Raw genomic sequence first — 56,463 nt, forward strand, 5'->3', positions numbered from 1 at the left:
CCACGTTCACGTCAAGGAATCCGTCCGGCAGCTCAACGGCCGCAACGGCCGACTCGGTTCCCACCTTCCGTGGGCCGATCCGCGCCGCGGGTGGGACTTCGTCACGGCCGGTCATGGCGACGTCAACTGGGAACCGATATTCCGGACCCTCAACGCCATCGGCTATCAGGGGCCCACCAGCATCGAGTGGGAGGACGCCGGCATGGACCGCCTGGTCGGCGCACCGCAGGCCCTCGCACTGGTCAAGGACCTCGCCACCATCACGCCGCCCGCGGCCGCGTTCGATGCGGCCTTCGCCGCCCGCTGAGCCGGCCACGACACACCAACAACAGAGGAACCCCATGACAAACGACCACAAAACCGCCCTCGTGGTGCGCGGCGGCTGGGACGGGCACCAGCCCGTAGCCGCGACGGAGGAATTCATCCCGTACCTGAAAGCCAACGGCTACGAGGTMCGGGTGGAGGAATCGCCCAAGATCTATGCCGACGCCGACTACATGGCCGGCGTCGACCTCATCCTGCAGTGCGTGACCATGTCCACCATCGAAAAGGACGAGTTCGAGGGCCTGCGTTCCGCCGTCGAAAACGGCACGGGCCTGGCCGGCTGGCACGGCGGCATCGCGGATTCCTACCGTGACACCTCCGACTACCTGCACCTGATCGGCGGCCAGTTTGCCTGCCACCCGGGCAAGCACCCGGATGAGCGGACCGGCGGGCAGCCCGACAACTACGTCCCGTATACGGTCAACATGCTCCCGGCGGCCGCGGACCATCCGATCACGGCAGGCGTCGGCGACTTCGACCTCGTCACCGAACAGYACTGGGTCCTCGCCGACGACTACATCGACGTCCTGGCCACCACCACCCAAAAAGTCCGGGAATGGGACCCGTGGCACCGGGAGGTCACCTCGCCGGCCATCTGGACCCGGCAATGGGGACAGGGCAGGATCTTCGTCTGCACCCCGGGACACCGCGTCGAAATCCTCCAGGACAGCAACGTCCGCACCATCATCGAAAGGGGCCTGCTGTGGGCAAGCCGTTAGACACAGACCGGACAACAAACGTTGGAATCATCGGCTGCGGAGCCATCATCGCCCAGTATCTGGCGAACTTCCGCCGACTCGGGGACATCAATCTCGTCGCCGTCGCGGACCTGGACCCCGCGCGGGCGCAGGCCGTGGCCGACTCGTACGACGGCGTCCGGGCGCTCACCGTCGAGGCGCTCCTGGCGGACGACGACGTCGACCTCGTCCTGAACCTGACCATCCCCGCCGCCCACGCCGAGGTCGCCCTGCGCGCGATTGCCGCCGGCAAGTCCGTCTACGGTGAGAAGCCGCTCGCGGCAACKACGGCGGAGGCCYGGCARGTGCTGGACGCCGCGCGGACAGCCGGCGTCGTGGTCGGCTGCGCCCCTGACACCGTGCTCGGCACCGGGATCCAGACCGCCCGGAAGGCKATCGACGACGGGCTCATCGGCAAGCCCATCTCCGCGACCGCCACCATGGTCACCCCCGGCCACGAGCGCTGGCACCCGAACCCGGACTTCTACTACCAGCCCGGCGGMGGACCGCTCCTGGACATGGGAMCGTACTACGTCTCAGCCCTCGTGACATTGCTGGGGCCGGTGGTCTCGGTGATCGGCGCAGCCAGCCACACCCGCGACGAGCGGACCATCGGCTCGGGCCCGCGCGAGGGCCAGACGGTGCCGGTGGCGATCGACACCCACGTCACCGGCGTCCTGGTCCACGCCTCGGGGGCCCTATCCACGCTGGTGATGAGCTTCGACGCCGTGAAGACCAAGAGCCCCAACATCGAGGTCCACGGCGAGCGCGGTTCCCTGGTGGTCCCGGATCCCAACCACTTCGACGGCGACGTGCAGCTCTTCGCCCTCGGTGCAGACCACTGGGAGACCCTGCCCGTCTCCGCCGGCTATGCGGACWCGGGGCGGGGCTTCGGCATCGCAGACCTCATCCGCACCMCGGCCGGCCAGGAGCCCCGGGCGGGAGGTGCCCTGGCCTTCCACGCCCTGGAGGTGATGGAGTCCGTCCTGGAATCCGCGCACACGGGCGCACCGGTCCGGATCGGCAGCACGGTCGTGCGCCCCGCACCGGTCGAGCTCGCCACCCTCGCCTCATCCGCCCTGGCGGCTGCCCCGTAGAGCCCGCCCAGCTGCTCTCTCCCAGCCGTGCCCGGCCGAAGTCGCCGGAAAGCTGCCCGTTCGCCGGAAAGTTCCGGCGAACTCGCAGGTTTCCGGCGACTTCGTGCGCCGCGTCGGCGCCGGGGAGGTCAGATGGTGCGCGGCGCCTTGGCCAGGTTCTCGGTGAGCTCGGCCGCGTTCTGCCGGGCCACATAGGCCGGGCGATCCCGTTCCACGCGCCAGCTTTCGGCGAGCGGGCCGATGTTGACGGTGTCGAAGCCGAACTCGTCATAGAGCCTGGCCACGAGTTCGGCAGCGTCCGCGTAGTCGCTCGCCGTGGYCAGAGCCCGGCGGTCGGGCGTGCCGGCCGGGGTGCCGTCCGTGGTGATCTGGGAGAACAGGATGTGGTTGAAGGCCTTAGCGACCTTGGACTGCGGCAGATGCTCCTGCAGCAGGCCGGAGGTGGTGGCCTCGCCGGCATCCAGGGCGGGGAAGTGACCATCGCGTTCCCAGTAGTAGTTATTGGTGTCGAGGACGATCTTGCCCGCCAGCGGTTCCACGGGCACGTCMGGGATCGCCTTTAGCGGCACGGTGACGATCGCGAAGTCGCCGGCCGCCGCCGCCTCGGCCGGGGTTGCGGCCCGGGCTTTCGGTCCCAGTTCCGCCGCAAGGTCCGCGAGGGTTTCCGGCCCGCGCGAGTTGCTGATCACGACGTCGTAGCCGAGCTCAACTGCTTTGCGGGCGAGCTGGCTGCCAATGCGTCCTGCACCGATGATTCCGATAGTTGTMATGTCCGGCCCAACACCAATGCGGGCGAAGATATTTCGCCCGCTACCGGCTATGCGCCCGGTTCCTCGTCGATGTCCTGCCCTTCTGCCGCGTCCTGGGAATGGGCACGGTCGACAAAGGGTGCGGCTGTTGCGTCACCCTCGGCGGGGCTCTCGCTGTGGACGCGCTCCGTCGCTTGTGCATCCTTAGTCATGTCTGCTCCTCTGCTGCGAATCCTGGGGTGAACGGCCCGCTGCCGGCTACTTTTATCTAGCGCCCGGGCTTTCCGGGATGTCAAGATCCATCCCGGCCCGCGCGTTCGGCAGTCGGGTCCGTCCCGCAAGGGGCCGGTTCACCAGGTGTCCGTTCAGGTCGCTGTTCGGCTGCCGGCACGACTGKAATACCGTTTGGGTTCCTTGCGCGGGCGCAGGGCATAGTCCCGGGACCGCCTGCTGGACAGCGCCAGGAGCAGCAGGATATCCAGGGCCAGGCCGGGAAGATTGGACTGCAGGGTGATGTCGGGACCGCCGTGGAAAACGTCGAACGCCTRCAGGCTAATGGCCGCCGTGCTAAGGGCCATGGCCACGGTCCGGGCCCAGTTCCGTCCGAGGAACACGAACCAGGCGAGCAGGACCTCGACCAAGGCAAAGAGCAGGACCATCACCGACGCGATGGTGACGGCCACCTCGGCCTGGGCCTCCGTGACCCCCGGTCCGGCTCCGGGCTCCAGCAGTGAGCTCACGTGCGCATCCCGGAGGAGCACCAGGGAGAGGGCCAGCAGGACGGCTGCGGCTGCGCGTGCCCCGACCAAGACAGCACCGACAATCGTGGGCGCCGGGCGCTTGTTCCGGCTGTCGGTGGCGGATCCGGCGGATTCGGCCGGCGCCCCGGCCGTGTTCCTCAGATCAACGATGGGGAGATCGCCGTCGGTAATGATGGTGTCGCCTCCGCCGTTGCGGGCATGGTAACCGGTCGAAAAGTCACGGATCACGCGGACCTCGGCACCCGGGTCGGCCCCGGTGATGGCTGCGACGACGTGGTCGCGTTCGACGTCGGTGTGCTCGTCGATCTTGTGAGTGATCTGCAGGGTAAACAGGGACAGCCCGACGCTGCGGTCATACGTTCCGGCGGCCAGCCAGTCGACGGCCAGTCCGCCGGGGAGCAGCCAGCCGGGTGGGCACCGCCAGAAGCGGACGTGGTGGCGCTTGCCCGGGGTGCCGTCGACTTCCTGCTGATAGGCAAAATCCTGCTGGCGGCCGAACAGGAACAGGGGACTCACCGGGGCCTCGAGGTAACTGCGGCGCAGGAGCGTGGAGGTGACGATGCGACGGCTGCTGGCCAACGTCACGTCGTCGGCCAGGGTCCAGCCCGCGGACTCCATCACCTGATGCACCTGCGGTTCCGATCCCAGCAAAGCCACATTCACGGGGTCGCCCAGCAGCCCGTCGCTGGTGCGCGCCCGGCCGATGAAGTAATCGGGAACGTACAGGCGGGTCAGGATGCGGTGGAGCCGGGGGAGCACCAGATAGGCGAGCAGGCCCCAGAAGATGAAGAAGAACCAGACCTGCGCCCAGCCCCATTGGAAGCTCAGCTGCACCAGCAGGGAGGTCAGCCAGACGGCCGAGACGCCGCCCACCACGAAGAACAAGGTGTCCAGCCGCGAGTACGGCACCGTGCCCGCGGGGGCTGTGACCTCAACCGCTTCCTTGGTCATGGCCGCCATATTACGCGCACCGGCGTGCAGGCGTCCTCTGCGGGCGCCGGTTTCCGGGCTGAGGCCGGCCGCCCCGCGGCAGCCGGCCTCAGCCCAGTCTCACAGCCGGATTGTCAGAAGCTCACCGTCTCGGTCAGGTAGCCGAAGTACTTCCCGCTGATCGGGTGGACGGGATCGCCGCCGAAGCCGTAGTCGTGGTGGCGCTTCGTGTACGACGCCGTCAGGTGCAGATACTGCTCCATGACGTCCTTGCCTGAGCCGGTGCACTCCTTCTGGCTGATGCACAGGGCCACAGACCCTGCCACAGCCGGGCTCGCGAAGCTGGTGCCATGGTTCACGGCGTAACCCCCCGGCGCAGTGGAGAGAATGCACACTCCGGGGGCGGCGACGGTGTGGGCCTTGTCATCGCTCGCGGTGGCGAAGTTGGAGAAGAACGCCGGCTGGTCATCTTTTTGCCCGTACTTGGCAAAGTCCACTGCGCCGCAGTCAGGGGCGGYCAGGCCGCCGGCCTTTCCATCGAAATCACCCATGGCCGTGGCGGTCAGCACCTGGTCATAGGTGGCCGGCACGGTGTTGGCGAAGTCCTCCCCGGCGTTCCCGGCCGCGACAGCGTAGGTGACGCCGGCCCGGACCGAGCGGCAGATGGCGTAATGCATCGGGTCCGTGCCCTTCCCGCAGTTGGGCGTGTCGGCGCCGCCGCCGGCGATGCTGATGTTGGCCACGGCGATGTCATTGCTCGGGTCGTMGTCCTTGTGCGTCGAGGTCACCCAGTCAATCGCACAAATCAGGCTTTCCTCGGAGATCAGGCCCGCGTCGTCAACCACCCGGACGGACCACAGCGGCGTGCCCGGCGCGGTTCCCACGACGCCGAAGCGGTTGTTCCGGGCGCCGATCACACMTGCGACAAACGTCCCGTGCCCCAAAACGTCAACGGGGGTCACGTCCACGGGCGAGCCGGACTGGCAGTCAACGCCGCCCTTGACGTTCAGGTCCGGGTGGGTGGCATCGATACCGCTGTCGATCACGGCGACGTTGACATTGATCCGGTCCGGCCCTTTGTCGAGGGCCTTCCGGACATCGGAGTCCGTCCCGGCGATCCGCTGCCGCCAAAACGGGGTCTGCTGGGTGCCCGCCGACGCAGGATCGCTCGGCTTGTGGAACGTTCGGCCCATCGTGACGAAGTCGACGCTTGGATCAGCCTGGACCCGTTGCGCCTGGGACGCCGTCATAGTGGCCGAGTAGCCGTTCACGGCGCTGCGGTAGACCTTCGAGGCCGTAAATCCGTAGGCGCTTTGCTGGGCGCTCGCCGCGGCTCCGGCGTCCACGACGCCGTCCTTGAGCACCACAATGTAGTTTTGCCMGGTCTCGGCTGCGGACGAGGGGACCGCCGCCGCCAGGCCGCCGGCGGTGACCAGCGCAAAGGCGGCAATAGCGGCGATGACGCGCCGGAACCTGAGTGTGTCCGGTCTGGGAAGGGGGCCCCGCCGGTGTTTGCGCGGGACACGCGCCACCGATGTTAGCTTCGATTTTGATGCCTTGCGGCCGGCTTGGCTGAACATCGTGGCCTCCCATTAAGCGAGTTCGCTAATTCGAGTGCCCCCCGCCCAACATCTTAGGCCTCAGACCCTGCGAGACACAGGGACCTTTGGAAAAACTTGCGCCGCCGTCCGGCGCACTGGCAGCGGCCGCCTCAGACGAGGCTGTCTTCCTTTACGGGGGCCGGCCGATCTTCCGTCGTGCGGGCGGTGGCGTGGGCGGCTGTCGCGGCGTGCACGGCGTGGGCGGCACGGACATGGTGGCCGAACGGGTTGAACCGGCTGAAACCGAGTTCGGCAAAGGCGTAGGCGGTCTCGGCGTGCTCGGACCGGTCGACTCCGGCGAGTTCGTCCTCGTGGCTGACCCGGAATCCAAGCGTTTTGTGGATGGCGAGGCCGATTACCGCGGTCCCGAGTCCGGACACCGCCACCGTGATGAGGACCGCCACGGTCTGCGCGATCACCTGGTGCAGGCCGCCRCCGTAGAACAGGCCGCCGCCCGCGCCGTTTACCGGGAGGGCGATGAAGCCCAGCGCGAGGGTGCCGATGAGGCCGCCGCCGAGGTGCACGCCGACGACGTCGAGCGAGTCATCGAAGCCGAACTTGACCTTCAGGTCCACGAACACCGCGCAGGCTGCACCGGCGACAAAGCCCAGGCCGAGCGCGGCGAGCGGGCTGATGTTGGCGCACGACGGCGTGATGGCCACCAGGCCGGCGACGGCGCCGGAAGCGGAGCCCAGGGAGGTGGGGTGGCCGTGCCGGAACTTTTCCGTGACCAGCCAGCTGATCATGGCCGCGGCGGGGGCCGCCAGGGTGTTCACCCAGATCAGCCCGGCCTGTTGCACGGTGGTGGCTGCACCGGCGTTGAAGCMGAACCAGCCGAACCAGAGGATGCCAGCKCCCAGCATGATGAAGGGGATGTTGTGGGGGCGGTGGCCGGGGTCCTTGCCGAAGCCGTGCCGGTTGCCCAGGATCAGGACCAGCACCAGTGCCGCGGTTCCGGACGCGATTTCCACCACGGTGCCCCCGGCAAAGTCGATGACCTKGCCGAAGACGGCGCTGACGGCACCGCCGGCACTCATGAGGCCGCCGCCCCAGACCATGAAGGCCAGCGGGCAGTAGACGAGGGTGATCCAGATGGGGACGAAGAGCGCCCAGGAGGTGAACTTGGTGCGGTCCGCGATGGCGCCGCTGATGAGGGCCACGGTGATGATGGCGAAGGTGGCGCTGTATCCGGCCTTGATCAGGTCCAGCGAACCGATGATGTTGCTCAGGCCGAAGTTGGCGAACGGGTTGCCGAACACACCGAGGACGCCCTTGCCGGTACTCATCGAGTAACCCCAGAGGACCCAGACGACGCCGACGATCCCGATGGAGATGAAGCTCATCATCATCATGTTGAGCGAGGCCTTGGCCCGGGTCATGCCGCCGTAGAAGAGGCCCAATGCCGGGGTCATCAGCAGAACGAGCGCTGCCGACACAACCATCCAGACGCTTCCAGCAGTGAGTTCCACCGGCGGGTCCCTCCTCGTAAGTCTGTCGTACCGGGACACGTTGCCGCCGGCCCCCCGATCCGGATTTAATCCTCGCGGAGGCATGTTTCCGGCAATGGGGCGCAAAGTTGCGGGCAGGTTACAGGAATGGCGGTGGCGTGAAGATCGCGTGACCGCCATGTTTCAGGAATGTAAACGCAGCCTCTTGGCCCGGCCGCTGCTGTTTGTTCCGCCGGCGCCGGCGGGGCGGAATGGCGGGACTGTGGGGGACGTCCCGTGGCTAAGGGCCGTGAGATGCCGTCCGCGGCGGATTTTTGGGGGCGCCGGGCCTCAGCGGGAGGGCCTGGGAKAGGGGCTGGGCGGCTTGGCTTTGGAATCAGGCGGGGCGGGGAAAGCGGCAGCCGGGTAGAGTCCGGCCGCCTCCATCATGTAATTCGCCCACTGCGGACCGGCCAGCATGTAGCCGTCGATTGCCTTGTAGAACTTGCCGTTGATCGTGATGTTCCGGCCCGCCCGCTTCTGGCCTTCCAGCGTGTCGCCGAAGTAGGACGCGGTGGCGAGTCCGGTGGTGTAGCCGACAACCCAGGTTGAGCCGTTGGTGTTGGACGTGCCGGTCTTGKCCGCMACGGGGAACCGGCTCTGGACCTTGGGATTGATGTATACGCCGGAGCCGCGTTTCAGCACGTCCTGCAGCACGGCGTTGACACCCCGGGCGACCTCGGGCTTGATGGTGTTCCGGCAGTCGCTGGTCTGGGCCGGAAGCTTCTTTCCGGCGGCATCCCTCACCTCCAGGATGGCGATTGGCGCGCAGTACCTGCCGTCGTTGGCGAACGTGGCGAACCCGTTGACCAGGTTGAKCGGTGACACGCCGATGGCGCCGAGCAGGTTGCCCAGCTGGTGCATGTTGATCGGAGCGTTGTCCAGGCCGCTGTGAAGTCCCGCCGCGTTGACCATCTTCTGGATGCCGCAAAAGTCCAGCTGTGCCGCGGTGGCGAAGGTCGCAGTGTTAATGGAGTTGTACAGCCCGTAGTTGATCGGCATGGGGCGGTAGTAGCCGGGATCGTTATTCTGGAGGTCGTCATCCGCGCCGAGCCCGGCGATCCTCTGCGGCGTGCTGTAGCCGCCGAGAACCCTGCCGCAGCTGTCCCTCCACCGGAATCCCACCGGGTATGACCTCCGGGACGCATCCACGACCGCCGTGGGAGATTTGCCCTCATTKAGCCACTCGGCGAAGGTGAAGGGCTTCATTGTGGACCCCGGCTGGAAACCGCCGGCGCCGTTGAGGTCGTTGCCTTGGGCATCCTTGGAATCGACGTTGAAGTTCAACTGGGTGTCGAACTTCCCGTCCTCGGGAAGGAAGACCGTGTTTTGGGCCATGGCCAGGATCTTGCCGGTGCCGGGTTGGATGGAGACCAGGGAGGCGCCCCATTTGTCCGGATTGGCCCCGGCGGTCGCATTCACTTGCGTCTGCGCGGCCGCCTGCAGCCGGCTGTCCAGCGTGGTGGTGATGGTCAGGCCTCCMCGGTACAGCTTCGCCTGCCGGCTGGCGGCGTCCACACCGTAAGCCGGATTGTTGAGGATCAGATGCGAAATATAGTCGCAGAAGTATGGGGCCATGTCCGCCGCCGCACAGCCCTGCTTCCCGGGGGTGACAGACAGTCCCACGCCGGTGGCGGCGGCGGCGTCGTGCTCCGCGGGGGTGATCTTTCCCAGGCGCAGCATGCTATCGAGCACCTGGTTGCGCCGCCCGAGGGAGGCCTCCGGATGCGCAACGGGATCGTAGTAGCTGGGGCTGTTGACCAGCCCCGCGAGCAGCGCCGCCTGCGGCAGCGTCAGGTCCTTGGCCGAGGTGCTGTAAAAATGCCGCGCCGCCGCTTCAATGCCGTAGGCGTCCCGGTTGAAGAAAACGATGTTGAGATAGCCCTCCAGGATCTGGTCCTTGGTGTACCTCTTCTCCAGCTCCACCGCGAGCTTCATTTCCCGTAGCTTGTCGCCCAGGTCCTTTTGTGCGCTCAGGAACATCACATCGCCGTTGTCCTGGGACAACTTCGCCTCGTTGAGCACGTTGGAGACGTACTGCTGGGTCAGCGTGGACGCACCCTGCCGGCCGTCGTTGCTGGTCAGGTTGTGTGCCAGCGCCCGCATGATCCCGCGGAGGTCCACCCCGGAGTGCTCGTAAAAGCGGTTGTCCTCGATGGAGACGATGGCGTCCCTGACGAACGGGGACATTTGATCGAGTGGGACCTTCACCCGGTTCTCCGTGTAGAACGTGGCGATGGGGCGCCCGTCCGAGGTCAGCACCTTGGTGGAGAGCGACGGCGTTTCAACCGCGAAGTCGGAAGGGAGGCTGTTGAAGAACGAGATCGAGCCGCTGACGGAGGCTCCTGCTGCGGCAACGCCGGGAATCACCAGGCCGGCAGCCAGGACTCCGCAGAGTGCGCTCACCGCCAGGAAGCCGGCAAGCCAGCCCATGGTTGAGGCCAAACGGACGAGTAATCGGTTCTTCTGCGCCATTCTGGTCCAGCTATCAGGCTCAAGATTTTTGCCCAGAATACGCCGGATAAGGACCTTCAGCCAGAGCATAAGGGGRCCTTCCTGAACAGTCCGTCGGCGCCGGCGCCGGCGCGGTTGCCGGGAGGCGCCTGCAGGGCTGCAGGGCAGTCGGGGAGCCGGAATGAAATGAATTCATTGAATGTTCAATCAATATGGACTTTGGTATCTTCACTTTTGGCGAGCTTTCCCGCAACACCAGCACCGGCACAGCGCTGTCCCCGCAACAGCGGCTGAAGGAGATCATCGAGCTCGCCAAGCTGGCCGATCAGGCGGGCCTCGCCTTCCTGGGGCTCGGGGAGCACCACCGGCGCGACTTTGCCCTCTCGGCCCCGGAAATCGTGCTGGCCGCGATTGCCCGGGAAACCTCCAGTCTCCGGCTGGGCACGGCCGTCACCGTGCTCTCCACCCAAGACCCCGTGCGGCTCTTTKAACAGTTCGCCACCCTGGACCTGATCTCGGACGGCCGGGCCGAGATCATTGCAGGCCGCGGCGCGTTCGTGGAGTCCTATCCGCTCTTCGGCCACAAGCTGGAGGACTACGACGCCCTGTTCGACGAGAAGCTGCGCCTGCTGCTGGAACTGCGGGACAACGCCCGGGACAACTCCACAGTGCAGTGGTCCGGAACACTGACGCAGAGCATTCCGGGGATGGACATCGCTCCGCGCCCGGTGCAGCAGAAGCTGCCTGTCTGGGTAGGCGTCGGCGGCACCCCGGCGAGCTTTTCCCGCGCGGGCCGGCTGGGGCTGCCCTTGTTCATYGCCCTCCTGTCCGGGCCCTCCCGCTTCAGACACCTTGTTGAGCTCTATCGCGAGAGTGCCGCCGCGGCGGGGCACGATGCCAGCGCACTGCCGGTGGGGGCCGGCGGCCACTTCTATACGGCACCGACGTCACAGCAGGCGCGCGACACGTTCTACCCCTACTACCGGGCCTACTTCGAACAAAATATGCCACGCCCCGTGGACCACTTCCCCCGCTCCACTTTCGATGCGTGGACCGATCCGGGCGGCGGTCTGCTGGTCGGGAGTCCGCAGCAGGTCACCGAGAAGCTCCTGGAGATCCACCAGACTCTGGGGAACACCCGGTACTTGGCCCAGATCGGGCTGGGCGGCCTGCCGTTTGCCGAGACGGCCCGGTCCATTGAGCTGCTCGCGACGGAGATCATGCCCGCCGTCAACCGGGAGGTCTCCGCCGGCCTGGCGGCCGGCCGACCCGGCGAAACGCTGGCCTGACGGCCGGCAGACGACGGCCGGTCACCGCCGTCGACTGTTGCCGCCGTCGACTGTTGCCGTCGTCCGCCGGCCGGGCAGGCGCTGTGTCAGTCCTGGTCCAGCGGGATTTCAATGCAGCGGGCGGACGCGTTCCAGATGGTTCGAGTGCCCAGATGCAGGCTCAACCGCTGCATCCGGGCGGCAATATCGGCCGCCGACCCCCGGGCCAAACGGGCCTGGAACCCGGCGATGACGGTGGGGTGCAGCCGCAGCGTGCGGGGTTGGTTGTCCCCGTTGCCGAGTACGAAGAGKAACGACTGGTCATTGCGCTCGACGGGGTCCACGGCGTAATCGTCAACGAAATCCCCGGCGCTGTAGATGATCGGACGGTTCCGGTGGATCCCCACGCCCCGGAAGACATGCGGGGAGTGGCCGAACACGACGTCGGCGCCGGCATCTATGAGGCCGCGCGCGAGGTCCTGGTGCCGGGCCGGGGCGTCCKAGCCCCAATTGCCTCCCCAATGGGCCGACACAATGAGGAGCTGGACGCGTGCCTTGGTCCGCCGGACCAGGTCCAGGAGCGCGGCTCCGCGCTCGCCGCCGTCGTCCACGGGAACGTAGTAGATCCCGGGGGCCGCGGCGCCGGCCTCCCAGTCGGGCTGGTTGTCCGTGAAGGCGATGAAGCCGACGGCGGTGCCGCCCACCCGCCGCACGGCCGGGCGCCGGGCCGTGTCCAGGTCCGGGCCAGCCCCGGCGTGCAGGATCCCGGCGCCGTCGAGTGCCGGGAGCATTTCCCGGAACGCGTCCGCGCCGAAATCCAGGACGTGGTTGTTGGCGAGGGAGACGACGTCGATCCCGGCGGCGAGCAGGCTGTCCACGTTTTTCAGGTCCGAGCGGAAGTGGAAGATCTTCCCCGGTTCCGGCTCGCCGCCGGACGCCAGGACACATTCGAGGTTGGCGACGCGGACGTCGGCCTCCCGGAGGAGCTCCAGCGTGTCGCCCCAGGGATAGGCAGGATTGGCCGTGGCCAGGTGGCGGTTCACCAGCCGGCCCAGCATGACGTCTCCCAGCAGCGCGATCTGCATGGCTATCCGGCCCGTCAGCTCATGCCCCGAGGGTTAGCTTTGGTAGCCCTCGACCTCGCTGGCCGGCCGCACCTCCGCCTCGTCCGGGTTCTCGCCGTAGTCCTTTTTTGCCCGCCGCTGGCGCAGCAGGTCCCAGCACTGGTCAAGCTGTTCTTCCAGCTGCTGCAGCCGGAGGACATCCGGAGCCCCGGGCGGGGCTGCGTCTTCGCRGAGGCTGTGCTCTTCCTCCACCAGTGCCTTGATCCGTTCCAGGATGTCTTGGTTGTCCACAGTGTCCTCTTCTCGTCCGACGGCGGCAGGGCCCGGGACCCCGTGGTCCCTGGCCAGATCCCTTTCCAGCCTACGGAGGCGGAGCGGCCGTGAACAGAGGCCCCTCCAGAGCCAGCGCCACGAGGKCACCAGGGCCGGCACCACGCACCTGCGTCGCGCGCCAAGCCGGTGGACTAGCCGAGGAGTTCGTCCGGGTAGCACCAGCGCCAGTCCTCGTCCGGCTCAATGCTGCGCATCACGGGGTGGCCCGTGGCCTGGAAGTGCTTGTACGCATGGGTTCCCGGGSAGGAATCGCAGCAGGCCACGTTGCCGCACTGCACGCACATCCGCAGGTGCACMGGCGTGGTGCCGTCCCGCTCGCACGCGGCGCAGGCGGGATCCGGCGGCACAACCGGGTCCGGGGCGGATTCCAGGTGGGAACAGACCCCGCCGGGCCGGGCAATCCCTTCGCCGCCGCCTCCTCCGGTGCTGTCCGGTTCCTCCAGGGAGGCGTCCAGCATGGACTCCTCGACATCCAGGCGGTCAAGGACGTCGGCCAGGACCTCGTGGGCGTAGGCGCCGCCGCGCCGCAGTTCCAGGACCTTGGCGCGCTCGGCATCCAGCATCGCCAGCCGCAGCTGGGCGTAGCGCTGGCTGGGGGTGGCGGCTTCCGCGGAGGGACGGCCCAGCCGCTCCCACGCGGCCAGCCCGCGCTCCTGCGTGCGCCGTTTCAGCATCGCCACGACTTCCGGGGGATCGGAGTCCGAACGCAGTTCCTGCAGCCGCTGCACGCCCGCCGCCGTGGCCAGCTGCATGAGCGAGGCCTGGTTGAGCGCGTCTTCGCGCGGATCCGGTCCCTTCACGCGCAGGACCCGGACCAGGGCCGGGAGGGTGAAGCCCTGCAGGGTGAGGGTGCCGCCCACCACCACGAGGGCCATCAGGATCAGGACGGAACGGTGCTCCAGTTCTGCCGGCAGAACCAGGACGGCGGCAAGCGTCACCACGCCGCGCATACCGGCCCAGGAGACGATCGCGGCAAATTGCCAGGGCGGCGCGGGATCATTGCGCCGGACGGCAGGAATGAGCCGGGGCAGGTACGTTGCGGGAAAAACCCAGACCGGGCGCAGGCCCAGTACGGCCAACAGCACCACGGCGCAGCCGAGCCAGATCCGGTTCGGCCCCAGCGAGTCGTCCTGGACGCCTTCGATAATGGTCCGGACCTGCAGYCCGATCAGGAGGAAGACGGAATTCTCCAGCAGGAACTGGACCGTGTGCCAGTTGCTGCGCTGGCTCAGMCGGGCCGCCCCGTTCGGCATGGACGGGGCCTTGGTCCCCATGATCAGCCCCGTGACGACGACGGCCAGGACGCCGGAGGCGTGGATCGCTTCGGCCGGAAGATAGGCCACAAGCGGCGCGACCAGGGATGTGGAGGTGTTGATGGCGACGTTGCGGATCCGTTTGCGGAGCGCGGTGAGCACGAAGGCCGCGGCAATCCCCACCGCCAGGCCCCCGCCGGCTGCAAGGAGGAAGCCCCCGGCGATGGCCGCGGCCGAGACCGTTCCGGCGATGGCGGCGATGGCGGCGCGCAGGCAGACCAGCGCCGTGGCGTCGTTAACCAGGGATTCGCCCTCCAGGATGGTCACAATMCTGCGGGGCATGCCCACCTTGCGTGCAATGGCCGTCGCTGCCACGGCGTCCGGCGGTGCGACGACGGCGCCCAGGGCCATCGCCGCCGCCAGCGGGATCTCGGGAAACAGCCAGAAGACCACAAACCCGATGCAGACGGTGCCGAAGATGACGTAGCCCACCGAGAGCAGGCCGATGGCGCGGCGGTTGGACCCGAAATCGAACAGCGATGTCTGCAGGGCCGCCGCATAGAGCAGCGGCGGCAGCAGCCCGACCAGCACGAGCTCCGGATTCAGCTCGATCGTCGGGACGAACGGGAGGAAGGAGCACACGACGCCGGCCAGCACCAGCAGCAGCGGRACGGAGACGTTGATCTTGCGTCCCAGCGCGCTGCCGGCGCAGACAATGGCGACCAGGGCCAGCAGCCCGTAAGCGACTTCCATTGGCCCATTCTGTCAGCTTGCCGCCGCCCGCCGGAGGGTTCGCCMGCATCGCATGATCAGCTTGCTTATTACTTTGCCGGTTCCTAGAGTTGAAACCGCAAGCCCAATGATTCCTGCGCGGGCGCCGGTCGCGGCCCAAGGCCGCCCGGATCCGCGCCCCGGTATKAGGAGGACACATGTCAGAGCACAACATTGCGGGCAAGAAGGTCGCGTTCCTGCTGACGGACGGGGTGGAGCAGGTGGAGCTGACCAGCCCGTGGAATGCCGTGAAGGAAGCCGGCGGAGTGCCCACCCTGGTCTCGCCCAAGACCGGAAAGCTGCAGGGCTATGACGGCACCGAGAAAGGCCAGACGTTTGCCGTGGACCTCGCCGTCGGCCAGGCCGATGCCGCCGACTTCCACGCCCTCGTGATCCCCGGCGGCGTGGTCAACGCGGATCACCTCCGCGTCGACAAGGACGCCCAGGCGTTCACCCGKGCGTTCTTCGAACAGCACAAGCCGGTGGCCTCCATCTGCCACGGACCGTGGCTGCTGATCGATGCCGGTGTGGTCAGCGGCAGGAACGTGACCTCGTACCACACGCTCCAGACGGACCTGAAGAACGCCGGCGCGAACTGGAGCGACCAGGAAGTCGTGGTGGACCAGGGCCTCGTGACGAGCCGCAACCCGCACGACCTCCCGGCCTTCAACGCCAAACTCCTGGAAGAAATCGCCGAGGGCGAGCACGCCGGCCAGACGGCCTAGTGGACAACGGCTAGAACTGGGCGATATTCCGGCCCGCCACAGCGGCCGACGGCGGTGAGCACCGCCGTCGGCCGCTGTTCTTTTGTTGTCTGCCGGGAGCCTACCCGCCCCGCCGGTTTTGGGGCAGGATATGCCGTGTAATGTGCACCGCCGCTTCGGCCGCCCCGGCCTGCGCCCCAGCAGCAAGGAGTCCCGCATKACCACGCTCAATCCCTACCTCGGCTTCCGCGACAACGCCAAGGACGCTATGACGTTCTACCAGTCGGTGTTCGGCGGTGAGCTGACCATGAGTACCTTCGCCGAGTACCACGCCAGCGAGGACCCGGCGGAGCAGGACAAAATCATGCACGGCCAGCTCCGGACTGACGGCGGCCTGGTGCTCATGGGGGCAGACACCCCCAACAGCATGGACTACACCCCGGGCAACAACTTCTCCGTGTCGCTGAGCGGATCCGACGAAGCCGAACTCCGCGGCTACTTCGAGAAGCTGGCCGACGGCGGCACCATCGCCATGCCGCTGGAGAGGGCGCCCTGGGGCGATATCTTCGGCATGTGCAAGGACAAATTCGGGGTGGACTGGCTGGTGAACGTCGGTCCCGAGGTCGCCTGAGCCGGACCGGCGCCCCGCGCTGGGGCTCAGGGAACGCGCAGCCCCAAGGCGGCGCCGGTTCACGGCGCAAGGCCCCTCGGCCCGGCCGTCAGTTAGAGCTATCCTGAAGTCGGCCAGGACAGTGCAGATTCGAGTCCATCCTCCTGGCCGAGAGAGGCACGCCATGACCGAGAAGCTGCACCTCAGCCCGGACGATGAATTCCCCGAGGACCTMAGCAAAGTCGCGGACAAGGATCTCCAGGTCCTCGACAGCCAGGTCCAGCGCCAGCTCGACTACGAGTACGTGGCGGAGGGAGAGCCGAACCCGGAGACGGAATTCCGGCATTATGACCTTGATGAGGAGTTCGAAGAGCGGGATAAGCGGGAGACCTGAACAGCCGGAACCGGCCGCGGCGGGTCCGGCATTTGGCATGGCGTCCGAATTGTAGTCAGCATGCTTACTACAATGGGGTGACCATTCTGCAKAGAAACGAGCACCCATGACCCCGGCAGCCGCCCCGCGTTCCCTCCCGTACCCCCTTGGGGTCACCCTGCGCCACGACGGCGCCAACGTCGCCATCCATTCCCGGACTGCGGACTCCGTGGAATTCTGTACCTTCGACGCCGACGGCCAGGAGGCCCGGACAACTCTTCCGGAGCGGACGGGGCACGTCTTCCACGGCGTCGTCCCMGGCGTCACCGTGGGCACCCGCTACGGCCTGCGGGTCGACGGCGCGTGGAACCCCGACGCCGGACTGCGCCACAACGCCAACAAACTGCTGCTGGATCCGCACGCCACCGCAATCGAAGGCGGCTATKACTGGGGCCAGGCGGTTTTCGCCCATGATCTGGACAATCCGGCCGAGTTCGACTCCACCGACTCCGCCCCGGCTGTTCCGCGCTGCGTGGTGACAGACCCGTCCTTCGACTGGGACGAGGGAACCCCCGATGTCGCCCCGCGGGTTCCGCTGGCCGACACCGTGGTCTATGAAGTCCATGTCAAGGGCTTCACCCGGCAGCACCCCGAGGTCCCGGAAGAGATMCGMGGCACTTATGCCGGCCTGGCGCACCCGGCCGCCATCAAGCACCTCACCGATCTCGGCATCACCGCCGTCGAACTGCTGCCGGTGCACCAATTTGTCCAGGACAGCCATCTGGAAGAAAAGGGCCTGCGGAACTACTGGGGCTACAACAGCATCGGCTTCTTCGCCCCGCACGGGGACTACAGCGCCGCGGGCGACGGCGGAGGGCAGGTCGCCGAGTTCAAGGCGATGGTCAAGGCCCTCCACGCGGCCGGCCTCGAGGTGATTCTGGACGTGGTCTACAACCACACCGCCGAGGGCAACCACATGGGCCCGATGCTGTCCTTCAAGGGCATCGATAACGAGGCCTACTACCGGCTGGTGGAGGGCGAGGAATCCGCCTACTTCGACACGACGGGCACCGGCAACAGCCTCAACGTGGGGCACCCGGCGGCGCTGGGCCTCATCATGGATTCGCTGCGCTATTGGGTGACGGAGATGCACGTGGACGGGTTCCGCTTCGACCTCGCCACCACACTGACCCGCCAGGACGGCAGTGCCGAACTCCACAGCGCCTTCCTCACCCTGATCCAGCAGGATCCGGTGCTCGCCCCGGTGAAAATGATCGCCGAACCGTGGGACACCGCCGGCTACCAGGTGGGCGGGTTCCCTGCCGACTGGTCTGAATGGAACGGCAAGTTCCGCGATGACGCCCGTGAATTCTGGCACGGCGGCGACAACGTCCTGGGCGACTTCGCCCAGCGCTTCCTCGGGAGCCCCGACGTCTACGAGGGCAGCCGCCGGGCCCCGGTGTCCAGCGTCAACTTCATCACCGCCCACGACGGATTCACCCTGGCGGACCTGACGGCCTACGACGAGAAACACAACGAAGCCAACGGAGAAGACAACAACGACGGCGAGAGCGATAACCGTTCGGCCAACCACGGCGTCGAAGGACCCACCGACGACGCCGGGGTCAACGAACTGCGTGACCGGCAACGCCGGAACTTCCTCGCGACGCTGCTCCTGTCCACCGGCGTGCCCATGATTCTCGGCGGCGACGAGATGGGCCGGAGCCAAGGCGGCAACAACAACGCCTACTGCCAGGACGACGAGATCTCCTGGTTCGACTGGAACAAGGTCGACGACGGGCTGCTGCGGTTCACCACGGAGCTCATTGCCCTCCGCCGCGAGAACCCGGCGCTCCGTCCGGCCTGGTTCCGGCACGCACCGGAGGCAGGCAGCGCCGACACCGTCCGGGTCCTCCGCKCCGACGCCGAGGGATTCACTGCTGAGGATTGGACAGCGGATCACCGCGCCATCGCCTTTGTGCTCGAGCACGATGGCGCCGATTCCTTCGCCGTGCTGCTCAACGCTGCCGAAAACGGCGTCGAATTCACCGTCCCGGCCGCTCCCGCACAGGAATGGGAACTCGTGCTGTCCACCGATCCGGAGCAGCAGGTCGAATCGCCCGTGAGCACGCTGATCGTCCGCGACCGGTCCGTCACCGTCCTGCGGTCACGCACGGCATGACCGACCCGGTCCGCGTGGAAGTCCACGCGGCGGGCCATACCGGCCACGTTTTCGCGACGCGGGAAGCCGCGTCGCGGAGACGGGGCGGCGCGGACGCGCCCGCCGTCGTGCTCCTCCACGGGATCGGCGCCTCACACCGCTACCTGCGCCGCCTGCATCGGCTTCTTGCCGGCTCTACKGACACCTATTCCATTKACCTGCCGGGGTTCGGCGCCACGCCCAGACCGGAACATACGCTCTCCATCGCCGAGCACGCCCGCTACGTCCTGGACGCCATGGAACAGCTGGGCGTGACCGGGTTTGTGCTGGTTGGGCACTCGATGGGAACACAGTTCGCCACCGAAGCAGCGCTCCAGGAGCCCGGGCGGGTCTCGCACCTGGTGCTGATGGGGCCGGTCGTGGACCCCGAGCGCCGCACCGTAGCGCAGCAGGCCCTGGCGCTGGGCCGGGACTGCCTGTTCTACGAAAGCCCCTCCTCCAACGCCCTCGTCTTCACCGACTACCTGCGGTGCGGGCCCTCCTGGTACGTCAAAACACTGCGGGTCATGATGGAGTACCCCATGGCTCAGAAAATCACCGGCATCACCGCGCCGGTCCTCGTGGTGCGCGGAGCCAACGACCCCGTGGCGGACGCGGACTGGAGCCGCCGGCTGGCCRGAGTTGCACGCTTCGGGCAACTGCTGGAAGTCCAGGGAACGGGGCACGTGGTGCAGCACAACCGGGCCGTCGAGGTGCGCGACGCGATTCTGGCTTTCACGGGCATGCGCGCGCCKGCAGGTGAAACACTGCCGGGTCCGGCGTGAACGGCCCGGGAAATCCGCGCCGGCGGTKAGGCCTCGAAGCCGGGGTTAGACCTCGAAGTGCGTCCGGGTGGGTCCCTGGCCCAGTGACTCGACGACGCCGGCCGCGAGGGCGTGAAGCTTGATGTTCCGGGCGCTGGATGCCGACTTCAGGAGCTCGAACGCTTCGTCCTGGCTACAGCGGTTCTGCGCCATGATGATGCCGACCGCGACGTCGATCCCGGTCCGMGTCTCCAGGGTGGCCTTGAGGTTGGCCGCGGTATCGCTGCTGTGAGCGAACCGCACCGCGAGACGCAGGGCCATGGACGTCTGGTGGACGAAGTCGCGGGCCAGTTCCGTGGCGCGGTGATCGAACCGGCCCGGCCGGTGCGAATACAKATTCAAAGCGGCGCGGGTCTCGCCTTCCAGCAGGAACGGCAGCGCCAGGATGGACCGGAAGCCGTGCCCGCGGACCGTCGCGGCGTAATGGGGCCAGCGGTCGTCCCGTTCAAGGTCGGCAATGTGAACGGTTGCCTGCTCCCGGGACGCCGTCATGCAGGGGCCGTCGCCGTAGGCGTACTGGATTTCGTCCATGGCCTGTGCGGCGGGGCTGCTGCTGGCGACGGTTGCCGCCTTCTTGTGCCGCAGGAGCGTGATGCCGCACAGGATCTCGTCCCCGGCCTCTGAGAGGCTGCGCGCCGACACACGGGCGAGCTCGCTGAGGAACTCCTCCACGTCCGAACTGCTGAGCACCAGTTCATGCAGGTGCTGGTTTATTGAATTTGCGGTTGACTCGCTGACCACTTCTCTGTTGTGCCGTTTCCCTCAGGTCAAGACGACCCGGCGGTGCTTCCCACCGTGGCAAGTGGCGGATACGGCAKCGGCCGGCCGGATCGAAGAACAATCCAACGGCTTGCTGCAAAACCGTACCGGGAGATTATATACATCCGGATACGCGGGGCTCCAGACGGCGCCGGCGGGGCCACAGACTGCTGAACCGTTTCGCTTGGGCACGTAGGCTTTGCCTTAAGTGAATTGTCGTGAACGGATGCCGCATGCCAGAGCTCGACGTCAAGGAGTCGCACTCCMTTCCGCTGGCGATTTCCCGTGCCGCGGGCCAGCCCGTGGCTGCGGTGCTGGGAGAGCTGGGCTCGGGTGCGACCGGACTGACCGGCGCGGAGGCGGACAGGCGCCTCGCGGAGCTGGGGCCCAACGCGGTGCGGACCCACATGGCCAGCGGGTGGTCGGTGCTGGGTCGGCAGCTGGCCAGCCCTATCCTGATCCTGCTGCTCATCACCGCGGGGCTTTCGCTGTTCCTCGGGGACGCCACGAACGCGATCGTGATCGGCGTGATCCTGCTGGTCAGCGTCGGGCTCGGATTTAGTAACGAATTCCGGGMCGAACGCGCTGCGGAGGCCTTGCATTCGCGCGTCACGCACCGCGCCGTCGTCGTCCGCGACGGGACCGCCCGCGAGGTCGAGGTCACTGCCCTGGTGCCCGGCGACGTCGTCCATCTGGGGATCGGCGCGATCATTCCGGCTGACATGCGGGTGCTGACCGCGAAAGACCTGCTGTGCGATGAAAGCATCCTGACCGGCGAATCGCTGCCGGTCGGCAAGGACCCCGCCCCCGTTGCCGGCGCAGTGGCGCTGGGTGACCTGACGTCGTGCCTGTTCATGGGGACCGTGATCCAGTCMGGCTCCTGCACCGGGGTGGTGGTCGCCACCGGCGGGCGGGCAGAGTTCGGCCGGATCGCACTGGGACTGGGCGAACGGCAGCMCSAGACGGAGTTCCAGCTGGGCCTCAAACGCTTCTCCTTCCTGCTGCTGCAGGTGGCCATCGGGCTGACCTCGCTGATCTTTGTCGCGAACCTGCTCCTGCACCGCCCGGTGATCGAATCGCTGCTGTTCTCGCTGGCGATCGCGGTCGGCATTACCCCGCAGCTGCTGCCGGCCGTGGTCAGCACCAGCTTGGCCACAGGTACCCGGCAACTGGCCCGGCGGAAGGTGCTGGTGAAGCGGCTGGTCTGCATCGAGGACCTCGGCGACATGGACATCCTGGTTACGGATAAGACCGGGACCCTGACAGAGGGCCGGATCAGCTTCACGGCCGCGCTGCCCGCCCGCCCGGGCATCGCCTCCGCTGACCTGCTGACGCTGGGGCTGCTGGCGACCGAGGCAGACTACGCAGAATCCCAGGCCTCCCCGGTGGGCCTGAACTCGCTGGACGCCGCCCTCTGGGCATCACCGGAGGCAGCGGCGTTCCAGGCCGCCCGCTACAAACGCCTGGACGTGATTGACTTCGACCACCTGAGGCGCCGGACCAGCGTGCTGGTCAGCGACGACGGCGGCCCCGCCCGCCTCATCACGAAGGGCTCGCCGGAGGATGTCCTCGCGTTGTGCGTGGACACCCCGGCGGACGTTCAGGCGTTGCTGAACGAGCAGTTCGACGCCGGATCCCGGGTGGTGGCCGTCGCGAGCCGCCCCGCGGACGGGCTGGAGGACCTGACCCCGGCCGACGAGAAGGACCTTGTCCTGGCCGGGTTCCTCATCTTCCTGGACCGGCCCAAAGCCAACGCCCGGGCTTCCCTCGACCAGCTCGAGGCGCTGGGMATCTCCGTCAAGATCGCCACCGGTGACAACGCCAGGGTCGCCGAAAAGGTCTGCGATGAACTCGGCGTCCTCTCGGGCGGAACGCTCAGCGGCGCCGCGGTGGAGGCCATGACCGACGACGAGCTGGCCGCCGCCGCGCGCGAGGCGAGTATCTTCGCCCGCGTTTCGCCCGAGCAGAAGGCCCGGATCATCCGGCTGCTGCGCAAGAGCGGCGGCGCCGTGGGGTTCATGGGCGACGGCGTCAACGACGCCCTGGCGCTGCACGCCGCGGACATCGGCATTTCCGTCGACAGCGCCACCGACGTGGCCAAGGACGCCGCCGACGTCGTGCTGCTCGACAAAGACTTGGGGGTCCTGGCCGAAGGCGTCATGGAAGGCCGGCKGATCTTCGCCAACACCATCAAGTACGTCCTGATGGGCACCTCCAGCAACTTCGGCAACATGTTCAGCGCGGCCACGGCCTCGGTGCTTCTGAGCTTCCTGCCCATGCTGCCGGGCCAGATCCTGCTGAACAACCTGCTCTACGACGCCGGCCAGCTGGCCATCCCGGGCGACCGGGTGGACAAGGAACAGCTGCTGGCCCCGTCGCACTGGGACATCGGCTTCATCCGGCGCTTCATGTTCTTGTTCGGCCCCATCAGTTCCATCTTCGACTTCGCGACGTTCGCGCTGATGCTCTTCGTMTTCGACGCRGTTCCCGGCGAATTCCGCGCCGGATGGTTCATCGAATCCATCGTCACGCAGACGCTGATMATCTTCGTCATCCGGACMCGGCGCGTGCCTTTCTTCCGGAGCCGGCCGTCGGTGGGCCTGGTGAGCGCGTCCCTGGGCGTGGTGGCCGTCGGGGTGTACCTGCCGTTCTCGCCGTTGGCCGGGGTGCTGGGCTTCGATCCGCTGCCGACGCCGTTCTTCATCGCGTTGCTCGGGATGGGCGCGGTGTACCTGGTGCTGGTTGAACTGGCCAAAGTCTGGTTCTACGCCCGGGCCGCGCAGCAGCCTCTCCCGCCCCGGCCGGTCCGGCTTCGCGGCCGGACCCACCGCATCGCCCGCCGGGCCGCACGCTTCAGCATCCCGGAGGCCAGGCCGCTKCTCGTCAACCGTGGCCCGGGCTGGCGCCGCCGGCGCAAAATCGGGCACAAAGGCCCTCACCGGGTGACAGCGTCGGGCGGATAGTTGGAGGGAGCGGCCACCTGGCCCATTTCCGGCTCGCCGGGCCCGCAGGGACACCAGTTTCAGCGGTCCAGGACTGATGGGGCCGATGGCCGACATATCGACTGGAAAGCCATAACCCATGAGCATTTTTCAAGACAGGGTCGACGCCGGGAGGCAGCTCGGCCGGCGTCTGGCGGAACTGCGTGGCCAGGACATTGTGGTCCTGGGACTACCGCGCGGCGGCGTCCCCGTCGCCTTCGAGGTTGCCGCCGCACTGGACGCCCCCCTGGACGTGATCGTGGTGCGAAAGCTCGGACTGCCGTACCAGYCGGAGCTCGCCATGGGCGCGATCGGTGAAGGCGGAGCCAAGGTCCTGGACGAGCAGGTCCTGGCCCATGCGCKGGTCAGCGCCCACGAACTCCAGGCAGTTGAAGACCGCGAGCGCGCCGTGCTGGAAAACCGGGTGGTCCTGTTCCGGAAGGGCCGGACCCGGCAGGACCTGACCGGACGCATCGCGGTGATCGTCGACKACGGGATCGCCACCGGCTCCACGGCCCGTGTGGCCTGCCGGATCGCCCGCAAACAGGGGGCGGCACGGGTGATCCTTGCCGTTCCGGTTGCCCCGGCGGATACCCTCGCCAGCCTCACCGAGCCGGATGAAGTGGTCTGCCTGGCAACGCCGCGCCAGTTCACGGCGGTCGGCTACCACTACCGGGACTTCTCTCCCACCGACGACGACGAGGTGGTGCGCCTGCTCGATCTTGCGGCTAAGCGCCAGGAATCCGCGCCGCCGCCGTCCCGTGCGCCGTACTTCACCCACGCGGACGGCACCGCCGACGTCGAAGAGGAAGTGGAGATCCCGTCCCGCGGGGTGCGGCTTCAGGCCCAGCTCCACCTTCCGGTGCCGGCCCGGGCCGTSGTGCTGTTCGCCCATGGCAGCGGCAGCAGCCGCCACAGCCCCCGGAACCRTTACGTGGCCGGGGTCCTGCAGCAGGCCGGGCTCGGCACACTGCTGCTGGACCTGCTGACGCCTGCGGAAGAGCGCAACCGCGCCAACGTCTTTGACATCGAACTCCTGGCCCGCAGGCTCTCCTCGGCAACCGACTGGCTTGCCACCCGGGCGGATACGGCGTCCTGCGCCGTGGGTTACTTCGGTGCCAGCACGGGCGCCGGGGCCGCCCTGTGGGCGGCGTCGGAGCCCTCGGCACGGATCGCGGCTGTTGTGTCGCGCGGCGGCCGGCCCGACCTCGCCGGCCCGCGGCTCTCCGCCGTGACCGCGCCGACGCTCCTGATCGTGGGGAGCCTGGACCATGAGGTCCTGGAGCTCAACCGCAAGGCCAAGGCCATGATGCGGTGCCCCAACCAGCTCGCCGTCGTGCAGGGGGCGACGCACTTGTTTGAAGAACCGGGCACGCTGGCCGCGGCGGCCATCCTGGCCCGGGACTGGTTTGTCGACTACCTGCTGCCCCCGGACGGTACCGGACCGCGTGCCGGCGCCGCGGGCGTTTGATGAACACGGGCGCTGGAAATCGCAGCCGCTTGAGGAATCAGGCGCCGCGCGTCTTGCCGTGACCCCGGCCGCGGGCCTTGCCGTAACGCCCGCCGCGCGCGTTGGCCCGGCTTTCGGCCCTGGCGCGGATGCCGAGGAGCATCCGCCGCTCCATGACGAACTGCACGGGCTCCAGCAACGGGCGGAGCACCAGGCCCGCGGCCAGGGGTGAGTAGTCGTACCGGGTGCGGGACACGAGCCGGCTGGCATGGGGGCCCGCAGGCCGCAGCACGAACGTCCACCCCGCCTCCAGCCAGGGCCCGGCGGGAGGCGCACCGGCCGGTGACACCCGCCCGGTCCGCAGATCGATGGTTCCGCCAAGGCCCAGCACTGCCCGGGACTGGAGAAGCCTGACCGGCAGGCCGCCGTCGCGGGAAAGTGGAATGATGTCACCGACCTCCAGATGCTGCAGGTCCGGCAGAATCCTGTCCGCGCTGTGGATGCCAAGGCCCGCGKCGTTCTCGAGCCAGTCGTAGGAGTACATGCCGCCGCGGCCGGCGCCCAACTGGACAAGCCACGGCCAGACGTCTGATACCGGGGCCGCGATGGTGACGGCCCGGGTACTTTGCATGCGCGGCGCGGGCACGATCTCGTCCCCGGGCAGCGGCCCGGCGGCTTCCTGGGTGGTGGCTCCCCAGCGCAGGAGCCTAGGCCGGACGGCCAGGACGTATGCGGCACCCGCCGCCGCAGCAGCAAGCGMCGCGAGCGGTCCGCGGATCCGGGGCGGAATGTGCGGGCCGCTCAGGCGAGGGACCCCAGCCGGCGCTGTGCCAGCACGGGCGGTCCTGCGGGGTGCCGGTGCGGGGCCGGCGCGGTTCATCCCGTGGTCCGGTCCCTCAGGTCGTCCGCGCTCTGGCCGACCACCAGCACCGGGCAGTGGGCATGGGCCACGCAGGCCCCGCTCACCGAGCCCATGACCTGATGGAGGAAACCGCCCTTCCCGCGCCTGCCCACCACGAGCAGCTGGGCGTTCTTGCTTTCGTCGATGAGGGCCTTGGCCGGCGCCCCGAACTTGACCGAGCGCGTAAGTCCTTCCGGACGGGAGTCCCCGAAGGCACGTTCCAGCGCCTGGTCCACGAGGCGTTTGGCGGTCTCTTCCAGCTGCGCGGTGGTGGGCGTGCTCTCCTCCGGCAGGTGGGACGCCAGGAAGAAGTCAGAGGTGCCCAGGCACGTGATGACCTCCAACGGGACGTTCAGACTCGTCGACATGCGCCCGGCGAGGCGGAGCGCCGTCGTCGAAAACTCGGATCCGTCCACGCCCACGACAATGCGCTGATCACCGTTMATGGCCCCCAGCCTGCCCCCTGCTTCCGGGACTGCCTAGGGCCGAAAGTCACGCGGGGCTGGGCAGAGCACCCGGCTCCCCTTAGGGTGGAACGGTGACTGCCGGCGCCGGACCTGGGGCCGGAGCCCGTGCCGGACCATGACGGTCTGCAGATCCTGCCACCCGAGGAGTTCCTGATGAGAGTTGCTGTTACCGGAGGAAGCGGAAAGCTGGGACGGAGCGTCGTCCGACGGCTGAGCGAGGACGGCCACGATGTGACCAACCTGGACCGGACGGGCGCGCGCAGCCCCGGGTTCACGGAGGTGGACCTGCGCAACTACGGCCAGGTGGTGGACGTGTTCCTGGGCCTGGAGGACCGCCACACCGGCTTTGACGCCGTGGTGCACCTGGCCGCGATTCCCGCCCCGGGGCATGCCCCCGATGCCGCCACGTTCGAGAACAACATGCAGTCCACCTACAACGTGTTCCAGGCCGCCCGCCGTGCCGGGATCAAGAAAATTGTCTACGCCTCCAGCGAGACGGTACTGGGGCTGCCCTTCGACGTCGACCCTCCCTACATTCCGGTGGACGAGGAATACCCGGCCCGGCCGGAAAGCACCTACTCCCTGGTCAAACACCTCGAGGAGCAGATGGCCATCCAGCTGACCCGCTGGGACCCGGAACTGAGCATCACGGGCCTGCGGTTCTCCAATGTGATGGACCCGGAGGACTACGAGGAGTTCCCCTCCTTTGACCACGACGCGACCCTGCGCAAATGGAACCTCTGGGGCTACATCGACGGCCGCGACGGCGCCCAGGCCGTGGCCCGCGCCCTGGCGCACGGCAAGCCCGGCTTCGAGGCCTTCATCATCGCCAACGCCGACACCGTGATGAGCCGTTCCAGCGCCAGCCTGGCCGCCGAGGTCTTCCCCGACGTCAAAGTGGTCAAGGAGCTTGGCGAGCACGAAACCATGCTCTCGATCGACAAAGCCAAACGCCTCCTCGGCTACGCGCCCGAGCACACGTGGCGGACCTACCACTCGAACCGGACCACCCCGACCGAAGACTGAAGCACCCGCGACTGACGAAGCCGGGACCAATCCACCGACCACTGAGGAGTTCCATGCACTACCGCACCCTGGGCAACAGCGGCGCCGTCGTCTCGACCTATGCGCTGGGCACCATGACCTTTGGCGCCGAAGCCACCGAGGAGCAGTCCCGCGCCATCCTGGATGACTACTTCGCGGCCGGCGGMAATTTCATCGATACCGCGGACGTTTATAGCTCGGGGGTGTCGGAGGAAATCATCGGCCGCTGGCTGGCCGACCGGGCAGACGTCCGGGACAGGGCCGTCGTGGCCACGAAAGGCCGCTTCCCGATGGGCCAGGCCCCCAACGACGTCGGGACCTCCCGCCGCCACCTGGTCCGGGCGCTGGATGACTCGCTGCGTCGGCTCGGCGTGGAGCAGATCGACCTCTATCAGCTGCATGCGTGGGACCCGATCACTCCGCTGGAGGAGACCCTCCGGTTCCTGCACGACGCCGTCACCAGCGGCAAGATCGCGTACTACGGCTTCTCCAACTTCCTGGGCTGGCAGCTGACCAAGGCCGTCCACGTAGCGAAGGCCCAGGGCTGGAGTGCCCCCGTGACGCTGCAGCCGCAGTACAGCCTGCTGGTCCGCGAGATCGAATCGGAGATCGTTCCGGCCTCGCTCGACGCCGGGATCGGGCTGCTGCCGTGGTCGCCTTTGGGCGGCGGCTGGCTGTCCGGCAAATACAAGCGCGACCAGCCGCCCGCCGGGGCCACCCGCCTCGGCGAAAATCCGAATCGGGGGATGGAGGCGTGGGAGGCCCGCAACGCCGACCCGCGCACCTGGGACGTGATTGCAGAAGTCGAGGAAACCGCCGGCCGGCACGGCGTGAGCCCGTCCCAGGTGGCCCTGGCCTGGCTGGCGGACCGGCCGGCTGTCACCTCGGTGATCCTGGGCGCCCGGACCGTCGAGCAGCTCGCGGACAACCTGGCAGCGGCGGACCTCCGGCTCACCGCGGCGGAAACAGAGCGGCTGACCGAGGTCAGCGGGCCGCGCGTCGGCGTCTATCCGTACGGGCCGATGGCCCAGGAGCAGCGCAGCCGGAAGCTCGAGGGCGGCCGCTAAAGAACAAACGCGGGGTCATTTCCCGCCCGCCAGCAGTGGACGGGCGGGAAATGACCCCGCGTTGTGGTGTTCCGGTGAAATCCGGCTCAGTGAACGAGCTCGCGGGTCATGCCGAAGGGCACCTGGTCGGACAGGGCCGCCGTGTAGTGGCCCGGCCTGTGCCGCGTCAGCAGGATGCCGTGGGTTCCGGCGGTCATCGCGAGCCGCTGAAGGCCGAGGACGGCGTCGTTGAGTCGGTCGTCGAGGACTTTGCGGCTGTCGACCTGGATCTCAATGGTCGGGGTAACTTGGGTCATAGCACAGTCTTTCTTGGAGTTCTTTTCTTGGCCCCAATAGTTGAATGGACAATAACGTCATATTTATCCGGGCGTCAAGTCGCCGGACGGCGACTTCCGGTCCTTAAAATGGGGTCCGGGGGAGCGCCGCGGCCTGGACCTGCGGATCCTTTTCCACCCGGGACCTTCGGCACTGGACAGATTCCGCGCGAGGCGAACGGGCTAAATGGCTGCCGGAGCGCCTGCCCGGACCCCCGAAGAGACGGCCGTTAAGAGCCCCGCCCGGATATTCTGCGTATCGAATGCCGGACAACGGGGATAATCTTCTGCAGAGAATGTCCACAAACGGCGCAAAGGCGGCACGGCACCATGGCAGAAGCACAATCGGATAAGTCGCAGGGCCGGTGGCGGACCTTCMACGAGAAGTTCGTCGTCGAGGAACGGTTCATGAGCGTGTCGGCGCGCCGGAATCTCTACCGCACCGCCGTCGGGCTCATGATCGTCGGCGTCGTCCTGTTCGTCGTGATCCTGACAGGTGTCCTGCAGCATGGCGGCATCTCGGCGGCCGACGAGCCCGTGCGGTCCTGGCTCGTGACCCTGCGCGGCGAACCCGCAACCACCATCATGATCATCCTGGCGATCGTGTTCGGCCCCATCGGCCTGCCGATCATCGTCCTGATCGTCACCGTGGCCTGGGGATTGGCCGCCAAGCATGCATGGCGGCCCATGCTCCTGGCCGGCGCCATGCTGACCGGCGTGATCCTGGCGCAGGTCATTGGCCGKATCGTGGAGCGCCACCGCCCTCCGGTGGACCTGATGCTCTTCGGCGCCGACACCACCTTTTCCTTTCCGTCCGGCCATGTCCTGGGCGCGTGCGATTTTCTGCTGGTGACCACGTACCTGGTCTTTTCGCGCCGGAAGAACCCGCGGTCGGCCATCATCGCCTTCATCGTGGCGGGGATCGGGATCTTCTTCGCGGCAGTCAGCCGCCTCTACCTCGGCTACCACTGGATGACCGATGCCCTGGGCGCCTTCTCGATCTCGCTCGTGGTGCTGGGCGGGGTCATTGCGCTGGATACCTGGCGGACGGCCCGGATTCCGGGGGAGCGGATCACCGGAACGCTGTCCACCGCCKACGCCGGCACCGACTAAGCCCGGGCACGGACTAAGCCCCGTTAGCGGCTGCGCGCCCGTTTGAGTTCGGCGCGCAGCCGCGCATTGGCGGCCTCGAGTTCCATCACCTTGGCCACCCCGGCCAGGTTCAGGCCCTCTTCCAGGAGTTCGCCGATCCGCCGCAGCACCGCGAGATCAGCATCGCTGTACTGCCGTGTGCCGCCCGCGGTGCGGTCCGGGGTGAGCAGTCCCCGCCGCTCGTAGAGCCGGATGTTCTGCTGTCCCGTGCCCACCAGATGTGCCACCACGGAGATGGCGTAAAGACCTGCCTCCGACCCGCTCTCCGCCATGGTCTTCCTCCCGTTCCTGCGATTCCCCCCTTGCAGCAGTGTGTCACCGGTGCTATAAAAAATCTATATCCGTCACTACAGAAAAACAGTGACGKGTGATGGAGAAAATGGAGCCAACTCGCGCTGAAGGAGTGGGAAATGATGTTAATTCGGACGGACCCGTTCCGTGACTTTGACCGGTTCGCCCAGCAGGTCTTCGGAACGACGGCGCGCCCCGCCGCCATGCCCATGGACGCGTGGCAGGAGGACGGCGAATTCGTCGTCGCCTTTGACCTCCCGGGCGTCAACGTCGACTCGATCGGGCTCGATATTGAACGCAACGTCCTGACGGTCCGGGCGGAACGGCGGGACCCCGTGCAGCCCAATGTGGAACTGACGGTCTCCGAACGCCCCCGCGGTGTTTTCAGCCGCCAACTGATCCTGGGCGAGACCCTGGACACCGAGAACGTCAAGGCCCATTACGCCGACGGTGTCCTGACCCTCCGCGTTCCCGTGAAGGAACAAGCCAAGCCGCGGAAGATTGAAATTACCCATTCGCAGGACAACCTGCAGGAGATCGGCAAATAGTCCCGGGAGCCTGCGCCGAGCCTCAGGCCCGGCGCAGGCTCCGGCTTCACACGGCGGAGCCCAAGAATGCCCTCGAACAACCCCGACCACCGCGGCTACTATGCACTCCTGCACGTGTCTCCGGACGCGAGCCGGCAGGAGATCGGCCGCGCCTTTCGGGCGCTGATGCGCCGGCACCATCCCGACGCCGGAAGCTCCGGGGCCGGTCGCGGTACCGGCGATTCCGGCGCCGGCGAGGTGAGCGCGATCCTGGACGCCTTCGCCGTGCTGCGGGACCCGAGGACCCGGGCGGACTACGACGCCGGCGGCCGCCGGGCGGCCGGCACGGCCGGCACGGCCGGCACGTCGACGAGCGGGGCCGGACACGGCGGCCGTGACATCCCGGTGCGCATTATCCGGCGCCGGGAACCGCTTCTGCGGGTGTTCCCCGTCCGCTGGGAACCAGAGCACCGCCGGGAGCAGCCCCCATACAGAGGTCACTGACCAGGGGTTACTGGCCTGGCCGCCGACCCCAATCATCAGCCACTCCCACGTAGGAGGAGAACGTCCATGAGCGCATGGCGCCGTTACGATTCACACCTGATGCCGGTGTTCCACKAACGCTTCGAGAAGCGCTGGGGCCAAGGCACGGCACCGTTMCTGGATCCGGAGGCGCACGAGGCCCCGCTGCCCCGGGCCCAATGGATCAACGTCGATACCGGCRCGGCGCTGGCGGTGGTTCCGGTCTGGACCGCCGAGGACAACCAGCACCGTTCCTTTGGCGTGTTCTACCTGCCGCCCGCGGGTGATATCTGGGTGCTGCGGCCCGGCTYCACCGAGTACCTGGAGCCTTCGGCGGACGAGGCTGAGCAGCTTGTCGGCCTGCGGAACGACGCTTTCCGTAAGGCGGTGGCTCACGCCAAGGACTTCCTCTTCGGGCCGGAGACGTCGGTTTTCTGAGCCGCCGGGGGGCCGGGCTCAGTTGTTGGCGGCCGCATAGACGTTGAGGCTGCAGGAGAACACGATCCACGAGACGTAGGGCAGCATGAGCAGGCCTGCCGCCCGGCTGGCGAGGCCGAACAGGACAGTGGTTGCCGAAGCGGCCACGGCGTGCGCCACGATGACCAGGAGGGCAAGCCAGAGGGCTGCCGTGCCGATCATCGGATACATGCCGAAGAACAGCGGCGCCCAGGCCAGGTTCAGGAGCAGGAGGATGCCGTAGACCGTCATGGCGCCGTTGTGCTGCCCGGCGTCCGGCGCGGATTTCACCCCGGCGCCCGGCCCGGAGCGCTGCCGCCATACCAGCCATGCAGCCACGGGCATAGCCGTGTAAAGCATCATCCAGACCGATCCGAAGGCCCAGCCCGGCGGAGTCCACGGAGCCTTGTCCGCCGCCGCGTACCAGCCACCGGCGTTGCTGATGATGACCCGCGAGGCCAGGTAGGCCACCGCGTGKGAAACCGCGAGGAAACCGACGAGGACCGCACCCTGCCGGCGCGGCCCGGGCCGTGCCGGCGGCCGGCGGTCGGCGGCGTGTTCAATTTTCACGTGCACGGATCAACACTGGCCAATGCCCCGGCGTCCGTCAAACCGGCGAGGTCGTGGCGCCCGCTMCTGGGGGAGGCCTAAGATCAGTCAACCACCACAGAAACTACACAGGGGTACTGTCGATGAACGCTTCCGCCAAGGAGTTGGCCGCCCTTCTTCCGCCCGGCTTTACCTTGGGCGTGGCGACGTCCGCCTTCCAGATCGAGGGCGCGCTCGATGAGGACGGCCGCGGCCCCTCCGGGTGGGACGTCTTCGCCGCGAAGCCCGGAGCGATCGTGGAGGACCAGAGCCCCGCGGTCTCCTGCGACCACTACCACCGGATGCCCGAGGACGTGGCCCTCATGAGAGACCTCGGGATCGATTCCTACCGGTTCTCGCTGTCCTGGCCCCGGATCCAGCCCGGCGGCAGCGGACCCGTGAACCCCGCCGGGCTGGGCTTCTATGACCGGCTGATCGACCTGTTGCTTGAAAACGGTATTTCCCCCATGGCCACTGTCTACCATTGGGACACCCCGTTGCCGCTGGAGGAGGCCGGCGGCTGGATGAACCGGGACACGGCGTACCGGCTGGGCGAGTTCGCCGCMATCGCCGCGGCCGCCTTCGGGGACCGCGTAGACCGCTGGGTGACGGTCAACGAGCCTGCCACCGTCACCACAAACGGCTACGCCCTGGGCATGCACGCGCCCGGCGAAGAGCTCATGCTCAAGGCACTGCCCAGCGTGCACCACCAGCTGCTGGGCCACGGCCTGGCGCTCCAGGCGCTGCGTGCGGCCAAGGTGCGCGGTGAAATCGGCGTGACCAACGTCTACTCGCCGATGGTCCCCGCCACCGCCAACCCGCTGGACAAGCTCAGCGCCGGACTCATGGACGTGGCACAGAACCGGCTCTACGCGGATCCCGTGCTGCTCGGCAAGTACCCCGACGTCATCAGGGCAGCCACGTTCTTCTCCTCCTCGTTCAGCCCCTCCAGCGAGGACATGGACCTGATCTCCCAGCCTTTGGATTTCTACGGCCTGAACTACTACATGCCCACCCGTGTCGGCTCGGGCCCGGGCGAGGGGGCCGTGCCGCCGGGCATGGCGGAGGCCATGGGGGATGACCTCAGCGGGACGCCCGGGGCGCCCTTCCACATTGCGTCGTTCCCGGACACGGAGCACACGGCCTACGGCTGGCCGGTCAAGCCTGAATACATGGCCGTCGCACTGGCCGAGATGGCCGAGCGCTACCCGGACCTTCCGCCGGTCTACATCACCGAGGGCGGGGCGAGCTTCGAGGACGTCGTGGTCCGGGACACCGCGGCGGACCGGCGGATCATTCCGGATGAGCGCCGCTTACGGTACCTGGCGGACCACCTCGGTACGGCTCTGGAAGCCACACGTCCCGGTGGCGCCGCAGAGTCCGTGGACCTTCGCGGCTATTACGTGTGGTCCCTCATGGACAACTTCGAGTGGTCCGCCGGGTACAAGCAGCCATTCGGCCTGGTCCACGTCGATTTCGACACCCAGGTCCGCACGCCGAAGGCCTCGTACTACTGGCTGCAGGAGGTGATCGCGGCCCGGAACGCGGCGTCCGCCGCGCACGGGCCCGGGGCCGCCGCCGCCGTCGGACAGCAGGAGCCAGCCGCCGACGTCGAACCGCCCCGCCCGGCKGGCTGAGGCCCTTACCCGGATCAACGTCAGCGCAGACCTACCTCAGAGCAGGTCCAGGTCCTGCAGGCCTTTGGCGAGTCCGGCGCCATCGGGAGAGTAGATCCAGGGAACGGAGGATCCCGAGTGGTCACCGGAATCGGAGTGGCCGCCGGCAAAGACGGCCTCGCTGGCCGAAAGCTGCCGGATCCCGATCGCGGCCACCCGGTCCGGGTGCTCCTGGGCGAAGCCGGAGTAGATTTCTTCATCGTGCTGGCCGTTGTCGCCGAACAGCAGCCAGCGCATGTTCGGAAACTCCTGGGCCAGGAGTTCAAGGTTCCGCCGCTTGTGTTCCTGGCCGCTGCGGAACCAGCGGTCGTGGGTCAGGCCCCAGTCCGTGAGCAGCAGGGCGCCCGAGGGATAGAGGTTCCGGGCGATGAAGCGGGCCAGGGTGGGCGCCGCGTTCCACGGCCCGGTGGACAGGTACAGCACCGGGGCCTCGGGGTGCTCAACCTTGAGCCGGTCCATCAGAACAGCCATGCCGGGCGTCGCCATCCGGGCACGCTCGTTCAGGACGAAGGTATTCCACAGGGCCAGGAAAGGCCGCGGGAGCGCCGTGACCATGATCGTGTCGTCAATGTCCGAGACAATGCCCAGCCTGGTGTCCGCTGAGATCACGAAAATCCTGGCCTCGACCGGTTCCGTTCCCTCGGCCCGCAGAGTGGCCGTATGCCAGCCCGGGGTCAACGCCACGGGAACCACGGTGTCGACCAGGCCGCCGCGGTCCGCATGGACGCGGGTGGTGACGCCGCCGAGCCGGATCTCCACCTCGGTGAACTGGACGGGGACGCTTGTGAAGGCGCGCCAGCCGCGGAAGTTCTGGTTGCCGTTCTGGACAAGTCGTTCTGCCTTGCTGCCGGGCACGGGCTTGCTGGTTAGGACCACCCGGCCAAGGACCCGGACCCACTCGGTGGAGCCGTAGCCCTGATAGGCGACGGTCTGCGGGATGAACTTCCAGCGTCGGGCCGTCTTGAGGCGCAGCCCATTGACGGTGTCCGACACCCAGTGGGCGAGCCGAAAGGCCCTGGTGCCGGACACGGGCCGCTGATGCGCTGGTTGTGACGCCAATTCCATGCCCCCACTCTCCCACAGCGCCGGACTCCCGCCGTGCGTGTGACTAGCCCGAGGCGGTAGTACCGCGACGGCGGTCCCGGAGCCGGACGCGCCGCGACGCACGGCCTACCAGGGAAGCGACTGGCCCAACAGCCGGCGCAGCGCGGCGGCGTTGCGCACGGCGTTGCCGCCGCCGTCGTTGTTGAAATAGGCGAAGACGTCCTTGCCGTCCGCCCGCCATTCGCCAATTCGCGCAGCCCACCACTGCAGGTCCTCGTCCGGGTATGAACCGGCGTAGAGGGCGTCGCGGTCCGGGCCGTGCAGCCGGATGTAGACGAACGGGGCCGTCGCGCGCAGGACGCACGGCAGCCCGGCACCGCTCATGATGCAGTACGCCGCGCCGTGCCGCTCCAGCAGGGCGTACACGCCGGCGTCGTCCCAGCTCGGGTGGCGGAACTCCACACTGACGCGGATCCACTCGGGCAGCGCAGCGAGAAAATAGTCCAGCCGGGCGTCATCCCGCCCGAAGCCCGGCGGCAGCTGGACGAGCAGGACGGCCCGCTTGTCGCCGAGTTCGTGCCAGCACCGGGTGATGCGCTCCACCCACGCCTCCGGGGCGTAGAGCTTCTTGCCGTGGGTCAGGCCGCGCGGGGCTTTGACGGACATGGCAAAGCCATCGGGCAGGCGGCGCCGCCAGCCGGCGAACGCGTCCTCCCTGGGCCAGCGGTAGAAGCTGGCGTTCAGTTMCACGGTGTCGAAGCGGGCCGCGTAGTGCGCCAGCCTGTCCCGGGCCGGCAGTCCCGGCGGGTAAAGGACCCCCTCCCAATGGTCATAGCTCCAGCCTGACGTCCCGATCCGCACAGTGCCCGTGCGGTCAGTATTCATGTGCTCTGCCATGCCGGTCCGTGCCCCTCCGCTTCCGTGCCCCGGCCCGCCTAGACCTCGCCGGCCCAGTCGCCGGCATGCGCGGCGAACGCCGCCTCCCAGCGTTGCCGCTCGGCGTCGGGCAGCGGCCCGCGCACGACGGYGGCTGCMGCCGCGTCCAGATTGGCCGGCTGCGAGGTTCCGACGATCGCCGTGGAGACGGCGGGGCTGAACGCCGAGAACCGCAGTGCCGTGCCCTGCCAGTCATCGGCCTCCGGCTCCAGGCCCATCTCACGAAGCCGGTCCCAGTACGTCTCGCCGTACACCCCGGTGGGGCGGTCCGCGTGCCGCCACGGCGCGTTGGCCAGGGGGCGCTTGGCAACCACGCCCAGTCCGCTCCGCGCCCCACCGGGCAGCACCTCCCGGAGGGAACGCTGGTCTGCCAGGTTCACGGACGACTGCACGGCGCCGAAGACGTCGGCCGAGGCGGCCCAGGCGAGGGCCTCATTCTCGCCGCTGTACCCCGGCACCCGGACCTTGCCCGCGTCCACGCAGGCAAGCAGCGCCTGCACGGCATCGCCCCGCTCCAGCGCCCCGAGCGGGCAGGAATGCAGGAAGACGACGTCGATCGTGTCAGTGCCGAGCGTGGCCAGCGCCTCGTCGACGCCGCGGGTCACCGCGGTGGCGCTCCAATCCGTGACGCCCTCGACGCCGTAGCCCACCTTTGTGGACAGGACGACGTCGTTGCGGTGCGCCGGGAGCCAGGAGCCGATGCGTTCCTCGGACAACCCGTAGCCCCGGGCTGTGTCGATGAAGTTGATGCCCAGCTCCAGTGCCCGGTCCAGGAGCGCATGGGCCTGGTGTTCTGTCACGTCCTCGTGGCCGATGTGGCCGGCGCCGAAGCCCAGGGCGGAGACCTGCAGTGGCGATGATCCGAAGTTCCGTTTCAGCATGGATGGATCCTAGTCCCGCAGTCCCGGCCTTCGGCAAACCGGGGAGGCCCTGCGCCGCGCCCGCGCAGCACCGGTGAGCACCGGCGTCGTGCGCCGTCAGCAGCGCACGCAGCGCCGCCGTCGTGAGCCGCCGTCGTGCGCTGCCAGCGGACGCCGTCGTCGGGCTCCCTCGTCGCGCCGCCTCCTCGAACCCGGAGAGCCGGTGTGGCACCCTAAGTGTCATGGCACGCATCGAGGATTACGCAATGGTCGRCGATCTGCACACCGCCGCCCTGATCAGTACAGAAGGTTCCATCGACTGGCTCTGCCTGCCGCGTTTCGACTCGCCCGCCTGTTTCAACGCGCTGCTCGACTCGCCCGCGGCCGGACGGTGGCTGTTGGCGCCGGCAGGCGGTGGCGAATGCACCCGGCGCCGCTACCGCGAAGACACCCTGATCCTGGAGACCGAATGGGAGACGCCTGAGGGTGCGGTMAGGATCATTGACTTCATGCCGCCACGTGACGAAGTGGCGGACATCGTGCGGATCGTGGTGGGCGTCCGCGGCACCGTGCGGATGCGGGGCGAGCTGGCGCTGAGGTTTGACTACGGCCACATTGTGCCGTGGGTCCGCCACGACGAGCACGGCATCCACGCCGTTGCCGGGCCTGACGCCGTCTACCTCGTGACCGAGGCGCCTCTGCGCGGCGAGCGGATGCACACGGTCAGCGACTTCACCGTCACGGCCGGGGAGCGCGTTCCCTTCGTGCTGACCTGGAGCCCCAGCCACCTCGCCCGGCCGCGCACCGTGGACCCGGAAGCGGTCCTGGTGTCCACGGAGGAGTTCTGGCACAGCTGGTCTGCCAAGTGCACGATCACCGGGCCGTACCGCGACGCGGTCCAGCGCTCGCTGATCACGCTCAAGGCCTTGACCTTTGCCCCCACCGGCGGCATTGTCGCCKCCGTCACGACGTCCCTGCCGGAGGAGATCGGCGGCACCCGGAACTGGGATTACCGCTTCTGCTGGCTCCGCGACGCCACCCTGACGCTGCAGGCGCTGCTGGCCGCAGGCTACACGCAGGAGGCCGGTGMATGGCGTGACTGGCTGCTCCGCGCCGTCGCCGGGGATCCCGCCGATCTGCAGATCATGTACGGACTCCACGGGGAGCGCCGCTTGCCGGAGACCGAACTTCCCTGGCTGAAGGGGTACGAAAATTCCGCTCCCGTGCGCACCGGGAACGGCGCGGYAGGGCAGCTGCAGCTGGACGTTTGGGGCGAGGTGCTCGATTGCCTGTCCCTGACACGGAACTCCCTGCTGAAGCACACGGACGACGCCTGGGACGTCCAGGTGGCCCTCATGGAACACCTCGAGACGGCATGGCGCCAACCGGACAACGGGTTGTGGGAAATGCGTGGTCCGCAGCGCCACTTCACGCACTCCAAGGTCATGGCATGGGTGGCGGCGGACCGCATGGTCAAGGGTGTCCGGGACTTCGGCCTGACCGGCCCGGCGGACCGCTGGGAGGAGCTGCGTGACACCATCCATGCCGAGGTCATGGCCAACGGGTTCGACGCCGAACGCAACACGTTCGTGCAGTCCTACGGGCGGCCGGAACTGGACGCGAGCCTGCTGCTGCTGCCTCGGGTCGGCTTCCTTCCGCCGGATGATCCGCGCATCATCGGAACCATCGACGCCGTCCAGCGCGAGCTGACGCACGACGGCTTCCTGCGCCGCTACCTGCCAACGGAGAGCGACGACGGGCTTCCCGGCGAGGAAGGGGTGTTCCTGGCGTGCTCCTTCTGGCTGGTGGAGGCCCTGATCGGGGCGGGCCGGCGCCATGAGGCCCGGGAACTGTTCGAACGCCTGCTGGCGCTGCGCAACGACGTCGGACTCCTCAGCGAGGAATGGGGCGTCGAGGCCGGCCGGCAGCTGGGGAACACGCCGCAGGCGTTCAGCCACTTCGCCCTCATCATGAGTGCACTGGAGCTCCATGATGACGGTGTCCGCCGCAGCGACACCCCGCTGGACGCGGGCGGCGCCGCGCGCCACCCCGGACCAGCCGAACACCGCGGGCTGGCGGGACACCCGGCTCACGGCGGGACCCCGCGCCCTTGATCCGCCGCTGAGACGCGCTTAATCCACGTCCGTCAACCGCGCCCCTGAACTGTGCCCGACGTGAATTGTGCCCGACGGCGGGCGCCTGAGCTGCCCGACGGCGGGCGCGTGAGCCGTGCGCCATGGCGTCCCGGCGGCGTTCCGGCGCCCGTCCGGGCGTGCAGCCGGCGGAGCCTTCGGGGCTTTCGCCCGGCCGTCAAGTAAGTATACTTACTAATATCCCGGCACGGGATATGGCGGGGGATACATGGAACGAGGAGTGTGCAATGGCGGGATATTTCGAGCTCGTGGACGCGCCCGAGGGCGGCTACCGCATTCGGATGTTGGACGGTGCGGGMGACCTGATGGCGGTCTCGATCACCTTTCCCAGCAAGAGGGCGGCGGTGGCCGGCGTCGCCCAGGCGCGGGAGATCGCCGGAACCGGCCTGATCAGGGACCGCAGTTCCGATGCCCCGGCCGCCCGGCACGGCTCGACGCCGCGGGTGATACGGCGGGCCCTCGGCACCGCGGGGCGCTCAGCGCCCGCGACCGGCGGATCGCTGGMGGCCGGGAAGAGGGCGCGTGCCCGCCACTGATCGGCGCTGAACGGATGGGGCGCTGAACGGATGGGGCGATGAACCCATTGCCGCGTAGTCCGGCTACCCGTCCCGTGGCCCGGGGAACTTCTTCCAGGCCTTAGCGAAGTCMGCCTCGGCTTGGGCGGCCAACTGGCCCTCGCGGGCGTGCAGCCGCCCGAAGGTGAACCCGGGTTCGCCGCTGCCCGCTGCACGCCGTCCGAGTTCACTCAGCAGGGTCTGTGCCACCACGCTGTCCTGGTGCAGGCCCAGCGCGGTTTGAATGTGCCGCGCCGCCAGGGCCGTCCGGGAAAGCCTTTTCGCGTCCCCTTTCCCGGCCACGGTAGCGGCGAACTCGGCGGCATAGCGCAGACGTTTGGCCGATTTGCGGACCTCGTGCAGACCTTCATCCCGGGACTCGGCTTCAGCGTCGGAAGGGGTACCCGGTCCGCCGGCACGCGGAGCCAGCCCGTCCACCGAGCGCCTGAGCCGTGCCTCATCCTTGGCCACGAGCTTCCGCACAATCTTATGCGGAGGCCGGGAGGCCTTGGCGGTCAGCGGGGCGGCGGTGACAAACTCCGCCAGCCGGCGGAGCAGGAGGGCGTAGCGTTCGCCGTCGAGGGCMACAATCACATTCTTCATGCCCGCGGCGGCGGAGGCATCCAAGGTTTCGTCGATCCGTTCGGCCGCCGGACCGATAACCAGCCCCGGGGGCTCTTCGGCGAGCAGTTCCCTGAGCCGGTCCTGGACCACCGTCGGGTCCCGGGCGGCGCCGAGCACCCCGGAGATCCACTKGAGCTCGGTGCGGACGTCATCAGCGGCGCCGGCGGCAAAGAGGGTTCGTCCCGTGGCCAGCAGCGAACGGAGCCGCCGGGCCGCGACGCGCATCTGGTGGATGGCTTCCGCCTGCCCGGACCTGGCGCCGGGGCCGTGTCGGCGCAACTCGCCCAGTTGTTGTCCCAGATAGGCCTGCAGAACATCCCCCGTGGTGGTCGCCATGCTTTACTGTACTGACTTCCCCGGTGCCCGGACAGAGCCCTTCGTACCGGTTACAGTAGGGCCATGGATCCGCGGGGGAATCGGGACGCCGGCCCTGCCGGAACGCGTCTGCTGGGCCGGCTGGCGGTGCCGCTCGTTGCCCTGGCGATGCTGCTCGCAGGTCTGGTCCTGCTTGCCCAGCCGGTGCCGCAGGAAGACTTTGGCTGGTTCGCCTACGCTCCGCTGGCCGCCCGGCCCGTCGTGCCGCAGGGGCTGGTCTTCATGGGCGCCGAGACCTGGACCGGCGTTGCCCTGATCGGCGCYGGCCTGCTGGTCCTGGCGTTCTGGTCCGGCTACCGCGCTGGCCGGCAGATCCGGGACGGGCGGATCGGGGACGGGCAGATCCGGGACCGCGACGACGACTCCCGCTAGGGCCGCGTCCGCCCGACCTCAGGAGTGGGCCGTTCGCGGCAGTCCGGGCACGCAACACTGCCGTGACCGGCCCACTCGGCGGTAGGCTGGCCGGGCAACGGCGCACGCGCGCACCAGTCGAGGAGGACCCCCATGAGCCAGCACCACAMCCCCGGACGGGTTGCCGTCGTCACCGGAGCCGGATCCGGCATCGGCCGGGCGGTGGCCCGGCTCATGCTGGCCGAGGGCTACCGGGTGGTMCTGGCGGCCCGGCGGGAAGAGCCGCTGCTGGAGACCGCGGCCGGCCACCGCCAGGCGCTCGCGGTACCGTGCGATGTCACCGTCCCCGCCGACGTCGAACGGCTCTTCGCCGCGGCACTGGAGCAGTGGGAGCGGGTGGACGTGCTGTTCAACAACGCCGGCGTGTTCGGCCCCGCCGCCTCGGTGGACGAGATCACGGTGGCGGACTGGAACGCGACCGTAGCGGTAAACCTCACGGGATCCCTCCTCTGCGCCGCCGCCGCCGTCCGTGCCATGAAGGCCCAGTCGCCCCAGGGCGGCCGGATCATCAATAACGGCTCCATCGCGGCCCATTCGCCCCGGCCCAAGACCGTGGCCTACACGGTGACCAAGCACGCGATTACCGGGCTCACCAAGAGCATTGAGCTCGACGGGCGCGGGTTCGGCATCACCTGCGGACAAATCGATATCGGCAATGCGGCCACGGATCTCATGGACGAGATCGGCGTGGGCTCCGGGGCCGTGCAAGCCGACGGCAGCCGCAGGGCCGAGCCGACATTTCCGGTGCAGGACGCCGCCCGGKCCGTGCTGCTCATGGCCGGGATGCCGGCGTCGGCCAATGTGGGATCCCTCGTGGTCACAGCCGCAGGCATGCCGTTCATCGGCCGGGGCTGAGGGGCCGGACGCGCAGCGGGCTCGTGTCGAGCCGCCGATTCCTGTTGCTTCGCAGGGGGATCCTGTGACAGCCTCGAAATGATCCCGTCCCCGGGGCGACGACGGGCGACAGAGAAGGAGCCCGGCATGGGACTCATMCATATCGACCTTTTCACCACACTCGACGGCGTCGCGCAGGCGCCCGGCGGCCCGGACGAGGACGCCGGCGGCGGTTTCGCGTTTGGCGGCTGGCAGGCGCCTCTCTTGGACGAGGTCGTCGGCGAGCAGGTCGAATCCGGGATGGCGGGGATGGACGCGCTGCTGCTGGGGCGCAGGACCTACGACATTTTCGCCGCGTACTGGCCGCACGCGGACGGGAGCATCGCGCGGCTGTTCAACCGTCTCCCGAAGTACGTGGCCTCGCGCCAGACGCCGACCCTCGAGTGGCCCGACTCCGCCCTGCTCGGTCCTGATGTCGTCGCCGCCGTGTGMGAACTTCGCGACCGGCACGCCAACATCCACGTMATCGGCAGTCTTGACTTCGTGCAGACCCTGTTCGCCGAGCGGCTCTTCGATCGGCTCACGCTCTGGGTGTATCCGATCCTCCTCGGCGCTGGAAAGAAGGTCTTCGCCGACGGGGTCGTTCCGACGAACCTCACACTCATCGAGCCGGTCGTCGCCTCACCGAAGGGTGCGGTGCTGCAGCGCTACGCGCTCGCCGATGGCACGCCTGGCGTCGGCGATATGGCGGCACGCAACCAGCACGGCTAGGGAGTGTTTTCCACGCCCTAGAGGGGCAGGAGTGCGGAGAGGTCCGCGCGGAGTCCCGAGGCGGCAACCTTGCCGGCCGCGACGGCATCCGCCCAGCTCAGCTGCCCGCTGACCATCGCCAGCCAGGTGGCGGCGTCGCACTCGATGACGTTCGGGGGAGTGCCGCGCGTGTGCCGCGGCCCCTCGACGCATTGCGTGACGCCGAACGGCGGGACGCGCACTTCCACGGAGTTGCCAGGGGCCCGGGCGGTGACCTCCTCCAGTGAGTAGCGCACCGCCGTCGCGATCGTGCTGCGCGGGACGCTGCCGGCGGCCCCGCTTCCMGGCGCTGTGGCTCCCGGCACTGTTGCTCCCGGCACGGCCGGGGTGGCGTCCTGCCATGCGGCGAGCGCCGCGCGGCCCTCGTCCACGGCGATGCGTCGGCGCGATACGGCCACGTTCCTGCCTCCAGCCTGGCGATGTCACGGCCGCCGCTCGGCGGCCTCCCACCAGCCTATGCCACCGACAGGGACGGCCCGGAAGGGTCCGTGACCGGCCGTGACCGGCCGTCGGGCAGCGTCAGACGGAGCGGACGTCCCAGTCCAGCAGTGTCAGTCCAGCAGTGCCGCGACGGCCCGGCCGAGCCGGATCTTGCCGACGGGGCGTCCGCCGCCCAGGACGGGGTCCACCACTTTGTCCAGAACGCTGGACACTTCGGGGATTTCGACGGCGCCCGAGGCGGCCAGCAGGGTCAGCCCGACGAGGGTCGTGGCCCGGATGTTGCCGTCGAGCATCTTGATGGCGACGGAGACGCCCTGCCGGGTGGCCATGACCAGCACCCCTTCGGCACCGATCTTGGCCAGGATGCCGAGTTCGTCCATGACGATCGTGTTGGTCTGTCCACGGCCCTGGACGGCCCAGGGGTAGTCCAGCATGGAGGTGGCGATCGTGGCGGCGCGCGCGTTGGAGTTCTTGTCGCCCGGAGCCTTGGCCAGCTTCGAGTAGGCCCGGGCCAGACCGGTCAGGGAGACGGCGGCAACCGGTGCGCCGCAGCCGTCGATCCCGAGATGCGCAATGCGTTCGCCGCAGTACTCCTCGATCACGGAGCGGATGCGCTGCTGCAGCGGGTGGTTGGGTTCGAGGTAGCTGTTCTTGTCCCACCCGTTCTCCGTGCACGCCCACAGGAACGCCGCGTGCTTGCCCGAGCAGTTGAAGGCAAGCCTGGACTTGCCGCGCTCGGTCTGGACGAGCCAGTTCCGGGCCGTCTCGTCCTGCGGCCAGTCGGCCGGGCACTGCAGCTGGTCTTCCTTGGCTCCGGCCGCCTTGAGCATGCCTTCCACCACATCCATGTGGTCAAGGGACCCGATGTGGCTGCCGCACGCAATGGCCACCTGGGCACCCCGCAGAGGCACGCCGGACTGCATCGAGGCCAGGGCCTGCAGCGGCTTGAGCGTGGACCGGGCAAAGATGGGGGCGGTGACATCGCCGAGCTCGATCACCACGGTTCCGTCCGCGGCCATCACCACAGCCGAACCGATGTGGCGGGACTCCACGAAGCCGCTGCGTTCGATGACTGCCAGTTCGACGGCGGAGTCGACTGTGAAAGTTGCATGCGGGTTCAAAGCCATGCAGCAAGTGTATGGTGCCGGGTGCGGATACCCCGGTTATTCCACGGTCACCATGACCGACTGCCAGCCGGAGGCKCCGTCCGGCACCGGATCCGCCCGCTTGTCCGTTTGCACCTGGCCGGTGCCGTCCGTGGCGCGGACCTTGATGTAGTGCGGGCCGGGCGTGGCATCCCAGTCCAGGGACCACTGCCGCCACGTGATGAGCGAGGCCTCATCGGAGAGCACAGCCTCGGTCCACGGACCGTTGTCGATCTGCACCTCGACCTTGGTGATGCCGCGGGTCTGGGCCCACGCGGTGCCCCCGAGCGCGACTTTCCCGGCCGGGACCTGGGCGAAGGACTTGGGCACTTCCACCCGGGCCATGGTTTTGATCGGGCCCCGTTCGGACCAGCCCCGCTGGGTCCAGTACGCCTTGTTGTCGGCGAACCGGGTCACTTCCAGGTCGACCACCCACTTGGTGGCCGAGACGAAGCCGTAGAGCCCGGGGACCACCATCCGGACCGGGTAGCCGTGTTCGAGCGGGAGGGGTTCGCCGTTCATGCCGATCGCCAGCATCGCGTCGCGGTCGTCCTGGAGGACCTCCAAAGGGGTGGAGGCGCTGAAGCCGTCAACCGACGTGGACAGCACCATGTCCGCGCCCTGCGTGGGCCGGGCCATCTTCAGGACGTCGCGGATGGGCATGCCCAGCCATTTGGCGTTGCCGGCGAGGTTGCCGCCGACCGGGTTGGACACGCAGGTCAAGGAGACATGGGATTCGATGAGCCGGGCGTCGAGGAGGTCCTGGAAAGTGAGCCGGACCTCCTGTTCCACAAGGCCGTGGATGCGCAGCTCCCAGTCCTGGGCGTTGATCTCCGGCACACTGAGGGCCGTGTCGATCCGATAGAAATCCTTGTTCGGGGTCAGCCACGGAGTGACGCCGGGGGCTTTGGACTGCACACCGGCCGGGACCGCGGCGGCGGCCTTGGCGGGTGCGGGCAGTTGCAGCGACTCACGCGCCGCCGCCACGTTGCTGCGCGCGGCGCTGAGCATCCGGCCGCCGGTGGCGGCAATGGCCGAGGCGGCCGCGGTGGTGCCGGCGGCGGCGAAGAATCCGCGCCGGGTGGTCGCCGGGCGCTCGGGTTCCTTCGCTGCGAGGCCGGCCGCCTCGTCCGGCCATTCCTGCATCCGCCACAGCCGCGAGGTCAGGAGCCGGAGCACCACGAGCCCGGCCGCGGTACCGATCAGGGACGGGATGGCGTCGACCGGCTTGACACTGGCCCGCGTCACMACGCTCCCGACGATCACGGCGCCCATCAGCAGCACCCCGGCCACGCCCAAGGCCCACTTCCGGTAGGCCACGATGCCGAGCACGCACGCCAGGAGCAGGATCGTCGCACCCATGCCGACAAACAGCGCCGCCTTGTCGTTGGTGCCGAACGTTTCAACGGCAAAGTTCTTCATCCATAGCGGCGTGAAGTCGATGAACGTCGAGCCCAGGGCAATCAGGGGCGTTGCCCGCGTGGTGAAGAAGGCACCAATCAGTTCCGCGACGGACAGGACGACGGCGGCGGCGGCCACTCCGGCCACCGCGGCCAGGGCTGTGGCGCGGCGGGACCGCTTGCTGGGCTTCATGCTGGGCTTTGTCATACAGGCCATTCGTAGCTGCAGGGCCGCCGGATTTGTCTAGCGAGTGGACATGCTCTCCGGCGACCCGTCGAAAAGGACATGCTCATTGGCCACGTGCCAGGGAATGGACAGGCTCCTTGGCCGCTTCCCTGGGAATGGACATGCTCCTTGGCCCGGGGGACATGTCCAGCCCTGGTACCCGGGAGAGGACATGGTGGCATTATGTCCAGTGGCTGCGGCCGGKACCGGGCATGTCCGGGGGAGTTTCTGGGCAAGGGCGTGGGCCGAGGAGTGATGTCATGCMTGACGGAAGGGCATGCTCCGCGGCCACTCAGCAGCGAATGGACATGCTCCTTGGCCGCGTCCCTGGGAATGGACATGCTCCTTGGCCCGGGGGACATGTCCAGCCCTGGTATCCAGGAGCGGACATGGTGGCATTATGTCCAGTGGCTGCGGCCGGGACTGGGCATGTTCGGGGGAGTTTCTGGGCAAGGGCGTGGGCCGAGGAGTGATGTCAGGCTTGGCGGAAGGGGCACGTTCCGCGGCCACTCGGCAGCGAATGGACATGCTCATTGGCCGCGTCCCTGGGAATGGACATGCTCCTTGGCCCGGGGGACATGTCCAGCCCTGGTATCCGGGAGCGGACATGGTGGCATTATATCCAGTGGCCGCGGCCGGGACTGGGCGTGTCCCACGGATTACGCGGTGCCGGGGCATCTCCGGGCATGTCCCAGACGGACGATTGAGCATGTCCAGCGGCCGACACAGCTTAGGAGCCTGCGGGGTGCACCACGTACCCTTGGAGACTGTGAAGGTACTTGTCATCGGCCCCGGCGGCCGCGAACACGCCATTGTCCGATCCTTGCTTGCAGACCCCAACGTGTCCGAGGTCCACGCGGCCCCGGGCAACGCCGGCATCAGCGCGCTGGTCCCCACATATGCGATCGACGCGAACGATCCCGACGCCGTCGCCGCGCTCGCKGTCAAGCTCACCGTGGACCTGGTGGTGGTCGGTCCGGAGGCGCCGCTCGCCGCCGGAGTGTCCGACGCCGTCCGAGCCGCCGGCATCCCGGTCTTCGGGCCCAGCAAGGCCGCTGCCCAGCTGGAAGCGTCAAAGGCCTTCGCCAAGGAGGTCATGGCCGAGGCCGGCGTCCCCACGGCGATGGCCCGTGTGGCCTCCAACGCCGAGGAAGCCGCCGACGCCCTCGACACCTTCGGCGCCCCCTACGTCGTCAAGGATGACGGGCTCGCCGCAGGCAAGGGCGTTGTGGTCACCTCCAACCGCGACGAGGCCCTGGCGCACGCCCAGAGCTGCTTCGACGCCGGCGGCACCGTGGTCATCGAGGAGTTCCTGGACGGCCCCGAGGTCTCCGTGTTCGTCCTCTGCGACGGCCGGAACACCGTCGCCCTGTCCCCGGCACAGGATTTCRAGCGCATCTTCGACAACGACGAAGGCCCCAACACCGGCGGCATGGGAGCGTACACCCCTCTGGAATGGGCCCCCGACGGCCTGGTCCAGGAAGTGATCGACCGCGTCGCCCAGCCCACGGTCAACCAGATGGCCCACCGCGGCACGCCGTTCGTCGGCGTCCTGTTCGTCGGCCTGGCACTGACCTCGCGCGGCACGCGGGTCATCGAATTCAACGTCCGGTTCGGTGATCCCGAAACCCAGGCCGTCCTCGCCCGGCTCAAGACGCCCCTCGGCGGGCTGCTCATGGCCGCCGCGAAGGGCGAACTGGACAAGGTGCAGCCCCTGCGCTGGTCCAAGGACACCGCCGTCGCCGTCGTCGTGGCCGCCGAGAACTACCCCGGCACCCCGCGGACGGGCGACCGCATCCGGGGCCTGAAGAAGGTTGACGCGCTGGACGGCGTCCACGTCATCCACGCCGGCACGAAGCTGGACGAGGAAGGCCGCGTGGTCTCCGCCGGCGGCCGCGTCCTGGCCGTTGTGGCGCTGGGCACCGACCTCGTGGAGGCCCGCGAGCGGGCGTACGACGGCGTCGAACTCGTCCAGCTKGACGGCAGCCAGTTCCGCACCGACATTGGCCGCAAGGCTGCCCGCGGTCAAATMCAGGTGACGACGCCGGGTGCCCCGGCCGCGTCGAAAGCGAAGGCATKACCGTGACGGATCCCGCAGCCTCGACCCCCGGTCCCGCACAGTCCGGTCCCGCACAGTCCGGCCCCGCACCGTCCGGCACCCCGCCCAAGGGCGGTCTGGACACCGCCGCGCAGGACCTGCCGGGCTGGCAGCACGTCTACTCCGGCAAGGTCCGTGACCTCTACGTCCCCGCGGACGCGGCCATCACGGAGCGCTTCGGCCAGGACTGCGTCCTGGTGGTGGCCAGCGACCGCATCAGCGCCTACGACCACGTGCTGGCCAGCGAGATCCCGGACAAGGGACGCATCCTGACCCAGCTGAGCCTGTGGTGGTTCGAACAGCTCGGCGTCGCGCACCACGTCCTCGCCTCCACGGTCGACGGCGGTGTTCCCGCCGMCGTCGAGGGCCGGGCGATGATCTGCAAAAAACTGGACATGTTCCCGGTCGAGTGCATCGCCCGCGGCTACCTCACCGGCTCCGGGCTCCTGGAGTACCGCGAGTCCGGCACCGTGTGCAGCATCCCGCTGCCCGCCGGCCTCGTGGACGGATCGCGGCTGGATGAAGCCCTCTTCACGCCGTCGGCGAAGGCCGAGGTGGGCGAGCACGACGAGAACATCACCTACGACGCCGTCGTTGGCCTCGTCGGTGAGGAGGTCGCGGCCAAGCTCCGCGAGCTCACCCTGGAGATCTACACCAAGGCCGAGGACATCGCGCGCGGCCGCGGCATCATCCTGGCCGACACCAAAGTGGAGTTCGGCGTCGACGCGGCCACCGGCGTGATCACCCTGGGCGACGAGGTGCTGACCCCGGATTCCTCACGCTTCTGGGATGCGGCCACGTACCGGCCCGGGCAGGCCCAGCCGTCCTATGACAAGCAGTACGTGCGCGACTGGCTGACCTCGCCGGACTCCGGCTGGGACAAGGCCTCCGACACGCCACCGCCGGCTCTCCCGGCCGACGTCGTGGCCCGCACGCGCAGCCGCTACGTGGAGGCTTTCGAGTTGCTCACCGGCCGGACGTTCGCCTAATCCGGCAGGGCGCAGGCCGACGCCGTTTGCCGGGCCCCTCACGGGGCCCGGCGGCAGAGCCTCTGCGGCGGCTAGGCTTCGGCGGACGCTGCCTCGGCGCGCCGCTGGGCGAGCCGGATCTCGAGCACGGCATCCAGTGCCTGCTGGACCCGGTCCGAAGCTCCCGCCGCACTGAACTCCTTCTGGGCTTCCTCGAGATAGACCAGCGCCTCGGCGGATTCCCCGGCAGCCTTGAGGGCCTTGCCCAGCAGCAGAGACACCTCGCCGGCCGTGTGCCGGGCCAGTGAMTGGCGCTCCGCGTGGATTTCGCGCAGCTTCTGGACGGCCGCCACGATGTCCCCGGTGAGGTAGAGCCAGCGGGCCCGGATAAAGGCGACTTCCAGCTGGTCGGTCTTGTTGCCGCCCACAATCGAGAGGGCCAGCTCGGCGCGTTCGATCGAGGACAGGGTTTCGGGTTCGACGATTCCCGAGGAGAGCCGGACCGCCGCCGAGGCCTTGTTGAACCGGGCCCACAGGTCGATGTCGTTCGCCGGGGAGAGCAGCCGGCCGGCACGCTCGTGGTACTTGATGCCCTCGGCGTAGTCATGGCGCATGAACGCCACGTTGCCGATCACCCAGGCCACCTCGCCGGCGAGCTGGGACATGGAGTGGTCGTCCATCTGGTCGTTCATGGCCTGGCAGTACTCCCAGGCCTCATCCAGCCGGCCGCTCTCGGCCAGGGCGCCGATGAGCGCCCGCAGGGCGCCGATGATCATCGTGGAGCCCTTGGGCAGCTGGGCGCAGAGCCGCACCGCTTCCTGCGCATGTTCGACGGCGGCGGTCAGTTGGCCCTGCCCCTGCGAGGCGGCGGCGAGCATCTGTTGGGCGCGGACGCCCAGCCCGGCCGATTCCGCGGCCATCGGGTGCTCCAGGAGATTCCGGACGACGTCCTTGCACTCCTGCCAGAGGCCCTGCTTGATCAGGCACTCGGCCTGCATGTAGGTCATGTTCCACCAGGCACTGGTGTTCTTGGCCTCCAGGGCGATCTTGGCGGCGGCGGCGGCGTGGGTGGCGGCCACGGGATAGTCACGGAGGTCCCAGGCCTGCCGGGCGTACAGTCCCGCGAGCACATATTCGGCGTCGCTGACGGACACCGGCTGGCTCCAGGCTTCGAGCGCTTTGGGGGCAAGTTCGAGCCGGCGCGCGAGCTCTTCGATGACATCGGCCGTGGGCTCGCGGCGTCCGGTTTCCAGTAGCGAGATATAGCTGGGGGAGTACAGGTCACGGCCCAGTTCCGCTTGCGTCAGGCCCCGTTCGAGCCGTTCCGCGCGGAGCTTCTCCCCAAATCCGTTCCCCACGGACACCTCCTAATTCCGGACATTCTTTGTACTAAATGCTTGACAGTCTCTGTGGAAACCATTTTACAATGTGTGTCAACAAGGGTAGTGCTGACTTGGTTAAGGACCCCGACTCTTATTGAGGAACTCTATGTTGAAGAAGATTGCAGCCGGCGCCGTTCTGGCGGGCGCACTGGCATTCTCCGCCGCGGCTCCGGCCGTGCTGTCCGCTGCTTCACTTACCGATGTCTCACACGTTGCCGCGGTCGGCAACTGGCCGGATCCCATGCGCACCGCGCAGGCGGTCGGCAACTGGCCCGATCCCATGACCGCCTCGCTCAACGTCGGCAACTGGCCCGACCCCATGTAACAGATCCGCTGTGACGGATCCGGCGCAGCATCTGCCGGCCTCCTCCTCACACAAATCCAGCACAGCCCCGGGAGCTATCTCCCGGGGCTGTGCTGCGTCCGGCGCAAGAATCCCCGGCCAGGAGGGCGGTCCCGGGAGGATCAAAAGCGTGGGAAACAAAAAGCCGGAAACAAAAAGAGGACCCTCCACGCGGAGGGCCCTCTTTTATCTGTGGTCGGGATGACAGGATTTGAACCTGCGACCTCGTCGTCCCGAACGACGCGCGCTACCAAGCTGCGCCACATCCCGATCCGTTGCTTCAAAAGCAACTTCACAAGAGTATCCGATCATGGCCCCGGATGTGAAATCGGGGGTGACGCCCTTGGGTGAGGGCGGTGTTTGAGCGCCGGGTTTGGGGACGCGGTTAGGGCGGCACGACGCCGGGCGCCGGCGCCCGATGCCAGGTGCCGTCATGCGAACCCCGCCGGAGCGGATCAGACGAGCGAGTCCTTCCAGGCGCCGTGGAGGCGGGCAAAAGCTCCGCCGTCGCCGATCAGCTGCTCGGGTGTGCCGTCCTCGACGACGCGACCGTCGTGCACCACCAGGACCCGGTCCGCGGTCTCCACGGTGGAGAGCCGGTGGGCGATGATGAGCGCGGTCCGTCCGGCGCCCTGCGCCGCGTCCGGGCCGGCTTCCCGCGTGCCGGCCTCCCGCGTGCCGCGCAGTAGCCCGGCGAGGCCCTGCTGGACCATCCGTTCCGAGGGGATGTCCAGCGAGGACGTTGCCTCGTCCAGGATCAGGACCGCCGGGCGGGCCAGGAAGGCCCGGGCGAAGCTGATCAGCTGGCGCTGGCCGGCGGAGACGCGGCCGCCGCGCTTGTTGACGTCGGTGTCGTAACCGTCCGGGAGGTCCGTGATGAACGCGTGCGCCCCCACGGCCCGGGCCGCGTCCTCGATCTCCCCGCGGGAGGCCCCGGGCCGGCCCAGGGCGATGTTGTCCGCGACGGAGCTGCTGAACAGGAACGCCTCCTGGGTGACCATGACGACGTTGCGGCGCAGGTCTTCGGTGCTCAGCTGGCGCAGGTCCACGCCGTCGAGCGTGACGGATCCGGCGGAGACGTCGTAGAAGCGGGCGATCAGCTTCGCCAGGGTGGACTTGCCGGCGCCGGTTTGCCCGACGAGAGCGACCGTCTGTCCGGCGGGGATGTGCAGGTCCAGCCGCGGGATGATGACGGGGCCGTCGCCGTAGCGGAATTCGACGCCGGTGAAGTCGATGCTGCCCAGCGCGTCGGGCAGGGCCACGGGGGTCTGCGGCGGCCGGACCGTGGGGACTTCCTCGAGCAGGCCCGAGACCTTTTCCAGGGCCGCCTGGGCGCTTTGGAAGGAGTTGTAGAACATGGCCATCTGGTCCACCGGCTGGAAGAAGCGCTTGGTGGACAGGATCAGGGCCAGGAGCACACCCACCGCCAGCTCGCCGCTGAGGACCCGGAACCCGCCCGTGAGCAGTACGACGGCGACGCAGACGTTTCCGATCAGCACCAGTCCCGGTTGGAAGATGCCGTTGAGGTTGATGGAACGGACGGTTGCGCGCCGGTAGTCCTCGGAGAGTTCGGCGTAGCGCGCGGCATTCTCGCGTTCCTTGCGGAATGCCTTCACCGCGCGGATGCCGGTCATGGTCTCCACGAAGTGCACGATCAGCCGGGCCGAGACCACCCGGGATTCGCGGAACGCGATCTGGGAATGCTTCTGGTACCAGCGGGCCAGGAAGTACATGGGTACGCCCGCGGCCAGCACCAGCACACCGCTGCGCCAGTCCAGGGCGAACACCGTGATGGCCGTGAACGCCATGAACAGCACCCCCGAGGCCAGCGAGCTCACGCCGGAATCCAGCAGCTCGCGCAGGGCCTCCAGATCCGAGGTCTGCCGGGCGATGATCCGGCCGGAGGTGTACTTCTCGTGGAATTCCAGGCTCAGCCGCTGCGTGTGGCGGAAGACCCGGACGCGAAGATCCAGCAGCATCGCCTGGCTGAGCCTGGCCGTCGACGTCACGTAGAGCGCGGTCAGGCCCGCCGTAGCGGCGGCCGCTGCCAGGTACGCGACGCCGGCGAACGCGAGGGGCAGGCCGTTGCCGGCCCGCAGGGCCGGGAGCGCGTGGTCGATTCCGAAGGCTATCAGCGCCGGCCCGGCCACGCGGGCCGCCTGGGACAGGACGACGGCGCCGATCGTCAGCCAGAAACGCGCCCGGACCGGGCGGATCAGGGAGCCCAGCAGGGCCAGGGAACGCCGTCGGACGGCCTTGCTCTCGTTCCGGGTGAGGTGCGCGTTGTCCTCATTGGCGGTGCCGAACGTTGCGCTGCTCATCGGGAAATCTCCTCGGACTGGTCCTCGAAGGCGGACAATTCTGAATCCAGGTCCCGCGGTTCATGGTCCAGGCTGGCGATCACGTAGCGGTAGTGGCTGTTGTTGGCGAGCAGCTCCGCGTGGGTTCCGACGGCGGTGATCCGGCCGTCTTCGAGCAGCRCCACGCGGTCGGCGAGTGCCACGGTCGAGGGCMGGTGGGCCACGATCAGCGTGGTGGTGTCCGCGAGGACCTCGCGCAGCCTGGCCTCGACGAGGACCTCGGTGTTTACGTCCAGGGCCKAAAGGGGGTCGTCCAGGACCAACACGGCCGGTTTCGCGGCGATGGCGCGGGCCAKGGCGATGCGCTGGCGCTGGCCGCCGGAGAGGCTCAGGCCCTCCTCGCCGATCAAGGTGTCCACCCCRTCCGGCAGCGAATAGGCGAAGTGGGCCTGGGCGACGTCGAGGGCTTCCTCCAGCGCCGCGTCGCGGCCTTCCGCCGAGCCGGCGTCGGGCGCGCCGAGCAGGACGTTGCCGCGGACGGAACTGGAGAACAGGGTGGTGTCCTCGAACGCCACGGCAACCACGGTGCGCAGATCCTCCACGCTGAACTCGCGCAGGTCCACGCCGTCGATCGTAATGGCACCGGCGGTGACCTCGTAGAGGCGGGGGACCAGCTGGAGCAGGGCGCTCTTGCCGCTGCCCGTGATGCCCACCAGGGCCATGGTCTCCCCGGGMCGGATGTCCAGGCTGATGTTCTTGAGGATCGGCTTGTCCGGGGCATCCTCGAACGCGAACGAGGCGTCGCGGAAGCTCAGGGCACCTTTGAGCTCAGCGGGCCGGCGGGGCTGGTCCGGGCTGGTGATGGTGTTCTGCGCGTCCATGACCTCGAAGTGCCGGTCGACAGCGGACTTCGCGGTGAGGGCCATCGCCAGCAGCATGCCGCAGAACTCGACCGGCGCGGCCACGACGGCGGCGGTGGCGAAGAAGGCCACGAGGGATCCGATGGAGAGCTGGTCCGTGGAGGCAAGGAGGATCCCGACGACCAGCCCGGCGCCGAGGGCGAGTTCGGGCAGCAGCGTCACGACCAGGCTGAAGGTCGCCAGGTGTTTGGCTTTGGCAATCTCGGTCTCCCGGAGCTCCTGGGCCTGTTCGTTGAAGTTCTCGAGCGCCTCGCGGCTCCGGCCGAAGGCCTTCAGGACGCGGATGCCGTGCACGGATTCCTCGACCGTCGTGGCGAGGTCCCCGGTCTGGTCCTGGCTGCGGCGGGCCACCTTGCTGAACCGGGTGCGGAAGCGGAATCCGTAGATCATGATCGGCACCGCGGCGGCKAGGAAGATCAGGGCCAGCTGCCAGCTCATCGAGAACATCACCGCGACGCCGATCACCACGGTGAGCGTGGTGACCACCAGCATGATGGCGCCGAAGGCCATCCAGCGGCGCAGGAAATTCAGGTCTGTCATGGCGCGGGAGAGCAGCTGCCCGGAGCCCCAGCGGTCATGGAAGGCCACGGTGAGGTCCTGCAGATGCCCGTACAAGGAGATCCGCATCCGGGTCTMCACGGTGGTGGCAGGATTAATGACGAACTGGCGGCGTAAGGCCACGAGAACGGCCTCGGCGATGCCCAGGACCAGGATCACGAGCGAGGCGGTCCACACAGCATCCGCGCTGCCTCCTGGCTTGAGGGATTCATTGACCAGCACGCGCAGCACCTGGGGGATGGCCAGTGCCATCACGCTCGCCAGCAGCGCGGAGAGCAGGCCCATGACCAGCCGGGGCAGGATCGGTCTGACGTGCGGATAGAGACGGCTGATGGAGGTAAAGAATGAAGTCTGCTTGGCCATGCCTGCTTCTTAAAACGCCCGTGCCTACAGAGCACCGTTGAATGTAGTTTCCTATAGCAACTACCCTAGGCCATCATGTGACCGCATTCACCCGGCATGGGACGGTCCTGTGATCTCGGACAGTCATTACGATCCGCAATGAAGTCAGGGTACCGCGCCCCGGGCCCCACAGGACATGTCCAGTCCTGGCTCGGACCCCACGGGACATGTCCAGTCCTGGCTCGGACCCCACGGGACATGTCCAGTCCTGGCTCGGACCCCACGGGACATGTCCAGTCCTGGCTCCGACCCCACGGGACATGTCCAGTCCTGGCTCCGCGGAGTGGACATGATGTCACGATGCTCATTGCTCGCGATCACCGGAGGGCATGTCCCACGCGCAGGAGAGCCGCCGGAGGGCATGTCCCACGCGCGGGAGAGCCACCGGAGGGCATGTCCCACGCGCAGGAGAGCCGCCGGAGGGCATGTCCCACGCGCGGGAGAGCGACCGGAGGGCATGTCCCTCCGTCGGGCCGCCGGGAGGTCAGGTTCAGGAGCGGGAGGTCAGCGTGAGCAGGATGGCTTCGGGGCGGCAGGCGATGCGGACCGGTGCGAACCGGGAGGTGCCGATGCCGCCGGAGACGTTGACCGGCGTCGCCCTGCCGTTGCTTTCCCACGTGTGCAGGCCGCGGGCCCGCCAGGTGGGAAGGTCGCAGTTGGTGACCAGCGCCCCGTAGCCCGGGATGCAGATCTGCCCGCCGTGGGTGTGGCCGGCCAGGATGAGGTCGGCGCCGTCGTCGGTGAAGTGGTCGAGGACGCGCTGGTAGGGCGCGTGGGCCACGGCGACGCGCAGGTGCGGATCGGCGTCCCGGCCCTTGGTGCCGCGGGGCCAGCCGGCGTACCGTTCGAGGCGCAGGTGGGGATCGTCGACGCCGGAGAAGTCGAAGCGCATGCCCTTGAGCACCAGGGACTGGCAGCGGTTGGTCAGGTCCACCCAGCCGGACATGCCGAACTCGGACCGCAGCAGCGGCCAGTCGAGCTTCAGCGGGTCTTTGCGCTGGCCGGAGGGCCCGAACAGATACGAGGCGGGGTTCTTCAAGCGCGGCCCGAAGTAGTCGTTCGAGCCGGGAACGAACACGCCGGGGAATTCCAGGAGGGGACGCAGGGCCTCCACGAGGGGGGCCACGCCCTTGGGATGGCTGAGGTTGTCGCCGGTGTTCACCACGAGGTCCGGCCTCAGCCCGGCCAGGGAGGAAAGCCACTCGGCCTTCCGGTGCTGGCCCGGCACGAAGTGGATGTCGGAGAGGTGCAGCACCCGGAACGGGCCGAAGCCGGCCGGCAGGATGGGGAGAGTTTCCTCCCGGAGCACGAACTGGTTCTTCTCCCAGATTCCGTAACCGGTGGCGGCCGCCCCTGCTGCGGTGCCGACGGCGGCCGTCACGGCAAAGCCGCGTCCGATGCTTCGAACGCGGCTTGCCAGATCATTCCCCCGGATCATCGGCTACTTCTTACTGGACTTCGTGGGGGCGGGAGCCGGCGACGGGGCCGTTGTCGGGTCGGCCGAGGGGGCCGTGGCCGGATCGGTGCTCTGGGTTGTCGGGATGGTCGCCCGCGGCGGCGCGACCGGGGCCGGCGCGTTCAGCAGGTTCGACGGCGGTGCCGGGAACGGATTGGTGCCGTAGGCCGGCGCCACCTGGGCCATGTAGTTCGAGAACTGCGGCCCGGCGATCATGTAGCCGTCGATGCCCCTGTAGAACTTGCCGTTGATGGTGACGTTCTGGCCGGCCCGCTGCTGGTTGCCCAGGGGATCGCCAAACCACGTCGCCGTCGCTAGGCCGCTGGTATAACCGGCCACCCACGTGGAGCTGTTGGAGTCGTTGGTTCCGGTCTTGGCCGCGATCGGGAAGGTGGTCTTGGTMGAAATCCGGGGCACAATCAGCGCGCCCGAACCGCGGTTGAGCACTTCCTGCATGGCATACGCGACGCCGTGGGCCACATCCGGAT

52 protein-coding genes, 1 tRNA gene and 1 pseudogene are annotated in these 56,463 nt (G+C 68.3%); 26 read left to right on the top strand and 28 right to left on the bottom strand.

Annotated features, from left to right (window positions below; translation table 11 throughout):
- From AC1DBQ_RS03485 to AC1DBQ_RS03495, 3 genes are all read left to right on the top strand, one after another.
- On the top strand, positions 1–307 hold a 307-nt coding region (locus AC1DBQ_RS03485), incomplete at its 5' end, for a sugar phosphate isomerase/epimerase family protein (RefSeq protein ID WP_476927181.1).
- 34 nt (positions 308–341) lie between these two features.
- Positions 342–1,043, top strand: a complete 702-nt coding sequence (locus AC1DBQ_RS03490) for a ThuA domain-containing protein (protein WP_476927182.1) — start codon at positions 342–344, stop codon at positions 1,041–1,043.
- Entirely contained in the window at positions 1,028–2,158 is a 1,131-nt protein-coding gene (locus AC1DBQ_RS03495) for a Gfo/Idh/MocA family protein (RefSeq protein ID WP_476927183.1), read from the top strand. The genes AC1DBQ_RS03490 and AC1DBQ_RS03495 overlap by 16 nt, the downstream gene beginning before the upstream one ends.
- Before the next feature lie 128 nt (positions 2,159–2,286).
- Here the strand turns inward: AC1DBQ_RS03495 and AC1DBQ_RS03500 are convergent, their stop codons facing one another.
- From AC1DBQ_RS03500 to AC1DBQ_RS03525, 6 genes are all read right to left on the bottom strand, one after another.
- Positions 2,287–2,928, bottom strand: a complete 642-nt coding sequence (locus tag AC1DBQ_RS03500; protein WP_476927225.1) for an NADPH-dependent F420 reductase — start codon at positions 2,926–2,928, stop codon at positions 2,287–2,289.
- Positions 2,929–2,975: 47 nt separating this feature from the next.
- Complete coding sequence (locus AC1DBQ_RS03505) at positions 2,976–3,119, bottom strand: hypothetical protein (protein WP_476927184.1); 144 nt, start codon at positions 3,117–3,119, stop codon at positions 2,976–2,978.
- Between the two features lie 153 nt (positions 3,120–3,272).
- Positions 3,273–4,628, bottom strand: coding sequence for an LssY C-terminal domain-containing protein (locus tag AC1DBQ_RS03510; RefSeq protein ID WP_476927185.1), 1,356 nt, complete (start codon positions 4,626–4,628; stop codon positions 3,273–3,275).
- A 104-nt stretch (positions 4,629–4,732) separates the two neighbouring features.
- Positions 4,733–6,178 (bottom strand): S8 family serine peptidase, encoded by a 1,446-nt coding sequence (locus AC1DBQ_RS03515; protein WP_476927186.1) that lies wholly within the window; start codon positions 6,176–6,178, stop codon positions 4,733–4,735.
- A gap of 131 nt (positions 6,179–6,309) precedes the next feature.
- Positions 6,310–7,641 (bottom strand): ammonium transporter, encoded by a 1,332-nt coding sequence (locus AC1DBQ_RS03520; RefSeq protein WP_476927226.1) that lies wholly within the window; start codon positions 7,639–7,641, stop codon positions 6,310–6,312.
- Positions 7,642–7,977: 336 nt separating this feature from the next.
- On the bottom strand, positions 7,978–10,161 hold the full coding sequence (locus AC1DBQ_RS03525; protein WP_476927187.1) for a transglycosylase domain-containing protein: 2,184 nt from the start codon (positions 10,159–10,161) through the stop codon (positions 7,978–7,980).
- Between the two features lie 191 nt (positions 10,162–10,352).
- Between AC1DBQ_RS03525 and AC1DBQ_RS03530 the strand changes: the two genes are divergently transcribed.
- Positions 10,353–11,429 carry an LLM class flavin-dependent oxidoreductase gene (locus AC1DBQ_RS03530; RefSeq protein ID WP_476927188.1) on the top strand — a complete coding sequence of 359 codons (1,077 nt, stop codon included), beginning with the start codon at positions 10,353–10,355 and terminating at the stop codon, positions 11,427–11,429.
- Positions 11,430–11,515: 86 nt separating this feature from the next.
- Here the strand turns inward: AC1DBQ_RS03530 and AC1DBQ_RS03535 are convergent, their stop codons facing one another.
- From AC1DBQ_RS03535 to AC1DBQ_RS03545, 3 genes are all read right to left on the bottom strand, one after another.
- Complete coding sequence (locus tag AC1DBQ_RS03535) at positions 11,516–12,493, bottom strand: CapA family protein (RefSeq protein ID WP_476927189.1); 978 nt, start codon at positions 12,491–12,493, stop codon at positions 11,516–11,518.
- Positions 12,494–12,526: 33 nt separating this feature from the next.
- Complete coding sequence (locus AC1DBQ_RS03540) at positions 12,527–12,763, bottom strand: DUF2630 family protein (protein ID WP_476927190.1); 237 nt, start codon at positions 12,761–12,763, stop codon at positions 12,527–12,529.
- Positions 12,764–12,936: 173 nt separating this feature from the next.
- On the bottom strand, positions 12,937–14,811 hold the full coding sequence (locus tag AC1DBQ_RS03545; protein WP_476927191.1) for a Na+/H+ antiporter: 1,875 nt from the start codon (positions 14,809–14,811) through the stop codon (positions 12,937–12,939).
- 176 nt (positions 14,812–14,987) lie between these two features.
- Here AC1DBQ_RS03545 and AC1DBQ_RS03550 point away from each other — a divergent pair, with 176 nt between their 5' ends.
- The 5 genes from AC1DBQ_RS03550 to AC1DBQ_RS03570 all read left to right on the top strand — a co-directional run bounded on the left by AC1DBQ_RS03550 (position 14,988) and on the right by AC1DBQ_RS03570 (position 19,501).
- Positions 14,988–15,554, top strand: coding sequence for a type 1 glutamine amidotransferase domain-containing protein (locus AC1DBQ_RS03550; RefSeq protein WP_476927192.1), 567 nt, complete (start codon positions 14,988–14,990; stop codon positions 15,552–15,554).
- Positions 15,555–15,696: 142 nt separating this feature from the next.
- A complete protein-coding gene (locus tag AC1DBQ_RS03555) occupies positions 15,697–16,164 on the top strand; it encodes a VOC family protein (RefSeq protein WP_476927193.1) in 468 nt (155 codons plus the stop codon).
- 163 nt (positions 16,165–16,327) lie between these two features.
- Positions 16,328–16,537 (top strand): hypothetical protein, encoded by a 210-nt coding sequence (locus AC1DBQ_RS03560; protein WP_476927194.1) that lies wholly within the window; start codon positions 16,328–16,330, stop codon positions 16,535–16,537.
- Positions 16,538–16,643: 106 nt separating this feature from the next.
- Entirely contained in the window at positions 16,644–18,698 is a 2,055-nt protein-coding gene (gene glgX, locus AC1DBQ_RS03565; protein WP_476927195.1) for a glycogen debranching protein GlgX, read from the top strand.
- Entirely contained in the window at positions 18,695–19,501 is an 807-nt protein-coding gene (locus AC1DBQ_RS03570; RefSeq protein WP_476927196.1) for an alpha/beta fold hydrolase, read from the top strand. Before glgX ends, AC1DBQ_RS03570 begins: the two co-directional genes overlap by 4 nt.
- 45 nt (positions 19,502–19,546) lie before the next feature.
- Here AC1DBQ_RS03570 and AC1DBQ_RS03575 read toward each other — a convergent pair whose 3' ends face one another.
- Positions 19,547–20,281, bottom strand: a complete 735-nt coding sequence (locus tag AC1DBQ_RS03575) for a GAF and ANTAR domain-containing protein (protein ID WP_476927197.1) — start codon at positions 20,279–20,281, stop codon at positions 19,547–19,549.
- A 251-nt stretch (positions 20,282–20,532) separates the two neighbouring features.
- Here AC1DBQ_RS03575 and mgtA point away from each other — a divergent pair, with 251 nt between their 5' ends.
- Together mgtA and AC1DBQ_RS03585 are read left to right on the top strand one after the other, a co-directional pair.
- Positions 20,533–23,262 carry a magnesium-translocating P-type ATPase gene (gene mgtA, locus AC1DBQ_RS03580; RefSeq protein WP_476927198.1) on the top strand — a complete coding sequence of 910 codons (2,730 nt, stop codon included), beginning with the start codon at positions 20,533–20,535 and terminating at the stop codon, positions 23,260–23,262.
- Between the two features lie 118 nt (positions 23,263–23,380).
- Positions 23,381–24,751, top strand: a complete 1,371-nt coding sequence (locus AC1DBQ_RS03585) for a phosphoribosyltransferase family protein (RefSeq protein WP_476927199.1) — start codon at positions 23,381–23,383, stop codon at positions 24,749–24,751.
- 37 nt (positions 24,752–24,788) lie between these two features.
- Here AC1DBQ_RS03585 and AC1DBQ_RS03590 read toward each other — a convergent pair whose 3' ends face one another.
- On the bottom strand, positions 24,789–25,610 hold the full coding sequence (locus AC1DBQ_RS03590) for an SRPBCC family protein (protein WP_476927200.1): 822 nt from the start codon (positions 25,608–25,610) through the stop codon (positions 24,789–24,791).
- Positions 25,607–26,053, bottom strand: a complete 447-nt coding sequence (locus tag AC1DBQ_RS03595; protein WP_476927201.1) for a universal stress protein — start codon at positions 26,051–26,053, stop codon at positions 25,607–25,609. The genes AC1DBQ_RS03590 and AC1DBQ_RS03595 overlap by 4 nt, the downstream gene beginning before the upstream one ends.
- A 198-nt stretch (positions 26,054–26,251) precedes the next feature.
- Here AC1DBQ_RS03595 and AC1DBQ_RS03600 point away from each other — a divergent pair, with 198 nt between their 5' ends.
- Positions 26,252–27,124 (top strand): NAD-dependent epimerase/dehydratase family protein, encoded by an 873-nt coding sequence (locus AC1DBQ_RS03600; RefSeq protein ID WP_476927202.1) that lies wholly within the window; start codon positions 26,252–26,254, stop codon positions 27,122–27,124.
- 53 nt (positions 27,125–27,177) lie between these two features.
- Positions 27,178–28,209: an aldo/keto reductase gene (locus AC1DBQ_RS03605; protein WP_476927203.1), complete on the top strand. Its 1,032-nt coding sequence runs from the start codon at positions 27,178–27,180 to the stop codon at positions 28,207–28,209.
- An 86-nt stretch (positions 28,210–28,295) separates the two neighbouring features.
- Here the strand turns inward: AC1DBQ_RS03605 and AC1DBQ_RS03610 are convergent, their stop codons facing one another.
- Positions 28,296–28,505: a hypothetical protein gene (locus tag AC1DBQ_RS03610; RefSeq protein WP_091256002.1), complete on the bottom strand. Its 210-nt coding sequence runs from the start codon at positions 28,503–28,505 to the stop codon at positions 28,296–28,298.
- Positions 28,506–28,853: 348 nt separating this feature from the next.
- Here AC1DBQ_RS03610 and AC1DBQ_RS03615 point away from each other — a divergent pair, with 348 nt between their 5' ends.
- The gene (locus tag AC1DBQ_RS03615) at positions 28,854–29,636 is read left to right on the top strand and encodes a phosphatase PAP2 family protein (RefSeq protein ID WP_476927204.1); all 783 of its coding nucleotides are present in this window, start codon (positions 28,854–28,856) and stop codon (positions 29,634–29,636) included.
- A 23-nt stretch (positions 29,637–29,659) separates the two neighbouring features.
- On the opposite strand, the gene AC1DBQ_RS03620 is transcribed toward AC1DBQ_RS03615, so the two are convergent.
- On the bottom strand, positions 29,660–29,947 hold the full coding sequence (locus tag AC1DBQ_RS03620) for a MerR family transcriptional regulator (RefSeq protein WP_091256005.1): 288 nt from the start codon (positions 29,945–29,947) through the stop codon (positions 29,660–29,662).
- Between the two features lie 138 nt (positions 29,948–30,085).
- On the opposite strand from AC1DBQ_RS03620, the gene AC1DBQ_RS03625 reads away from it, so the two are divergent.
- From AC1DBQ_RS03625 to AC1DBQ_RS03635, 3 genes are all read left to right on the top strand, one after another.
- Positions 30,086–30,514 (top strand): Hsp20/alpha crystallin family protein, encoded by a 429-nt coding sequence (locus AC1DBQ_RS03625; RefSeq protein ID WP_272914140.1) that lies wholly within the window; start codon positions 30,086–30,088, stop codon positions 30,512–30,514.
- 66 nt (positions 30,515–30,580) lie between these two features.
- Positions 30,581–30,997 carry a J domain-containing protein gene (locus tag AC1DBQ_RS03630; RefSeq protein WP_476927205.1) on the top strand — a complete coding sequence of 139 codons (417 nt, stop codon included), beginning with the start codon at positions 30,581–30,583 and terminating at the stop codon, positions 30,995–30,997.
- 66 nt (positions 30,998–31,063) lie between these two features.
- Complete coding sequence (locus AC1DBQ_RS03635; RefSeq protein ID WP_476927206.1) at positions 31,064–31,453, top strand: hypothetical protein; 390 nt, start codon at positions 31,064–31,066, stop codon at positions 31,451–31,453.
- Positions 31,454–31,471: 18 nt separating this feature from the next.
- Here the strand turns inward: AC1DBQ_RS03635 and AC1DBQ_RS03640 are convergent, their stop codons facing one another.
- On the bottom strand, positions 31,472–32,041 hold the full coding sequence (locus tag AC1DBQ_RS03640; RefSeq protein WP_476927207.1) for a TspO/MBR family protein: 570 nt from the start codon (positions 32,039–32,041) through the stop codon (positions 31,472–31,474).
- 122 nt (positions 32,042–32,163) lie between these two features.
- Here AC1DBQ_RS03640 and AC1DBQ_RS03645 point away from each other — a divergent pair, with 122 nt between their 5' ends.
- A complete protein-coding gene (locus AC1DBQ_RS03645; protein WP_476927208.1) occupies positions 32,164–33,696 on the top strand; it encodes a GH1 family beta-glucosidase in 1,533 nt (510 codons plus the stop codon).
- A gap of 36 nt (positions 33,697–33,732) precedes the next feature.
- Here the strand turns inward: AC1DBQ_RS03645 and AC1DBQ_RS03650 are convergent, their stop codons facing one another.
- From AC1DBQ_RS03650 to AC1DBQ_RS03660, 3 genes are all read right to left on the bottom strand, one after another.
- Entirely contained in the window at positions 33,733–34,800 is a 1,068-nt protein-coding gene (locus tag AC1DBQ_RS03650; RefSeq protein WP_476927209.1) for an App1 family protein, read from the bottom strand.
- A gap of 105 nt (positions 34,801–34,905) precedes the next feature.
- Positions 34,906–35,664: a DUF72 domain-containing protein gene (locus AC1DBQ_RS03655; RefSeq protein WP_476927210.1), complete on the bottom strand. Its 759-nt coding sequence runs from the start codon at positions 35,662–35,664 to the stop codon at positions 34,906–34,908.
- A 50-nt stretch (positions 35,665–35,714) separates the two neighbouring features.
- Positions 35,715–36,596: an aldo/keto reductase gene (locus tag AC1DBQ_RS03660; RefSeq protein WP_476927211.1), complete on the bottom strand. Its 882-nt coding sequence runs from the start codon at positions 36,594–36,596 to the stop codon at positions 35,715–35,717.
- 221 nt (positions 36,597–36,817) lie between these two features.
- On the opposite strand from AC1DBQ_RS03660, the gene AC1DBQ_RS03665 reads away from it, so the two are divergent.
- The gene (locus AC1DBQ_RS03665; protein ID WP_476927212.1) at positions 36,818–38,689 is read left to right on the top strand and encodes a glycoside hydrolase family 15 protein; all 1,872 of its coding nucleotides are present in this window, start codon (positions 36,818–36,820) and stop codon (positions 38,687–38,689) included.
- 266 nt (positions 38,690–38,955) lie between these two features.
- The gene (locus AC1DBQ_RS03670; protein ID WP_476927213.1) at positions 38,956–39,264 is read left to right on the top strand and encodes a hypothetical protein; all 309 of its coding nucleotides are present in this window, start codon (positions 38,956–38,958) and stop codon (positions 39,262–39,264) included.
- A 63-nt stretch (positions 39,265–39,327) separates the two neighbouring features.
- Here AC1DBQ_RS03670 and AC1DBQ_RS03675 read toward each other — a convergent pair whose 3' ends face one another.
- The gene (locus tag AC1DBQ_RS03675) at positions 39,328–40,242 is read right to left on the bottom strand and encodes a CHAD domain-containing protein (protein WP_476927214.1); all 915 of its coding nucleotides are present in this window, start codon (positions 40,240–40,242) and stop codon (positions 39,328–39,330) included.
- A gap of 63 nt (positions 40,243–40,305) precedes the next feature.
- Between AC1DBQ_RS03675 and AC1DBQ_RS03680 the strand changes: the two genes are divergently transcribed.
- From AC1DBQ_RS03680 to AC1DBQ_RS03690, 3 genes are all read left to right on the top strand, one after another.
- Positions 40,306–40,653, top strand: a complete 348-nt coding sequence (locus tag AC1DBQ_RS03680) for a hypothetical protein (protein WP_476927215.1) — start codon at positions 40,306–40,308, stop codon at positions 40,651–40,653.
- Between the two features lie 132 nt (positions 40,654–40,785).
- Entirely contained in the window at positions 40,786–41,547 is a 762-nt protein-coding gene (locus AC1DBQ_RS03685; protein WP_476927216.1) for an SDR family oxidoreductase, read from the top strand.
- A 126-nt stretch (positions 41,548–41,673) separates the two neighbouring features.
- The gene (locus AC1DBQ_RS03690) at positions 41,674–42,297 is read left to right on the top strand and encodes a dihydrofolate reductase family protein (protein WP_476927217.1); all 624 of its coding nucleotides are present in this window, start codon (positions 41,674–41,676) and stop codon (positions 42,295–42,297) included.
- 17 nt (positions 42,298–42,314) lie between these two features.
- Here the strand turns inward: AC1DBQ_RS03690 and AC1DBQ_RS03695 are convergent, their stop codons facing one another.
- The 3 genes from AC1DBQ_RS03695 to AC1DBQ_RS03705 all read right to left on the bottom strand — a co-directional run bounded on the left by AC1DBQ_RS03695 (position 42,315) and on the right by AC1DBQ_RS03705 (position 45,530).
- Positions 42,315–42,734, bottom strand: coding sequence for a sterol carrier family protein (locus AC1DBQ_RS03695; protein ID WP_476927218.1), 420 nt, complete (start codon positions 42,732–42,734; stop codon positions 42,315–42,317).
- 153 nt (positions 42,735–42,887) lie between these two features.
- Positions 42,888–43,904, bottom strand: coding sequence for an asparaginase (locus tag AC1DBQ_RS03700; protein ID WP_344366663.1), 1,017 nt, complete (start codon positions 43,902–43,904; stop codon positions 42,888–42,890).
- A 36-nt stretch (positions 43,905–43,940) separates the two neighbouring features.
- The gene (locus tag AC1DBQ_RS03705; RefSeq protein ID WP_476927219.1) at positions 43,941–45,530 is read right to left on the bottom strand and encodes a molybdopterin-dependent oxidoreductase; all 1,590 of its coding nucleotides are present in this window, start codon (positions 45,528–45,530) and stop codon (positions 43,941–43,943) included.
- Positions 45,531–46,317: 787 nt separating this feature from the next.
- Between AC1DBQ_RS03705 and purD the strand changes: the two genes are divergently transcribed.
- Both purD and AC1DBQ_RS03715 read left to right on the top strand, forming a co-directional pair.
- Entirely contained in the window at positions 46,318–47,634 is a 1,317-nt protein-coding gene (purD, locus tag AC1DBQ_RS03710) for a phosphoribosylamine--glycine ligase (RefSeq protein WP_476927220.1), read from the top strand.
- Positions 47,635–47,723: 89 nt separating this feature from the next.
- Positions 47,724–48,635 carry a phosphoribosylaminoimidazolesuccinocarboxamide synthase gene (locus tag AC1DBQ_RS03715; protein ID WP_476927227.1) on the top strand — a complete coding sequence of 304 codons (912 nt, stop codon included), beginning with the start codon at positions 47,724–47,726 and terminating at the stop codon, positions 48,633–48,635.
- A 71-nt stretch (positions 48,636–48,706) separates the two neighbouring features.
- Here the strand turns inward: AC1DBQ_RS03715 and AC1DBQ_RS03720 are convergent, their stop codons facing one another.
- Complete coding sequence (locus tag AC1DBQ_RS03720; RefSeq protein WP_476927221.1) at positions 48,707–49,972, bottom strand: helix-turn-helix domain-containing protein; 1,266 nt, start codon at positions 49,970–49,972, stop codon at positions 48,707–48,709.
- A gap of 130 nt (positions 49,973–50,102) precedes the next feature.
- Between AC1DBQ_RS03720 and AC1DBQ_RS03725 the strand changes: the two genes are divergently transcribed.
- Positions 50,103–50,321 (top strand): hypothetical protein, encoded by a 219-nt coding sequence (locus tag AC1DBQ_RS03725; RefSeq protein WP_091256030.1) that lies wholly within the window; start codon positions 50,103–50,105, stop codon positions 50,319–50,321.
- 211 nt (positions 50,322–50,532) lie between these two features.
- Here AC1DBQ_RS03725 and AC1DBQ_RS03730 read toward each other — a convergent pair.
- The 5 genes and pseudogenes from AC1DBQ_RS03730 to AC1DBQ_RS03750 form a co-directional block, all read right to left on the bottom strand.
- A tRNA-Pro gene (locus AC1DBQ_RS03730) sits at positions 50,533–50,609 on the bottom strand.
- A 185-nt stretch (positions 50,610–50,794) separates the two neighbouring features.
- Complete coding sequence (locus tag AC1DBQ_RS03735) at positions 50,795–52,660, bottom strand: ABC transporter ATP-binding protein (RefSeq protein ID WP_476927222.1); 1,866 nt, start codon at positions 52,658–52,660, stop codon at positions 50,795–50,797.
- Positions 52,657–54,480, bottom strand: a complete 1,824-nt coding sequence (locus AC1DBQ_RS03740) for an ABC transporter ATP-binding protein (RefSeq protein WP_476927223.1) — start codon at positions 54,478–54,480, stop codon at positions 52,657–52,659. Before AC1DBQ_RS03740 ends, AC1DBQ_RS03735 begins: the two co-directional genes overlap by 4 nt.
- A gap of 529 nt (positions 54,481–55,009) precedes the next feature.
- A complete protein-coding gene (locus AC1DBQ_RS03745) occupies positions 55,010–55,957 on the bottom strand; it encodes a metallophosphoesterase (protein WP_476927224.1) in 948 nt (315 codons plus the stop codon).
- A gap of 3 nt (positions 55,958–55,960) precedes the next feature.
- A pseudogene (locus tag AC1DBQ_RS03750) lies at positions 55,961–56,463 on the bottom strand (transglycosylase domain-containing protein); the annotation flags it as partial.

The organism is Arthrobacter sp. 10T413_2 (assembly GCF_056394205.1).

What these genes read in the sequence shown, in the direction of transcription:
- AC1DBQ_RS03505 (WP_476927184.1), bottom strand. Translation starts at nt 3,119, where the DNA reads ATGACTAAGGATGCACAAGCGACGGAGCGCGTCCACAGCGAGAGCCCC.
- AC1DBQ_RS03600 (WP_476927202.1), top strand. Translation starts at nt 26,252, where the DNA reads ATGAGAGTTGCTGTTACCGGAGGAAGCGGAAAGCTGGGACGGAGCGTC.
- AC1DBQ_RS03610 (WP_091256002.1), bottom strand. Translation starts at nt 28,505, where the DNA reads ATGACCCAAGTTACCCCGACCATTGAGATCCAGGTCGACAGCCGCAAA.
- AC1DBQ_RS03620 (WP_091256005.1), bottom strand. Translation starts at nt 29,947, where the DNA reads ATGGCGGAGAGCGGGTCGGAGGCAGGTCTTTACGCCATCTCCGTGGTG.
- AC1DBQ_RS03625 (WP_272914140.1), top strand. Translation starts at nt 30,086, where the DNA reads ATGATGTTAATTCGGACGGACCCGTTCCGTGACTTTGACCGGTTCGCC.
- AC1DBQ_RS03630 (WP_476927205.1), top strand. Translation starts at nt 30,581, where the DNA reads ATGCCCTCGAACAACCCCGACCACCGCGGCTACTATGCACTCCTGCAC.
- AC1DBQ_RS03650 (WP_476927209.1), bottom strand. Translation starts at nt 34,800, where the DNA reads ATGGAATTGGCGTCACAACCAGCGCATCAGCGGCCCGTGTCCGGCACC.
- AC1DBQ_RS03700 (WP_344366663.1), bottom strand. Translation starts at nt 43,904, where the DNA reads ATGGCTTTGAACCCGCATGCAACTTTCACAGTCGACTCCGCCGTCGAA.
- AC1DBQ_RS03725 (WP_091256030.1), top strand. Translation starts at nt 50,103, where the DNA reads ATGTTGAAGAAGATTGCAGCCGGCGCCGTTCTGGCGGGCGCACTGGCA.
- AC1DBQ_RS03735 (WP_476927222.1), bottom strand. Translation starts at nt 52,660, where the DNA reads ATGAGCAGCGCAACGTTCGGCACCGCCAATGAGGACAACGCGCACCTC.
- AC1DBQ_RS03745 (WP_476927224.1), bottom strand. Translation starts at nt 55,957, where the DNA reads ATGATCCGGGGGAATGATCTGGCAAGCCGCGTTCGAAGCATCGGACGC.